The following is a 57,671-nucleotide window of genomic DNA, read 5'->3' as shown; positions in this document are numbered from 1 at the left end:
TTTCCCCTGCGCCAAGCACCCTTAACTCTTCGGCCGTCAGCTCCCGGCAGGCCCCGGGAGCCAGACGCTCATCCAGCTTCAGCGCGCCCATGGAGACTCTTTTTAGGAAGACTACTTTTTTGCCTACCGCCAAAAACATCCGCTTTACCTGATGGAATTTCCCCTCGGTAATGGTCAGTGAAATCTGCGACAGGGTCTTGCTTCCGCGTTCCCTGCCCAAGATGGTGAGCTGTGCAGGCAATGTCACATAACCATCCTCCAGCTCAACGCCGGCGGCAAAAGCAGCGACATTTGCGGCATCCACCTCGCCCTCAACCGTAGCCTCATACGTTTTCGGTACATGCTTGCGGGGCGAGAGCAGCTCATGGGCCAGCTGTCCGTCATTGGTCAGCAGCAGCAACCCCACCGTATCCTTATCCAGCCTCCCGACCGGAAACGGCTCGAACTGCGCGTATTCCGGCTTTAGCAGGTCCAACACCGTACGGTCCCGCTTGTCTTCTGTAGCAGACAGTACGCCCGGCGGCTTATTCATCATCAGGTAGATATATTCACGATAGACTACCGGCTCGCCGCTAACCTCGATTGTATCGGCATAGGGATCCACATGGAAGCCGCTGTCTTTGATTACGGTGCCGTTCACCCTAATCAGCCCCTGCTTGGCCTGTTTGCGGATATCACTGCGTGAGCCTATCCCCATGTGGGACAGCACTTTATCGATCCGTTGTTTTTTGGAAGAATTTCCGGTTGCACTCATTCGCTATGTCCACCTCCAGCCTGCGGGATATTCATTCTTCAGCATGCCGTCCTGCCATTTGCCCCAGCCCGCGCTGTAACCGTCGATACAGACCAGCACATAACCCTTCGGAGAGCTGCCGGAACGTACCGATAAGCGTTCCGCAGGGATCGAGAGTGTCTCGCCCTTCAGATAGGAGACAGCTTCACCGCTGTTGCCCGGCAATGAAAGGCTGCGGATACTTTCTGCAGGATGCAGCGCGGTAGCAAGCGGATGTCCGGGAATGAACCGGCCGCTGCGGACATGCCCGGCATACCAGCCGGGACGAATCGTCTTCAGCCCGTCCAGCGCAGCCTTCGGCAGCGGCGAGAGATACAGATGGTCACCGAACAGCACCGGATACCCGGCAGGCTGCCAGCCCAGCTGTTCTTCGGCGAATACAGAATATGCAGCTAATGCGGCCTCTTCTCCCAGGTCCTGAGACTGGCGTCCCGGAGCAGCGCCCCCGGATTTGCCGGCGGCGCGCCTTCCTTTGCCGCCGCGTCCGCCGTCCGCCCTCGCAGCAGCGGCCTTGGCGGAGGCCTGCGCCTTGCCCTCTTTGTTCCGCGGGGATACCGGCAATGCCTTGTCCCTCTCCTTCAGCTTCAGACCAGCAGCGGCCTCTTCCTGAGAGGCACTGCTTCCGTCATGGCGCAATACGGCCATAAAGTGCCCCTCGCCCTTAACTTTATGCGGCCACAGCCGGGCCGCTCCCGGCAGCCCGCCAAGGCCCGGCGCAAACGATCCGGTTCCGCCAACAGGAATAAGCGAAAACTCCGGATGGCTGGCTAAAAACTCCCCGATGATGCCTTCATTCTCTTCTATGGCAAAGGTGCACGTGGAGTAGACGAGCGTTCCTCCCGGCTTCAGCGCTGCTGCGGCTGAAGCCAGAATTTCACGCTGCATGGCCGCATATTTCAGCGGCGTTTCCGGCTCCCACTGCTTGACCATATCTTCATCCTTGCGGAACATACCCTCTCCGGAGCAAGGCGCATCGATCAGGATGCGGTCAAAAAATCCGGGAAAAGCCGCAGCAATCCGCCCGGGACTTTCATTTAGCACAATGCCGTTGCGGACACCGTACAGCTCCAGATTCTTCGCCAGGGCCTTGGTGCGGTCCGGGTGCAGGTCGTTGCTGACCAGCAGCCCTTCGCCCTGGAGCTTGGCGGCAATCTGTGTGGATTTGCCGCCCGGAGCCGCACATAAGTCAAGCACCCGGTCGCCGGGCCGCACCCCAAGCAGTTCCACCGGAGCCATTGCGCTGGGCTCCTGAATATAGTACAGTCCGGCATGGTAATACGGATGTTTGCCGGGTCTTGCCCCGGCTTCCGTATAGAACCCGGACGGGCACCAAGGAATAGGTGCAAGTGTAAAAGGGGAGAGCGCAAGCAGCTCCTCCACCGGAATTTTTAATGTGTTGGCACGGATGCCGCCATAAGGAGTCTCTTGGTACGACTCCGCAAATTGCTCATAGTCCGATCCCAGCATGTCCTCCATGCGCTGCATAAAAGTGCCGGGCAGCTCAACTGCCATGATGCCTTCCTCCAATAATCAAGGAACACCCCTGCGGGTGCTCCTGTGGTAGCCTTGCTATTCATTATGCCTTATTTGCGGCGGGATGACTCCGGCCGCTGCGGACCGCGGCGCTGCGGGTGGCTGGGAACGATGTCCCGGCCCGCAGCAGCCACTTCCTCGGCAAGCTCCGGGTCCAGCAGCTCAATCGTCAGATCATAATATCCGAACGGCCGCTCCGCGTAGGTTTCGAGCTTTCGCGCGTAATCGCCAGCCTCGCGGGCCAGCTTGGCAAGATTGATGCCAAGGGCATCCGCAGGATACCGCTGCAGCACCTCATACGCCCGGCTCAGCATAATCAAGCCGCCGCGCACGTTGTTATTGCGGAAATGGTACAGTCCTACCGCCGTCTGCAGCAGCGCCTTATAGAGCGGGTCCTTGTCCCGGGCCAGCCACAGCTCTTCAAGCACCTCATGGCATTCAAAATAATCCCGGTCCCGGTTGAAATAGACCAGGTATGCGAGATACAGCCGTTCATAGGCCATCCGGCAGACTGTCCTTTTTGGCATTCGACAGCAGCCCGCGCACATGTTCCAGCAATTCCTTCATCGCGTCCATATCCTGCGCCTGCCAGATTTGATTGAAGCGCTCCTGGCTCTCAATCGCTTCATTGACCAGGTGGTAGAAGTACAACTGGTGAATCGCCTTCAGCAGTTGCGTTGTTGTATTCGAATTGTCCTCAAAGGTTTTCTGGGCCTCCAGGATTTCATCGCGGATGCTGGACATTTCACTGTCCAGAATGGAGGCGGCTTCCGCAGCCGTCTTCAGGCGCAGCCGCATTTCGTCGGGCAGACTCTCCCGGTATTTGTAGTTCAGGGAATGCTCGATGGTGGCCCAGAAGTTCATGGCGAGCGTGCGGATTTGAATCTCGGCGAGCACGATCTTTTGCCCCAGGGCCGTCTGCACCGGATATTTAATAATCATATGGAAGCTGCGGTAGCCGCTTTCCTTATAGTTGGTAATGTAATCCTTCTCGTATAGGACCTCCAGGTCCTTGCGGGCACGGATATATTCCGCCACTCTGCGGATATCCTCGACGAACTGGCACATGATGCGAATGCCGGCAATATCCTCGATTCCCGTTTCCAGATCCTCCATTTTTACATTTAAGCGCTGGGCCTTCTCCAATATGCTTGACAGCCGCTTGACACGTCCAGTCACGAACTCGATTGGTGTGTATTCTTCTCTTTTTTTAAGCTCCGAGCGCATCGTTTTGAATTTAACCTTCAATTCCTCCACAGTTTGTTCATATGGAAGCAAAAATGTTCCCCAGTCCCTGACGTCCATCGCCTTCGTCCTCCTGTCCATTCATCCTTCAGTGATGATCAGCGCCCACCGCTTCTAGGATATGAGAGAATCCGTCCCGCCGCAGCAGCTTCCGTAATCCGGCATGCACTTTGCGGTTAACCTCTGGTCCTTCATAGATGAGAGCTGTATAGATTTCGACCAGACTCGCGCCTGCCCGGATCTTGTCATATGCGTCCTGGCCGGTAAAAATACCGCCTGAACCGATTATCGGCAGCTTGCCGCCCGTCTGGCGGTAGATTCTGCTGATGATTTCCGTCGAACGGTCGCGCAGCGGTTTGCCGCTGAGGCCGCCGGTCTCTCCTGCCTTGTCACTCTGCAGCCCTTCACGGCTGAGTGTGGTGTTGGTCGCGATCACACCATCCATTCCGGCCTCAGCGATCGTATGTACCATGTATTCCAGTTCACCGTCGCTGACGTCAGGTGCGATTTTGACCAGCAGGCTTTTGGCAGCGCCGCTCTGTTGATGCTGAAGCTCCATTTCCTCCTTGACCTGCGCCAGAAGGTTCGACAGCTCGCTGCCATGCTGAAGACTGCGCAGATCCGGCGTATTCGGCGAGCTGATATTGACCACAAAAAAATCACCGTACGGATAAAGCGTACGGATACACTGGCGGTAATCCTCATGTGCAGATTCATTAGGCGTCGTTTTGTTGCGGCCGATGTTCACAGCCACCGGAATTCTGCGTTTCTTAATGGCCTTCAGCCGCCCCGCCATTGCTTCGGCGCCTTTATTATTGAAGCCCATCCGGTTGATCAGCGCTTCGTCCGGCAGCAGCCGGAACAACCGCGGGCTGTCGTTGCCCGGCTGGCCCTTCGGCGTGACCGTGCCCACTTCCATAAATCCAAAGCCGATGGAAGAGAACCCGCCCACCGCTTCAGCGTTCTTATCGAGTCCTGCCGCAAGTCCCACCGGAGTCGGGAAATGCAGGCCGAACAGATCTACCGCAAGGTCGGCTGTTTCGGGAACGCCGTACATAAGCCGCATCGCCGCACTCCCGCCAGGCACCAGATCTGATTTGTTCAGTCCGCCGATGACGAGATGGTGCGCTTTCTCCGGGTCCATTTTAAAGAAAATAGGTTTGCCTAAATGTCTATACAGCACCGTTCTCGCTCCTTCAAAGGGAATCCTTAAGTGATGTCAGGTGAATCCCCGATTCTGTAGGTTTCTTCTTAATTTTAGCCGTTTCCGGGGGAAAAGAAAAGTTTTTTACCAGGCGGTGCTTCCCGGTGAAACCCGGAGTATAGTATTTTTCTTGTAAACGCATTACAATGTAAGGGTAATCAACGATAAAGAGAGAAAGAAGGATGGCCAATATGTCTACAAAGCGCAAACCCCCGACACTGCAGCAGAAGAAAGAAGAAGTCAACCGCAAAGCAATCCTATGGATCAGTGTCAGTCTGGTGCTTCTGATTCTTCTAATTATTGTGTTGTTTATTGTTGCCGGAAATTAATTGAGCCAATGGTAGACTTTGTTGGGGTTGGTCTGATCCAGCGGCGTGCCGGACGGGTAACGCTCATCGGGCAGCAGCAGTTCGTCAGGCAGAACCCCTTTACTAATTTGGACCTTCGTCCCCATCGGCACCATTGCGAACAGCTCCTCCACATCCTCGCGTTTCATCCGGATACAGCCCAGTGATTCATCCTTGCCGATGCTGTCCGGCTCATTCGTGCCATGTATGGCATAGTTGGTGTCCGAGAGCTGCATGCCGCGGCTGCCGAACTCCCCGTTGTCATGCCCGTTCGGATTGACCACCTTGTCAGAGATCACAAACTCCCCCTCCGGCGTCTTCTCGCCCCCAAGGCCAACCGCATAGTTCCTTAGAATGATATTGCCGCTGGTGACTGCCAGGCGGTGATTTTGTTTATCCACAATAATGGCAAGCGGGCTGCTAAAAAAGGGCGGCTGCCCCTTGCTCCGGTTGGCCGTATCCTCCACAGTTCCATTGCCTGCAGCTGTGCCCTCAGTTGTCACAGCCGGGGAAGGCTGCGGCGAAGCCTGGAGCGGCTGTAGTGCCAAAGCTGCGCGTAAAGCGGCGAACTCCTGCTTCATGAGCGGGGTCGTTTTCCCCATAACATTCTCCGGAAAAGGCCGGGTCAGCTCCTTCAGCGATTCAGGCGGCTTTCCCTTGCTGCTGTTGTAGGAACGTATAGCACTCCATAAAGCTGCCAGCTCTTCCTGCTTCCCCTGCCATATCTGCGCCTGCTTCTTCAGCCCGCCGGCTTCCGGGGGTTCGCAGGCACAGGCAGCCGGATCATAAGACTGGTAGACAACCTTCCCATTAGCGCTTTTCTCGATTACAGCCGCAAGCGGCAGGTTCTTCTTCCAGATCAGCCAGCGCCCTGACTTTTTCATCGCCAGCATAGCGGTTTTGGAAGGCGCCTCCCGGTTCTTCAGGGCTGCGGCCAATGCCTGGCCCGCTGAAGCTGCATCTTCACCAGCCGCCGTAAACGCCAAAACAGCCGGGACCGGAGATGCCTCTTCCTCAGTCGGTTTAGCTGCCACCGGCTCTTCTAGATCCCCGGCTGCAGCTTCCGGGACTGACGCCCCGGATTCGTCCAAATTCACGCCAGGGGCTACTGCCGACGGGATCAGCATCAGCAGCAGGAGGAGCAGCGCCAGCAATCCCCGGCGCAGCCTCAGCCTGGATTCATGACGCTGCCGGTTTTCCCTGATCAGCCCTTCCTCATATTCCCGGAGCATTTCCGCCGGGACCTTGCTGTGCTCAAAAGCTTCATATACTTCGCCTGCCTGGTTGAAGCAGTAATTTGCCTTTCCATGCTGTCCGTTCTTATAATATTCCTTACCAAGCAAGTACCATGCCATCTTGTTATCGGGATGCATTTGAACATAGGCTTTGAGATGCTGCGAGTTTTTCATCGGGGCCTCCGCGGATTGTGGAATACTCAATCTTTATATTTTATATCGGCACGCTCATTAAAAAAAGACATCCCCAGCCGCATTTATCGCAGCAAAAGGAATGTCTTTATGGAAATATAAGGATTAGAAATAAGGTTTACCTCATTCCTAATCCTTATATTTTTGCGCAGATACGAATACCCCGGAGGTTTAGCCTTCTTTGTTAAAAGGTGCGTCTGCAATCTTGATGGAGTCCGTAGGACATCCGTCGGCAGAGTCCTGCAGATCATCGAACAAATCGTCGGGAATCGCGGTCACCCCGTGGTTGCCGTCGTTTTCGTAGATCACTTCCGCCAAACCTTCATCATCATAATCAAAAATATCAGGGGCCGTTGCGCCACAAGCACCGCATGCGATGCAGGTATCTTTTTCGACCCAAGTGTATTTAGCCATTTCTTCTCTGCCTCCCGTTGAACAATACAGACCTGTTGCAGCAGCCTGTTATTTTGTCATATTAATATAAATAGAAAACAATTTCAATGGATTTTCAGTTCGTTTCCAATTTTGACGCATATTGCGGATTGGCAATCAGCCGGCGGGATAGGACTTGAATCACTCCTCCGCCGGGTCCACTTTATGAAGATTATCCTTTTGGAGGGAAGTCCCCCGCTCCTTGTGGTTGCGCAGGCGTGCCGAATGGCTGTCGCTCAGCATCCCGGCCGTAAGGACTGCGTTCTCGCCGAACTTATTGCGCAGCATGTCCATCGCTTTGTTAAGCGACTCTTTCTTTGGCTGGCGTTCATAATTGAAGAGATCCAGTTGGATGGCGGAGTCCTCTTTGGCGGTCAGCCCCTGCAGCGTGACCCCCAGCAGCCGCACCGGTTTGTCCCCCTTCCAGTGCCGGGCGAACTGGTCACAAGCCGTCTTGTAGATATCCTCGGCGCTCTCCGTAGGCGTCTCCAGCTGGCGCGAGCGTGTGATCGTCTTCATATCGGGCGTACGGATGGTGAGCTGTACCCCGGACGCCACCAGCCCCTGCTTCCGCAGCCGCCGGGCCACCTGGTCGCTCAGATTCAGCAGAACCGGCCTTGCTTCCGCCAATCCGACAACATCGCTCGGAAGCGTTGTGGTATGCCCGATAGACTTGCTCTGCTCCCTTTCCGGATTCACAACGCCATGATCTATGCCGTTGCCCGCCCGCTTCAGCCAGGAACCCATTACCCCAAAATGCTCCACCAGCATCCGTTCATCCGCTGCCGCCAGCTGTCCGATGCTGTAGATGCCGAGCTTCCGGAGCTTCTCCGCGGTTTTGCCTCCGATGCCGAACATCTCGTTGCAGGGCTTGTCCCACAGAATATCCGGCACGTCGCGCAGCCGCAGGATCGAGATGCCGTTCGGCTTCTTCAGATCGGAAGCGATCTTCGCCAGCAGCTTATTGGGGGCGATGCCGATGGAGCAGGGCAGCCCAAGCTCCTCCATAATGCGCCGCTGAATACCTTCGGCAATTTCCAGCGGGGTCCCGAATTGGCGTGAACCAGTAATATCCAGATAACATTCATCTATCGAGACAGCTTCCAGCAGCGGAGTATAACTGTAGGCTATCTGCATAAAAGCATTAGAGTACTTGCGGTAGAGATGAAAATCCGGCTTGATCAACAGAAGCGAGGGACAAATGCGCAGTGCTTTCTGCACCTGCATCCCTGTTGAAATCCCGAGTCTGCGCGCTGCATAGGAGCAGGTAACAATAATTCCCCTGCGGAGCTCCACGCTGCCGGCAACGGCCGTTGCTTTTCCTTTATATTGATCCGGGTCTTCCGCCTCATGCACAGAGCAATAGAAAGCATTCATATCCACATGCAGAATCACCCTGCCGCTTGCCGGATAATATTGATCCACATTCCGCACAATATCTACCTTCTTATCTTAGGGTTTCCATTGTTGGTTTCAGCATACCTCTTCTCCCGGCGCAAGGTCAACCAGGTGTGCATCTCCTCCAAAGTTCTTTGTTACATTCCCGCGTAAAAATGCTATAATATAAAAATTCAAAAACTTTTAGGAGGACTCTCATGTCTAAGTCCATTTCCATCTTCGATACGACGTTGCGTGACGGCACCCAAGGTGAAGGCATCAGTCTGTCGGCAGATGACAAGCTGAAGATTGCCAAGAAACTCGATGATCTGGGTGTGCATTATATTGAAGGTGGCATCCCGGGGAGCAATAACAAGGACATTGAGTTTTTCAAAAGAGTCAAGGAATTGCATCTGCATGCCAAAATCACCGCATTCGGCAGCACCCGGCGCAAGAATTCCATCACCGAGCATGACGAGAACCTGCAGCGGATGATTGATGCCGGTGTTCCGGCGGCCACTCTGGTCGGGAAGTCATGGGACTTCCATGTTCACACCGCACTGCAGACTACCCTTGAAGAGAACCTTGCGATGATCGGTGAGTCCATTGCCTATCTGAAGCGCAAAGGCCTTGAGGTCATCTTTGATGCAGAGCACTTTTTCGACGGTTATAAGAACAATCCCGAATATGCTGCTGCCGTCCTGGGAGCGGCCCGTGAAGCCGGCGCGGATTGGCTGGTCATGTGCGACACGAACGGCGGGACTCTTCCGAATGAAATTCAGGAGATTGTATCCGGCTTAGCTCTTCAGCTGCCTGGAGCCCCGCTCGGCATTCATACCCACAACGACTGCGAGCTCGCGGTCGCAAATACACTCAGTGCCATCAGCGCAGGTGCGCGGCAGGTGCAGGGTACGATCAACGGCTACGGTGAACGCTGCGGAAATGCCAACCTGTGCTCCATTATCCCTACCCTGCAGCTCAAAATGGGGTATCACTGTATCCCCGGCGATTCTTTGCCTCAGCTAACCAATACCGCCCACTATATCAGCGAAGTGGCCAACGTGAACCTGCCGGTGAATCAGCCTTATGTAGGCAATGCCGCCTTTGCGCATAAAGGCGGCATCCACGTGTCGGCCATTTTGCGTGATTCCCGCACCTATGAGCATATCGCTCCCGAGCTTGTGGGCAACAAGCAGCGGGTGCTGGTCTCCGAGCTGGCGGGCCAGAGCAATGTCCTGTCCAAAGCACAGGATATGGGCTTGAGCCTCGACCCAAGCAGCGAGCAAGCCCGCAAGGTGATCGACAAGATCAAAAATCTGGAGCATCAGGGCTATCAGTTCGAAGGTGCAGACGCCTCTTTGGAACTGTTGCTGCGCGAAGCCACCGGCGAGATGAACGAGCTGTTCACCTTTGAATCGTTCAAGATGCTGGTGGAAAAGACCGCCGGCAGCCCCGTTGTCTCCGAAGCCTTTGTCAAACTGAAAGTCGGCGGAGATAATCTCTATACCGCTGCCGAAGGCAACGGTCCGGTCAATGCGCTGGATAATGCGCTGCGCAAGGCGCTGCTGACTTACTTCCCGCAACTGAAAGACATGCATCTCTCCGACTACAAGGTGCGGGTGCTTGACGAGAAGGACCAGACCGCCGCGAAGGTCCGGGTATTGATCGAATCCAAGGACTACAGCGACACCTGGAACACTGTCGGGGTATCCAGCAATGTGATTGAAGCAAGCTGGGAGGCACTGGTGGACAGTATGCGCTATGCCCTTCTCGGTCAGATTTCGCTGGAAAATGGCACAGAAATAAGCAGCGGGCCCAGAGGACTCGTAAATCACTAATTCAGAGGAAACAGTCTATATTTCAAAACAAAGCCCCTCGCACCCGGGACGTTCCCGAGGGTGCTGAGGGGCTTTGCTAACCTTTCCGTATCCCTGTTGATCAGGAACCGGTCAGGGTAATGATCTTCTTTTCAAGCTCTTCCGGGGACAGGAGCCCGAGAATCACCTCGGCGATCACGCCGTTTTTGTCCACAAGGACATTGGTGGGGAATACAGCACCTTTATATTTGTCAAAAATCTCACCTTTAAGATCATACATAACAGGAAACGCCAGCATATACTTCTTGACAAACCGTTCCGCGTTAGGCTTGTAATCCTGGCTTGTTACGTTGATCCCATAAACGTCGAGCACATCTTTGTACTTCAAAGCCAGCGCATTCAGCGCAGGCGCCTCCTGCTGGCAAGGCTCACACCAGGAAGCCCAGAAATTCACCAGCACCGCTTTTTCTCTGGCCCCTTCAACGGAGTAGTTCTCTCCATTTACTCCCTGCAAAGTGAACGCGGGTGCCGGCTGGCCCTTACCCGCTCCGCTTGCAGGTTTGGAGCTTCCCTGCTGCTCCATGGCTGGGACCGCTTCCGGCTCTGACTGGGTTGTACGCTCTATAGCCAGAAAAGCCAGGAAAACAATGACCGCTATAACCGTTATATTTCGTTTATTCACAGCTTTCATAGTGGTTTGTCCTTTGCAAGTGGGATGTTTTTCTCCTATTGTACCCCCAATTGCGGCAGTTTCAAACCAATACAAAAAAGAGGATTTCGCCAAAGGACGAAACCCTATGAAGAGAGAGGGGTGAACAAGTGACAGCATTCCAGGGAAACCTCCAGCCGATTAAGCTGAATGCCTCCGTGCAGCAGGCGCTGGGGAAGCACATGCTGACCTGTTATCCGCATGAAGCATGCGGAGTCCTGCTGGGCGCTGCCGCAGCGGGCGGCATGCGCATCGACAGGTATCTGCCGATGCGCAACGTAGCGCCTGACCCGCTGCACGCTTTTGTCCCTGACCCGCAGGAATGGGTTGCCGCTCTTTATCTAAAGCCTGCGCCAGTTGGGATATTCCATTCCCATCCGCATACAGCCCCTTGGCCTTCCAGCGCGGATATCCGGGGCTTGTCTTCGCTCGGCGCCGAATTCCAGGTCTATCTGATCGGATCTCCAGGGCTCAGCAGCAGCGCCCCCCGATTGAACGGTTTCCTGATCGGCCGCCACCTTGACGCCAATGGCAAGCCAAGTTGCACACTACTGCAATCAACCCTTACGCTCTGCTGAGATAAGCGTACAGGTCACCCAGGGTATCCACCTGCTTTTTCTTGGAAATCTCCCGCAGATAATGAACCCATAACTGTGCCGTCATCCTGGCATCCTCCAGCGCATTGTGCCGGCCTTGAATCGGGATTCCATGTACGGCCAGCAGCTCATCGAGTGTGTAATTGCTCCGGTGCGGCTCCAGCCAGCGGGCCAGCATCATGGTATCGAGCACCCGGTGGGTGAGCTGAACCTTGGAGGTCTTCCACAGGGCGGCATTCAGAAAGGATTTATCATGATTGCTTCCATGCGCCACCAGCACCTGTTGCCCCACAAATGACATGAAATTATGCAGGCCGTCGATCAGCGAAGGGGCCGCCGACGTCATTTCTTCTGATATTCCCGTTAGTTTCGTAATGTCCTCCGGAATTGAGGTTTGACAGTTCACCAGGGTATAAAAGCATTCCTCTTCCTTAATTTCCTCACCGACGACCTTGACAGCGCCAAAAGACAGAATCTCATCGCCGTGCTGATGGGAAAAGCCCGTCGTTTCCAAATCAAAGATAACCGTCTCCAGCTCCGAGAGCGGAGTATGCAGTACTTCAGGGCGCCGCTTCTCGCGCATCAGCGACCGGATAAAGGCCATCTGCTGCGCCGTTTGCTGTGCCGTTTCCCCGCCCCTGATGGACGCGATGGCGGACGGCATTCCGCCCTGCCTCAGATTGTTCCAGAACCCCCCGCCTTTGTTCGGCTCCTTCATGACTGCCTCCTTTCTGCTGACCGGAGCTGACGCTGCAGGGCTTTGTGCAAACGCCTGACAAGCAGCAGACTATCCCGCAGCTCCGATAAAAGCTGCTTGTTCTTCAGGTCGCTCTCAGCAATATAGTCACTGCTGGACAATAAGCCGTCCTGAACGGCATAGGGTGTATTCACACGCATACGCTGCGCCGTTAAAAAAGCACGCCTGATATCATCCAGATGCTCATACTTTCCGAGCTTAGCCAGCTGCTCCAGCCTCTTCAGCGTTGAGCTGTCCCGTACACCGTGAAGCAGCGCCAAATGTCTGACGATATTAACCAAAGGAATATAGACACCGTATTTAACGTCAAAGCCTCCCGCATAATCGCCAAAACGCTCCGTAAGCACCTGGCCGAGCAGATTAAGCGTGGCTTTGTGGCGGACCGTATTGCGGAGCACCGCTGTAGACAGTTTCTCATTATTTACGAAGCCCGCATGCAAGGCTTCCCTCCACTCCGTGGACAACGCTGTATTTCCTGCAACATGGCGCATATCGGAGGCAATAATGAGATAGCGGATCGGTTCCCATTCCAGCTGGCTCATCCAGCCTGCGAGCTGCCGCTTCCATTCGGGCAGCGTTTTGCGCCATAAGGGTTCAGAGCACATCACTTTGCCGTCGCATTTCTCATAACCTGCTTCTTCAAGCACATTGGACAGCATCACACCAAAGGCTTCAAAATAAACTTTTTTAATACCATCCGGTTCCCCTTCAACAATTAGACCGTTATCCTGATCACTCCATAGGGTGGCTTCCTGTCTGCCGGCACTGCCGAACACAATAAAGGAATAGGCGCAGGGAGGCGGGCCGTAGCCCGCCTCTTTCATCTGCGCCTCACATATGCTGACCGCCGCCCCGGCAATCCGGTCATGCATGGCATTAACCCGGGACAGCCATTCCTCAACCGGAATAACGTTTAACTGCTCCAGCAGTACTGTTTGACAAGCGATACGCCTTGCCTTAAGCTCCTGCGGCGAACCGGCCGCTGCGATGGACAAATATCTTTTATCTTCATTCCACTCTGCCGTCTCCATCGAAGCCACTCGGTCCGCCTCCCAACAAGTGAAGTTATTAGTGTTTTAGGGTCTTGGATTCCGATTCTGCAATCAGCTTCATTTGTTCCGGATAGCCGTAAGTCCCATGTTCACTGATGTCCAGACCCATCAATTCTTCTTCCTCTGTAACCCGGAGACCGATAACCAGCTTCATGACATAGAGGATGATGAAGGACATTACAGCAACGAATACGAAGGTACCTGCAACCCCGAGAATCTGAACACCCAATTGGTGGAATCCTCCGCCGTAGAACAAGCCCGCTTTCCCAACAAGTGCGCCTTTAGTAATCAGATCAGGTGTTGCGAACAAACCGGTGGAAACCGCACCCCACATCCCTGCAATACCATGTACGGAAAAAGCATAAATCGGATCGTCAAGTCCTGCACGTTCCAGCCACTGCGAAGTCATGAATGTGAAGGCGCCGGCGACAAAGCCAATCAGAATTGCAGCCCAAGGCTCCACAAATGCGCAAGCCCCAGTGATGGCAACCAATGCAGCCAGCACCCCGTTCAGCATAGCCGGAATATCCGACTTGCCGAAGTACAGCCAGGAAGCGATGAGCGCAGCCAGACCGCCTGCTGCTGCAGCAATATTAGTTGTCAATGCCACATGTCCGAAGAATCCGCCCATAGGGGACAATGCGCTGCCGGGGTTGAATCCGAACCAGCCAAACCACAGAATGATTACCCCAAGAACAGTGAACACTTGGTTATGGCCTGGAATGATAACAGGTTTGCCTTCTTTATTGAATTTACCAAGACGGGGCTTAAGCAAAATAGTTGCAACAACCGCCGCCGTAGCACCTGTAAGATGGACAACGGTGGAACCTGCATAGTCCTGCATGCCCAGCTCAGCCAGCCAGCCGCCGCCCCATACCCAGTGAGCAACAACCGGATAAATCACGACGGAGAACAAAATACCGAATACGATATATACGCTTAGTTTAGCACGTTCTGCCATACCACCGGATACGATGGCCAGGGAAACTGCTGCAAATGCCATCTGGAAGAGGAATTTAACATTTAGAGTGACATCGGAGAATGCCAGGGAATCGAACGATGCAGCTTGAGTATCCCCGCCGTACAGGAAGCCTGTAGTTCCGAAGAATCCATTGCCGTTCCCAAACCCGAACCCGAAGCCGATAGCCCAGAAGCATAAGCTCGCGATTGCCAGCGTCAGTACAGTCTTACCTGCAACGTGGCCTGCGTTCTTCATCCGGACCGAGCCGGCTTCAAGCATTGCAAATCCCGCTTGCATAAAGAATACCAGAATGAAGGCCAGGAACGTAAACGCCGTATCCAATCCGATTTGCAAATCCGGTGCTGTCGGGCCGTCAGCGGCAAATGCGCTAACCGGATAGACCATCAATGTGATCATAGCCAGAAACATCATTATCATCTTTTTTCTCATTCTTTACCCCACTCCCCAGTGTTATATTTTCTAACAAAGCGTGAAACTCTTAATGTCATTATAATCAGAAGTCAGGTAAATTGACAAGACTATTTTTTTGGATAGCTTAATTTATTTATGGAAGCTCATGTTTTCTTCGAAAATGGACATCCCCCTCATTTATTACAGCGATAAGAAGTGATTTCCACAATAGAAGTTAACATGATATGTAATATATTTCACCAATGCTTTCAGACCCTCTCAAGTGAATTGCATATGCTGAATATAAGACCAACCACACAGGCATCTTATGCTACTCCCAGCATATACTTAAAGTAAGTATGACGTTTGACTGTACGGTTTGTGATTTGCTATCATTAAGTATGCTCTATTATTATAGAAAGAAAAATATATCCTTCCGATCCAACGAATTCATTCAACGAGGTGAGAGACCATGGGGATATGACCCTTTACCGGATTGGCGAACTGGCCAAAGCCGCCCATACCAGCGAACGGACCATTGATTATTACACGAAGCTGGGATTGATTGCGCCGGAATCAAGAAGTGTTAAAAATTACCGGTTGTACAGCCATGAAACCCTTGTCGCTTTGGAGCGTATTAATCAACTAAAGCAAGAGAAATATACATTGGATGAGATCAAATCCATGATGAGCAAGTGGAATGCAGCCACCTCCGAAAATGACGTTTCGGACAGATTGGCGGAGCTAGAGCTGCAAATGCAGCGGCTGGAGCGTGAGGTGAAGGCGCTTGAACCTGTCATCAGCGGTTTGAAGCCCGTTCAGGCCAGACGTGCACTGGCCGCGCTTCTTCCCCAAGGAGTTGCCTGCATGGAAGCGATCAAGCTCCTGCTCACGCAAGGACCGCCAATGTAATCAGCTTATTAACTATAGTGGAGGAATGACATATGATGCCATTGATGTATCTGTTGGTAATAATCGCTTTTCTATTTTCATTGTGGGCACAATTTCGGGTCAAAGGCAATTTCAATAAATGGGCCAAGGTGGCTAATACCAGTGGAATGACCGGCTATGATGCGGCGCGGCGGATGCTCGACGCCAACGGTCTGGGGGATGTGCCGATTGAGCCCGTCCGCGGCGCTCTTTCCGACCACTACGACCCTATTCACCGGGTTGTGCGTTTGTCAGAGCCCGTATATTACGAACGTTCCATCGCAGCCATCTCTGTAGCGTGCCATGAGGTTGGCCATGCGATTCAGCACAAAGTTCATTACCCGATGCTTACGCTGCGCCACCGGATGTTCCCGGTAGTCAATATCGCTTCGGGTGTCGCACCCTTTATGCTGCTGGCAGGTTTTCTATTCAGCTCTTTTAATCTGATCGGCCTCGGCATCATCTTCTTTTCAGCTGCCGTTGCCTTTCAGCTCGTAACGCTCCCTGTAGAATTCAACGCCAGCAACCGGGCGCGTCAGGTCATGGTTGAGCAAGGGTATATCCGCAACGAAGAAGAACGCGGTGTGGCGAAGGTGCTGAACGCGGCAGCCCTGACTTACGTAGCCGCAGCTCTGGTCTCCTTGCTTGAGCTGCTGCGTCTGATCACCATGTTCCTCGGGAACCGCGACTAAGCTGGATAACGGTACACTCTGCACCACAATAACGTGAACCAGATTAATACTATAACAAATACCCCGGAGGCTAGGAGCCTACCGGGGTATTGTTATTTCTGTCTCTGAAATAGGTCAGCAGAAAGGTCCGGAAGGACCGGGCCACCAAGGGCAGCTTGCCATCAGCCCGGTGGATGAGCCCGACCGTCCTGGTTACAGGGGGCTCTACGACCCGCACCTGCGCAGGCTGCATTGGATTGGTCTGATACAGAGCCATCTCCGGGAGCAGACTCACGCCCATGCCCGCAGCGACCAAACCGCGTATGGTGTCCGTTTCTCCGCCTTCAAAGGCTATCTGGGGTTTGAAGCCCGCCTGCAGGCAGGCCTGCCACACGATCGGCCTCAGTGAATATCCCTGGCTGAACAGAACAAACTTCTCTTCCCGCAGCTGCTCCAGCCGGATGACCTTCTCCCCGGCCAGCGGATGATTCTGCGGAAGGATGGCAAACAGTTCCTCCGTCATCACAATATCCCCGGCCACATGCTCATCGTTCTCCGGAAAAGGGGAGACAAAGGCCAAGTCTACTTCTCCAGAAATTACATCTTTAATGAGGGAAGGGTATGACCCTTGCTTGAAGCGGAATTTCACATGCGGATAGTATTTCCGGAATTCCGCCACGATCGAAGGAATCAAATGCGTTCCCAGACTGTGGGGAAATCCGATACGGATCTCACCGCGTTCAGGGTCCAGAAATTCATGGACCTCCGCCACAGAACGTTCCAGCTCCTTGAGCACGGATTCCACCCTTTTGCAAAAGAGCTGCCCCACTGGTGTCAGCTGCAGGTTACGCCCCTTTTGCATGAACAAGTCGACACCGAGCTCCTGCTCCAGCTGATGAATCTGGCGGCTTACTGCGGATTGCGCGACATGCAATTCCTCCGCAGCTCTTGTTACATGTTCCTTCTGAGCAACCTTTAGAAAATATTGCAGCTGTCTAAGCTCCACTTGAGCACCTCTCCTATCGTCGGCTTCTTTTGAAAATACGAATAATCAGTCCATACAGGAAAAAACCGGCGGCCAGGCCGCTCAGATGCGCCATCCAATTGACGTATGGAGTAGCGAAGGACATAATGATCCCCATCACCAGAAGGCCGTAAAGTGTCTTGCGCGAGTTCTCGTCCATCATCCCTCTCTGCAGGAGGGCAATATAGAGAAATGCGCCGTAGACGGCATAGATTGCACCTGACGCGCCCACAGAGACTGTAGCCACATCCACAACCGAACGGCTGCTGAAGACCACGGACAGATAATTGGCAATGAAGCCCCCGGCCATATAGAGCAGCGCATACCGCCACCAGCCCATCAGCCGCTCAAGCGGCGGAGCAAACACCAGAAGCGCAAAGCAGTTAAAAAATAAATGGGCAAACCCGTTATGCAAAAAGGTCGCCGTCACATAACGCCACATCTCGTCCATTTCCGGACCGGCATTCAGCGTAGCCCCGTATTTCAATAATGTTTCCAGATTGGTCGAGCCGCCGTTGGCGGTAAGCACAATGAACATCAGCACATTCAGCAGAATCAGGATACAAGTCACCGGATAATAGCGGATGTATCCTTTCCATTTCTCATACCTTATAAAGATCATAGCACCATCCCTTATGTATCATAATGTGTCCCCGTTGGACATTAAGCTTCTAAAAAGATTATAATTTATTGTGGCAGTAAGAATCCAATCATACCATTCAAGGAGGAAACAAGGATATGACGCAAGAAAGAACAGGTGCAGCCACTTTCAAGGGCAATCCCATTACTCTCGTAGGGCCAGAGCTGAAAGCCGGCGATACCGCGCCCGGTTTTGTGGTAAGCAAGAATCTTTTGGAAGACGCGTCCCTCAGCGATTATGCCGGTAAAATCAAGCTGATCAGCGTTGTGCCTTCTCTGGATACCGGTGTATGCGATGCGCAGACCCGCCGCTTCAATACTGAAGCCGCAGAACTTGGTGACGATGTGGTCATACTCACCATCAGCATGGACCTCCCTTTCGCCCAAGCCCGCTGGTGCGGCGCTGCCGGCATTGACCGGGTGATTACCCTGTCTGACCATAAAGACGCTTCTTTTGGACTGGCCTATGGAGTCCTGATCAAGGAATTCCGCCTCGATATGCGCTCCATCTTCGTTATCGACAAAAATGATACCGTGGCCTATGTAGAATATCTGGCTGAGATGGCAGAGCACCCGAACTATGAAGCTGCTGTAGCAGCTGTAAAAGAACTGCTGTAACACAGCGTTAGACAAATATTTCAGCGAATACACTCGAATCTGTGTAAAAAAGCGGCAGAAGGTCATCCTTCTCCCGCTTTTTGTTTATTAGGCGATACCAAAGATTGTTCGAAGAACACCCGAAACCGCATACAATCCAAGCACAGATGAATGCTGTGTTCCTCAGTCCACTTTATATTTGCCGAGCTTCTTATCCAGTGACTGATATAAGCGTTGAATAACACGGTAATTGGCCCCCAGGTCTCCGAGCGATCCTCTGGATGCGGAATAGATATCAACCGCACAACGGACCGGTGAAGTGTTCAACACGGACACGGTAATGTCCAGCGTCCGGCCGAAGCCTGTTCTTTTTTCCAATGTGATTTCCCCAACGGACTCCACTTCATGCAGGACTTTGTAACCCGGAATCTTCTTCAGCGTCGAGGATACTTCATCCCACGCTTTGTCTCTGGAAAGATTGTAGTAACGCGTCTTTAATGCAGGGTCTTTTGCACGGTCGCTTGTACCGTCATGACTGCGAAATAAACCGACCAAGGTTCTTTTCAACGACAAAATACTTCCCCCTCTTCAAATCCCAAGTTCAATAGTCTAAGTGTAACATTCTTATCCCCGGAACAAAAGGGCATTGCTCACTTTCAATAATTGATACTATACACAAAAAGGCACCCCGTATCCGCAGCCAAGCGGGAAAACAGGGTACCTTGTCAATAACAGTAGAAAAACCCGCCTATGCCGTCCGGCTACAGTGTCTTCTGAACCTGCTAGAGCAGGTGGGTGACCGCAGAAGTCGTTTTTGAATTCCCCAGGTCGTATAGACAGGGCTGTTCAGCTGCGCTTCATGTAGATCTCCCAAGACATTATCATTGGTTCAAAACAACGAGCAACCGTAACGAACATCGCAGGAATTACACATATTATATTGCGTTTTGACGAAAAAGTAAACCTGTATGCGCTTTAATTAACACCGGAATCAAAATCCAATCTCTGATTACAGCTTCTGTCTCACCATTCTTAGATGCGCTTGAGATCTTTATCGCTCTCATCTTCCGCCTGATCATCGTCATCATCGGCTTCTTTCTCCGCAGCCTCCAAGGCAGCCAGTTCTTCCTCTTGTTTCTTCTTCTCCACCTGCTCTTGAAGCTTGTTGTATGTGGCATAGAAATTAAAGAAGGCCAGCATCGCAATCAGTGTCGGAATACAGATCACATACAGCACCGGATACCGCAGACCTATATAGACGAGAACCGCTGCACCAATAAGTGTCGAGAACACTCGAATCGGCCGTGCGATAGTCAGCAGAATGGAATTCTTCACCACTTCCTTGAAGGTCATTTGATAATGAACCACAATCGAAAAGAAATTAAACATGGAGACGAACAAAATAATCATCAGCACCAGCATTAGAATGCCCACAATTTTAAAATTGGCCATCTGCGTCATATATACGGTTACATCCACGTACATAATGACAGTCAGCAGGGTATAGATACCGCCTCCAAGCATGCTCTTCAAATAATTTTCTTTGTACCCCTGAAAAAAAGTGCGGAATGTGCTGACATCCGTATTGCCCATCACCCATTTGCGCACAACGGTAAACAGCGCTGCCGTTGCCGGAAATACAGTGAAAGGCGCCAAAATGCCAAGTACCCAGTTGAGTGTGATCTGTTCATTGGGCCCCCCCGCTCCCGAACCCAGCATGATCATTTTTGTCACTGCGATGAACAGAAACGGAATCGAACATAGCGCCCACAAAATATTGCTGAAGGCAATACGTGATATCCACTCCGTGATGCGGTATAAACCGCCCATTGCTCCCTTAAACTCCAAGTCCCTTCCTCCTGTCTGTCTCGCGCATACTGCGTATCTTAACTATACCCTATTTGACCCGGACTTTTCCAGCGCCCAAGTTTACGATTCTGGGTCAATGTCTAAGCAGACATGGAGAGGAGTCCATATATTAGAATCGTAACCACAAAATTACCATTTTTGAAGGAGGTTAGCCTCATGTCTACACCTTGTTGTAATCCGTTTACTTCGACTGGCACGATTCTTGTCCTCTTCATTCTGCTTGTCATCATCACTCGCACTTTCGTCTAAATCAAGCAAACAAAAAGAAGACGAGGGCGCCTTGTGGCCGCTCGTCTTCTTGTGTCAGCTGTGCTGCTGATTAGATATCGTAATCATCGCGTTTAGCCGGACGTGTGCTTGTGCTGCTTGGACGTGTGTAGGGTTTGCGGTCCCCGCTGCGTCCGGCACCGCCATCACGGCCTGCACCGGAATCACGGTTGCCTTTGTAGCCGCCGCCATATCCGCCGCTGCCGTACCCGCTGCTGTAACCGCCACGGCTGCCGCCGCTTGCATTGTCACGGTTGCCACGGTATCCGCCGCCGCTTCCGGAACCTGTGCGGTTGCCGCCATATCCGCCGTTCGGCTTGCGTCCGCTGCGGATGTCATTTTTGCCGCCACGGCGTTTGACACGGATCGGATCTTCCGGTGTCAATTCAACCTGGGCATCCTTGGTGTCGCCGGTAAGCAGCTTCATAGCCGCAGTCAGCAGCTGAACGGAATCATATTGCTCCAGAAGCTGAATGGCGATGCCTTTGTATTCGTTCAGCTCGCCGCCGCCTTCAACCATTGCCAGCAAACGTTCAGCAGTAATGCGCTGCTTGCCTTCGATAGCCTCAGCCATTGTCGGAAGCGGTTTGCGGGTAATACGGTGACGTGTGACACGTTCAATCAGGTGCAGGTGATCCATCTCGCGGGGAGTCACGAAAGACCAGGCAGTCCCTTCCTTGCCCGCACGGCCTGTACGGCCGATACGGTGTACATAACTCTCAGGATCCTGCGGCAGGTCAAAGTTGATAACATGAGTTACACCGGAAACGTCGAGTCCGCGGGCTGCAACGTCTGTAGCAACAAGCACATCAATGCTGCCGTCGCGGAATTTGCGCATTACGGCATCCCGCTGGTTCTGGGACAAGTCGCCATGCAGTCCGTCTGCGGAATAACCGCGTTTTTGCAATCCTTCAGCCAGCTCGTCAACCCGGCGTTTGGTGCGGCCGAATACGATCGCCAAATCAGGGGATTCCATGTCAATCAGGCGGCTCAGAGCTTCGAACTTCTGGCGCTCAGGAACCTCAATATAAGCCTGGTCAATCAGAGGTGCGCTGATTTGTTTCGGGATTACGGAAACATGCTGCGGATTCTTCAGGAACTGCTGGGCAAGACGTTGAATGTTAGGAGGCATTGTAGCTGAGAACAGCATGGTCTGGCGTTCTTCCGGTACAAGCTTGAGAATCGTCTGGATGTCTTCCATGAAGCCCATATCCAGCATTTCGTCAGCTTCGTCCAGCACAATGGTCTGGACATCATCGAGGCGGATGGTTTTGCGGTTAATGTGGTCCAGAAGGCGTCCAGGGGTACCGATGATGATCTGCGGTTTCTTCTTCAGGCCGCGGATCTGGCGGCCGATATCCTGCCCGCCGTAAATGGCCAGGGAGCGGAGTCCTTTGAAGCGGGTCAATTTGCCGATTTCCTCAGCTACCTGAATCGCAAGCTCACGTGTCGGTGTCATGACAAGTGCAAGGATCTTCTCTTCTTCCCGGGCGATCTTGGAGATGAGGGGAATCCCGAAAGCAGCGGTTTTACCTGTACCGGTCTGCGCCTGGCCGATAAGATCCGATCCGGTCAATGCAATCGGAATCGCCTGCTCCTGAATGGGTGTTGCTTCCTCAAATCCTAGCTCTGTGATTGCTTGAAGCACTTTTGGCTCCAGGCCGAATTCTGCGAATGTTTTCAAATTATTCATGCTCCTTCTATACAGTGGACATTCCACATGCTTGTCTGTATTCTTAAGTAGCGGTAAACACATTTATAGGCTGTCCAATCATGCCGGATTCTCTGCATGGTTTAGCTCGCATTGGGACCAAAAGATGTCCTAAGATCAGGCCACTTGAATGCGCCTGAACAATTGTATATTGCATCCTAATCAATGCAAAAATACCATTGTAACGTTCTACTCAAGAATATCCTATACATTATATCACAAACCCGATCAGGAATACCAGTGTATTCCTTTCTTTCATTACTTACATTACATGTCAGAGGTGAATTGGCTTGTTAAGACTAAAGCAAATCGGCAATTACCTTGCGGTTATCTTCGGTTCAGCAATGATTGCATGCGGCTTCAATCTGTTTTTGATCCCGCACAGGCTGCTGAGCGGAGGAGTTTCAGGGCTCGCAATGCTTGTGGGTTACTTTACTCCGTTTAACATTAGTTTGCTCTACCTGCTGTTCAATGTGCCTTTGCTGGTCGCTGGCTGGTTTCAGCTGGGCCGGAGATTTATCGTTATGAGCATTCTGTCGGTAGGCGCAACTACCTGGCTGATGGCCCTCATTCCAACAGCAACCGTAGCTTCGGACATGCTGCTGGCCTCGGTTTTTGGCGGAGTGCTTGTAGGTGTGGGCGCCGGTGTCTCTTTCCGGGTTGGCGGCTCTTCCGGAGGATTTGATATTCTGGGGTCCATCATCACACGATACCGCGATTTTCCAATTGGCAACGTCCTTGTGGGAATGAATGCCCTCGTCATCCTTGCCGCAGCCTATTTTGACAACAACTGGAATTTAGCTCTGGCTTCTATGGTTTCCATTTACGTCTCCGGCAGAGTGGTGGATCTCATTCACATCAGCCATATCAAAGTTACGGTATATATTGTAACCACCCGGACGGATGAACTGCTGAAACAGCTGCTGGTGCTTCAGCGCGGCGTTACAAAAATTAAAACCGAAGGCGCTTATTCTCATATCGAACGGGACATGCTAATGACAGTAACGACACGTTATGAGCTTGCTGAGCTCAAGCGGATTATCAAAAACAGTGATCCCCAGGCTTTTGTGAACATTGTAGAAACGGTCGGGGTGATGGGCTCCTTCCGCAAAAGATAGGCCCCCGAAAAAAATGCGCCTGCCTCAAAATTGTGATATATTAGAGTCACGCAGGACCTTACAAATTTCATGAAGATTGTGATTTACCCTCTTTTTTCCTGGCACTTCGTTTTCCGATGAACCTGAATTTCAATTCAGCACTATTCGAAAAAGGAAAGGGTGATTGTTGTGGAAATGGAAACGGTAAAACTGTCAGCAATCGTCATGAGATGGTATCCGGATATGATACCTTTTCTGAAGCAGGATGAATTGAATTCCGTAATTGTTCTGCGTGACGGTCTAAGTATTCTTGAGCCGGAGGATGCTATGGATATTATCCATTACAGCATTTGCGAGCATCAGAATTCTGCGTATCTTCAATAAGCAAGCCGCTTGGAAATCAGTTTTGGATAGCTGCCGCTTTGGATTCGGCCACGTGCCGGACCCGGGCGGCATTTACTTTTTAAATACAGCGTTTAGAATCGGTGCATCCCGTTTATAAACAACAAGAGCGGTTATTCTACGACCAAAATTACGGGGATTGTTACAAGTCTGTTCTTTTTGGCCGCCGCCGTTCCTTTATACTTTAAGGGAATGTACATAAAGGGAGAGAATAAACAAATGAACATCACCTGGGCTCTACTGATGATGGCTCTGGGAGGCGTCGGCGTTCAGCAGCCTGCACATGAAGCCGATGTGGCTGCAGCACTGCAGTCTGCCATGAATCCAACCATCACCGCACAGCACACCGCAAATCCTGGCGCATCACAGAACACTGGGGGCGGCAATGCCGCAACACCTTCTTCAGGCGCATCGCCTGGGACAGAGGCTTCACCGGGCACGGCTGCCGGAGCAGCAGACACTGCCATCCTTACAGATCCCCAGCCGGATGCCCCCAAGATTAAGGGTATTTACGTAACAGCTTACAGTGCCGGCGGTTCCCGGATGACGACTCTGCTGGACCTGCTCGACAAAACCGAGCTGAACTCAATGGTTATTGACATTAAGGACGATGCCGGATACATCACATATAAAACGGATAACCCCGAACTTCAGAAGCTGGGCCATCCGCAGCCGTTCATCGGTGACATCAACCAATTAATGGCCCGCTTGAAAAAACATGACGTATATCCGATTGCGCGGATTGTTGTTTTCAAAGATTCTGTACTCGCCAAGAAAAAACCGGAGCTTTCCTTTGTAAATGCCAATGGCTCTGTCTGGACGAACAAAGGCGGGGACAGCTTCGTTAATCCCTATAACCAGGATGTCTGGAAATACAATGTGGACATTGCCAAAGAGGCTGTGAAGCTGGGCTTCAAAGAAATCCAGTTCGATTATGTGCGGTTCCCCGAGGGCTTCGAAAAACGTGCGGAAACGCTCAAATATACCAAAAGCGACCGGCCGCGTGTCGAGATTATTTCCGATTTTGTCAAATACGCCAAATCAGAGCTCGGGCCGCTCGGTGTCCGCGTGTCGGTAGATATTTTCGGGTATGCCGCCTCGGTGCCTGCTGCTGAAGGGATCGGCCAGGACTTTGTAAAAATATCGAAGAACGTGGATGTCATCAGCCCTATGGTCTATCCAAGCCATTACTCCACCGGATGGTTTGATGTAAAAGATCCCGATAAGAACCCGTATGCCACCATCAAAGGCTCTATGGTTGATACTCATAAGAAGCTCGACCCTCTGGGCAGCTACAAGCCGATCATCCGGCCCTGGATTCAAGACTTCACCGCAAGCTGGCTTGGAAGCGGACATTATGTCAAATACGGCAAGCAGCAGGTCGAAGACCAAATTCGTGCCCTCAAAGAAAAGAACGTCGACGAATTCCTGCTCTGGAATGCCAACAACCGCTACACAGCTGGCGTGGATTACGGTAAATAAGCAATTAAGCTTCCTGCAATCATCAGATTTCTATTTAACATACGCAGCATTGAAGACCCCACTTTGTGGGGTCCTTTTACTGGAGAATTAACCCTGGATCTACAATAAGAATTAAGAATAATGAGGCTTAAATATAATGATACCTACTACTTCAATAAAACAAAAAGCAAGACAATTTCTGTATATTTTATTTCCCATCCTCATTACACAAATTGCCCTGTCAGCTATTACCTTCTTTGATACGAATATGTCCGGCAAATTTGGTACGGACGATCTGGCCGGCGTAGCCATTGGAACCAGCCTGTGGATTCCGATTCAAACAGGACTCAGCGGGATATTGATGGGGATCACCCCTTTAGTGTCACATTTGATGGGAAGTAAAAAGGAAGGCGACGTAGCATACCAGGTCACCCAAGGCATTTGGCTGTCCCTGCTTGTGTCGCTCCTTGTTCTGGCAGCTGGAACCTTCGCGCTTTCACCGGTGCTTCATTTCATGAATCTGGAGCCGCAGGTTCACGATATCGCCTTTCGTTTCCTGTGCGCGATCTCAGTCGGGATCATTCCGCTCTTTGGCTATACGGTTATCCGCAGCTGTATTGACGCTCTGGGCCAGACACGGGTCTCGATGTTCATTACTCTGATTGCCCTGCCAGTCAATGTAGGGCTCAACTATCTGCTGATCTTTGGTAAATTCGGCTTCCCCCGCCTCGGCGGTGTTGGTGCGGGAGTCGCATCAGCGATTACGTATTGGGTGATCTTCGGCATCGCTCTGATGTTTGTCTACCGCACCGAGCCTTTCCGGAGCCTCCGGCTGTTCCGCAGCTTTCACTTTATGTCTCTGCGCAGCTTCAAGGAACTGCTAAAAATCGGCGTACCGATCGGCTTCTCCATCTTTTTTGAAACGGCGGTTTTTTCAGCCGTGACACTTCTCATGAGCCGGTTCGATACAATAACCATTGCAGCCCATCAAGCAGCCATTAATTTTGCTTCCACCCTGTATATGATTCCGCTAAGCATTTGTATGAGCCTGACGATTCTGGTCGGCTTCGAGAACGGAGCCGGCCGGCTGAAGGATGCGCGGCAATATGGAATCATGGGCATTGGAACAGCGGCTGTCCTCTCACTCGCTACAGCTCTTGTACTGCTGTTCGCAGGCAGCCATGTTGCCGGCCTTTACTCCGATGAGCCTGAGGTCATTTCACTCATCCGGCACTTTCTGATCTACGCTATTTTCTTTCAGATTTCCGATGCCATCGCCACCCCTACACAGGGCGTCCTGCGGGGCTACAAGGATGTAAATCCGGCATTCATCATCTGTTTTATCGCCTACTGGGTAATCGGCCTTCCCACCGGATATGTGCTGGCCACTTACACCAGTCTAGCGGCATATGGCTACTGGGTCGGCCTCATCACAGGCCTGGCCATCGGGGCTATTCTGCTGCTGTCCCGCCTGGTCAAAGTGCAGCGGCAATATGCGCACAACAAGCCGGGTACTGCTTAGAATACCGGCAGCTTAAGTCTCCAGAAGCCTCATCAGGCATCCGCATGATCCCTGCGCCAGAGTGAAGGAACTGCGCTCAGGTTGCGCCAAGAAAAACAAAAGGGCGTTCCAAAAGCCATTTCATGGCTTGGGACGCCCTTTTATTACATCATTATTAGGTTAGCATCAGGTTCACTTAAGGTGTGATAGTGTATGGCAACTGAAAGGTCCACAGGCTCGTGCCATTCTCCGCTGAATCGCTGCCGACACCAAAATCGTTGTCATTAATGATGGCGATGGTGTTGCCGTCCACCAAGGTCAGGCCTTCAATCTTTTCATAAGGAAACTGGAAGGCCACGGCATCCAGCACCGTCCGCTTGGAAGGAGGCATAATAGCCGCTGCCTTCAGATTGGAGATGCTCATCTCCTCCAGCGTCTTGCCGCCGGCTGCAGCCTGGTCATACTTGCCCAGAATATTTGTAGCGCCGGATAGATCGATCTGGAAAATCCGTTTCAGCTCGGCCTTATCTCCTGCGTTCTTATCCCGCTCATCAACAAGGAGGGTATGGTCATTGACGGCGTACAAATCGGAGATCACGATATCCGACTGCTTGAGGTCCTTGAACTGGGCGGCATCCTCTGTGATATAGACGTATTCTGCTGTTGGAGCTAGCGTGGCCAGGTCAATCTTGATAATGCGCAGCTGACGGGAGTTATCTGTACTCTTGTCAGGATTGCGCAACGGGCTTTGCATCGCCATGAACATCGTGCTGCCGTCAGGTGTAATGCCTACCGCTTCTGCACCGCGGTTCTGGCGGAGCTTGTTGTAAACCTCCGGCAGCACCTCGCGGGCAGGTACCAGCGGTGTGCTTATTTTGTTATTTCCCCAGCCCTTGGGTACGATGCGCTCAATCAAGGTGCCGTCCCGCTTGACATGAACGATGGACGGGCCGTATTCGTCAGAAATCCAGAACGTATCATCCTTGGGATTATACGCCAATCCTTCAATATCAAGACCATAAGGATCATAGCTCAGTTCCTTTTCGCCCTTAGCATCATACGGTGCCTCGTCCCGGCCCTTGATGTTGCCTACACCCGTTATGTTGGCGGTACCGCTGACCGGATCAATGCCGTTCACCTTCAGCGGAATTTTGTCCAGAATCTTGATTTCTCCAGCAGATGCCTCAATCTTGTAAATGGTAGGCGTATAGTCAGACAGCGGGAAGGTCCGCCGCGTAGCGTCATTTACTTTCAGCTCGCCGTTCGGTCCACGGTCTGCCGTTGAGTAGAAGATATTGGCCGGGTCGCCGGGCAGATGGGTTAAGGATGAACCTACTCCCATCTTAATTCCCGGGGCCAAATCCGCTGCCTTCAGGTTATATTTACCGGTTAACTTGGGTTTGTCTGTAAAAGAAACGCTTGTGCGGAACTGATCCCAATCCACGTACTTGTCCAGCAGATTAGCCATGTCGCGTACCGGCACAAACAGGCTTCCGTCCGCTGATCTCATTTCCGCCGCCGGTGCTTCCAGAGCCTGTCCGTTATTGCTGTACTTGACCTTGCTTTTGCCTGCGGCTTGCTGCGGATCCGCTATGGCATTTCCGCTGCCGACAGCTAATGCAAGCACCGCTGAAGCCATGACGGCATATGATTTTCTCTTCATCTGAACAACACCCCTTAATGTCATTTTATTAGTGATTTTTTCAATATATCATCCCTTTGTTTTCTGTATATTTTCCCAATTCCATGATTAGGTTAAAGGCTTTGTGAAGCTTGTGCCTCCGGGCACGCGCACAACAAAAAAATGACGTAAAACGGTTGCCCGCTTATACGTCATTTTTTATGGTCAGGAGGCGCTGAAGACGCTCTTTCGTCGTCTAGCGGCTCTTCACGAGCAGCTCCACCGCATCTTTTATGACCTGGTTTGGAGAATTCCCTTGAATGAAGCCTGTTATGTTATTGGGAAAGACGGGATGCCAGCTCGTACAGCTCAGTATCGAAGTCTTTTTTGGTATTTACTACAAGATCGATATCGGTAAGTGTCAGTTCGCCTTTGATAATGCCGCAGGCTTTATCCGAATGGCCTTCGATCAGGGAACGGACAGCAAAGTCGCCCAGACGGCTGGCCAGGTTGCGGTCCCCAGGCGTCGGCGTACCACCGCGCTGAATATGTCCCAGCACTGTAACGCGTGCATCCAGGGAGGAATGACGATCTTTTAATGCTTGAGCCACATCCTCGCCCTTGCCTACACCCTCAGCGACAATCACGATACTGTGGCGTTTGCCTCTGGCAAAGTTGTCGCGCATACGGTCGGCTACTTCATTCAGATCGTAAGGCATTTCGGGTACCAGAATCGTTTCGGCGCCGGAAGCAAGACCCGCATGCAGCGCGATATCTCCGCAGTGGCGGCCCATAACTTCAACGATGGATGAACGCTCATGCGAGGACATCGTATCACGAAGCTTGTTGATGGCATCAACTACAACACCTACCGCAGTATCAAAGCCAATGGTATAGTCTGTGAACGAAATGTCATTATCGATGGTACCCGGCAAAGCCATGGTGTTAATGCCCAGCTTGCTGAGCTTGTTGGCTCCTTTGTAGGAACCGTCACCGCCGCAAACTACCAGACCGTCGATACCCATCTCGTTCAGAATATCCGCACCCTTTTGCTGGCCTTCAGGGGTCAGAAATTCCAGACAGCGGGCAGATTGCAGAATTGTGCCTCCGCGCTGGATAATATCACCTACACTGCGCAGATCCATTGGAAAAATGTCGCGGTTGAGCAGCCCCTGATAACCGCGCTGGATTCCGAACACTTCAATGCCGAAGTAGATTGCACTGCGCACCACTGCGCGGACTGCCGCATTCATGCCCTGGGAATCTCCTCCACTGGTTAATACTGCGATTTTTTTTACGTTTGCCATCCTGTTTGTTCCTCCTTAAAATTGTGCGGAGCCCGTTCTTTATCAGATCATGCCCCACAGCCTCTAATACATATGCCTGCGAATCCAACGGCTGTTCACGAAGAAGAACAATCTTGTCAGTGGACTTCTTCTCATTAGACGTCTGGATACAGAGCGAACCTCCCGCTGTTCGCTGACTTTCGGATCGGATAAATATAGTGCCAGCAAGCCCTCGATGACCATGCGATGCATTGAGGTCTCGGGCAGATTCCGGACATCCCTGCGGGCCCACTCCACAATGGAGGCAATCCGATTCAGCATGGTATCGCTAGTGTCATAATAATTGCAGAAATTGAGATCACCGCCGGCCCGGTCTTCATCCTGATCGATCAAGTAGTCCAGCATAATGTGCAATCCGCATAAATGCGGAAAGTATGCCGCCCGGATGGAAGCCGCTGCCGATGTGCTCAGCTTCGGATCGCAAGAGGCCAGAAAAAGCATAAAAACGCCGAGGGTAGAGCCCGTTGCTGCCGCAAACTCATTCCACTGCAGATGCGGGGCAACCTTGCCCTCCACTTCCCACCATTCCTTCAGGGCAGCCTCCCTGAGTTCGGGGCGGATGTGCTTGTAAACCTGCAAATCCGTATAGAGTACGGCCAGACCGCGCACCTCTTCAACCGCCGCGGCATAGCCGGGCAACAGCGCAGTCATCTCCTGGCATTTGCGGACAAGCCTGTGCAAATATCCGCCATCGTTCTGCTCACTGCGGAGCGCATAATAATTAACAGGCTCAGCCTTGGGATTGATAGCGTCCAGCATGGATTGATGCAGCAGTCTGAAATCGGCAGGATCAAGAGAAGTGCTGCGGTCACATAGGTTGTCCAGATAATCACTGATCGTTTGATAAGCAACAATAAGCGGAATCAGTATATGTCGCATCGACAAATTGCCGGCGGCATATATTCCGCCGCCCTGGCAGTGAAACTCTTTGGTCTCAATGCTGGCAAGCGCTTGCTTCCGCAGCTCGGGATCGGGAATCCCTTCCGCATCCTGGCGCCAGAAATGGAGACATTCCCGCACTTCCGGCAGCACGTACTTGTAGACCCTGCTCATCAGCCCAATCGGGCCGCGAGGGCTAAGGTAACGGCCTTGCTCAAATTCATTCAATGACAGTGCCTCCACATTGTTGTCTCCTTATCCAAATCATCATTATTATAATATGCAGAGCGTATTTGTACAAACAACAAAATCACTTTCGCAAAACTGTGAAAGATTCAGAAACAATAAATTCCCGGACATCTGGAGCATGCTTTATGCTATACTAGAACGCGTTCATCACTAAAGTATATGGATACTAAACCGTATTTCATATTCGGAGGAGTGCAGGCATCATGTCACCAGGACGGAGCAGCGGCCAGTACAGCGATCAAAACTGGCTGCGATCCTTTATGTTCACGCTTTTCGGCACCAGTGTGCTTGTCGTCTCTTATTTTCCTTTATTCTACACCCATCTCGGCTTCACCAGCCCGCAGATCGGAATCCTGTATTCCATCGGACCCCTGATCTCCATTTTGTCCAATCTGTTCTGGAGCATGGTCAGCGACCGGCTGGGCACCATCAAAAAAATCATGGCCATTCTTCTGGCCGGCCAGCTGGTTACTGCACTTATACTGGCAAGAGCCACAGATTTTGGGGTGGTTATGCTTATTTTGTCCCTTTTCTATTTCTTCTATTACCCGCTTTTCCCGCTTGCAGATACGATGGCGATCAAAATAGCCCAGCGCCACGGGCGCAACTTCATTACCATCCGGGTTTTTGGCTCACTTGGCTACTCCTTTTTCGCGCTGACGATCGGATATGTGCTGAGAGCGTTGGGACCGTCCTCCAGCATAGCCGTCTGTATTGTAATCGTAATCATTGCGCTTCTAATTACCGTTGGCCTGAAAGATGTCAGGCGGACCGGAGAGAATATGCAGCACGCTGCCGTTCCTGCAGCCGAGCCGGCCAGGGCGGGAGGACTGAAACAGATTTTGCTGCAAAAAGAAGTACTATGGTTTTTCGGCAGTGTTTTCGTGCTTGCCATTGGCTACAGAATGAATGAAGCGTTCCTTACACTCAGCCTGAAAGCCATGAATGCAGGCGATGAGATCATTGGCTGGTCGCTGCTGGCCTCAGCCTTGAGCGAAATCCCGGTCTTTTTCGCCCTGAGCAAATACGGTGACAGATTCAAGGAGCTGCCTCTGCTCGCTTTTGCCAGTCTGATGTTCGCCGCACGTTTCCTGTTCATGGCGCTGGCGAATGAGCCTGTTGTTGTTGTTGCGATCCAGGCCATGCACAGCGTCTCATTCGGCATATACTACGTGACGGCCGTCCGGTACATTACGCGGATTATCCCGGATCATCTCCGTGCCACAGGTATGGCGATCTTTACTGTCGTCTGGTCCAGCGCGGCCGGTCTGCTCAGCGGCACCTTTGGCGGACTTATCTATGAAGATGCCGGACGCACGGTTTTCTATGTGGTAGCCATGAGCTTCTCGCTGCTGGCCTTTGCTGGTTTTTTCGCCAAACATCTGGCGGATACGGGATTCGGTTTCGGACGTTATTGGCGCAGAAAAGATTATTAGGGTCCTGCTTTCTGCAAGCGATAGCTGGAGAATTTCCCCGAAAAATAAAAAAGAACTTGATCAAAATGATCTGTCCTTTATTATGAACTCATCTACTGACCCAACGAATCCTGCGGCAACCCTTTAAGTGGAAAAAGGTTAACTAATTTGCCGGAATACCCATCCTCGGGCAGATCTAAGTGGAAAAAGGGACACTAATTCAGCTCATTTCGCCATTATTCAAGAAAAGTAGTCCAATTAAGTTTACTTTTTCCACTTAAATCTTAGGATTTTTTAATTTCCGGAAAAATAAGTTCCCTTTTTCCAACTAGCACCTGTGAAGAAACCGGTAAGTAATTGCTAGTTGGAATTAGGATATTTAGACCGACTCCCCCCTCAGAACTCGGCCTTCGCAGCCACAGCAACGGCATTTCTGCTGTTGCTCATTACACATTCGTCTAAAGTATTTATTCTACAACTTCAAGCATAATTTTATCCACTTGCGGAGGTTTCCTATACAAATAAAGCTTCGCTTTCCCCAAAACATATAAAATTCTTATCTTTCAAGTGGAAACGTGCGGATAGGAAAGCCGTTATTGAAACAGGCTCCATCGAATGATATAACGGCCCCTGAGTCCGTATCCGCTGAAAAAACAAGATTTTTGGCAAAATAAGGCATCTCAGTCCGCTTCAGCCTGTGGATGGAGCCCCATCCTCCTGCATCGCTTATATCCACTAAGGTTCTCAAGATATCCGCGTTTTTGACAATGTATAATTTCTAGAGTAAAGGGCTGGTGCAACCCAGCCCCTCCTCATCAAACCGTACGTGAGGTTTTCCCTCATACGGCTTTCCGATGTTCGTCATTCATGGGCATGCAGATTACAATAGCGTTTTTAGTCCATATTGGATGGTCAAATATTTAACTTCTGACCTGGACCTCATCCATCTCCCGCGTTGTCTCTTCTTCGCGTACCACCGGGTTAATCTTTGCAAAATATACCAATCCAGTTTCGCTAATCTCTTTTGGCTGTAGTTCGTGTAGTAATAATTTCTCCATCCTTGAATCTTTGGATTGAGCCATTCCACCTGTTCCGCCAACGTTCTTGAGCGCATGCTCGGAGGGGCTAATCTTTCTTTGACCACGCCTCGGATGCGCTCCTCTGCCTTTTTCGTTAGCCATTGCTGTGTGGTGTAATATACCTTCCCTTGGGAAGTTTCTGCTTTCGTTTTTCGATGGTGCATTCCTAAAAAGTCGAATCCTTCGTCTCCTGTCCACAGGCCTACAATGCGGGTTTTGGTCGGATGTAGAGTTAACTCCAGACGTTCCATGATTCTGCTTATGAGCTCATAGGCATGTTCGGCGTCCTTTTTCGTTTTACAGACTACGACGAAATCGTCTGCATACCTGGTCAGTTCCCCCAATCCACTTCCGTGTTTCTCCCATAGCCGGTCAAAGTAGTTCAAGTAGATATTCGCCAACAGCGGTGAGATGACGCCACCTTGTGGTGTCCCTAAATCGGAACGCCTCACGTTTCCTTCTTCCATAACTCCCGCCTGAAGCCATTTCCGTATTAACTTCAAGATTCTCCTGTCATTGATACGCATCTGTACCAGTTTCATGAGCTTCTCTTGATTAATGTTGTCGAAGTAACCTTGGATATCGACGTCGACTACCCAATTTCCTTTGCGGTTGCAGGCTTTCCGGATTCGTTCCAGCGCTCCTTTCGCACTTCGCTTCGGGCGAAATCCGAAGGATACTTCTTCGAAGTCTGCTTCGAAGATGGGCTCAATCACGAGTTTGGTTGCCATCTGTATGACTCGGTCGCGCACGGTGGGTATGCCCAGCGGCCTTGGCTTCCCGTCTTTCTTTGGGATATAGTGCCGCCGCACAGGCTGCGGATGGTAGCTGCCTTCTTTCAATTCTCGCTCACAGGTCTTAAGGAAGTTCGTTTCTCCTCGTTCCTCGATGTCTGCGAGCGTCACGGCATCTACTCCTGCTGCTCCCTTATTCGCTTTCACCCGTTTCCAGGCTTCACACAGCACATCCGGGCGGTAGACCTTGTCATACAGCGCATGAAATTTACGCTTCTTGTTCTCCTTGGCCGCATGACCTAGCTTTTCTTGGAGTTCTTGAACTTTTTCCTTTGGTGTCGTTAGCCCTTTGGCATTCACTCACTCGTACCTCCTCCAAAAGCATAAACAAAGCAGGGCTCCTTCCCTCCCTAAGGTTATGTTGTCCTTAGGTTCTTCGGTATTATGAGCCCCTCGGACTCCCTTCCCACAGACGGTTCATTTCATCTTTTGGACTTATAGAGCGTCTCTTTACGGGTTTCTAAAAAAAAAATTCCTCCCGTGTGGGGGAGGGTCTCCCCAGTTCACTGCGTCTTCTTTCCTTCCATGCCGATCCCCATACGCCGGAGGATTCTTCACTGCCGTTCCAAGTTCTCTGCAGCTTCCGTGGTCTTCACCCGTATAGGCGAGGCTCGACTTCCTCTCTCCCCCCTTGCGGGGCCTTTGTGACGACGCGGCAGGATTCACTTCATGTTACGGCCTAGCAGGTTGCTCGCCCTGTCTCTGACCGGACTTTTGTCGATGCGCTTCTACGCACAGATTTCGCCGTACGCAGGCATCCCAGCTACACGGGGGCTTGGCCCCTCCCGTGACCGGACTTTCACCGGCTAGAAGATACGTGCTTTCTGGGCACGCCCTATTCAACAAAAAAACACAGTTCCCGTAAGAACTGTGTGCTTTGAATTTCTGGTTACCACTCTTGCAAGTGCTGCCATTACAAAACTATATGTTGTGACCGACAGACATGCTGCCCAGCCGTTTCTTATAATTTAACTACGTTAGCTGCTTGGGGACCGCGGTTACCATCAGTAATATCGAATTCTACCGCTTGGCCTTCATCCAAAGTCTTGAATCCGTCACCTTGGATTGCTGAGAAGTGAACGAATACATCTTCGCCGCCTTCTACTTGAAGAAAACCATAGCCTTTTTCTGCGTTAAACCATTTTACTGTACCTTTCAAATGAACAACCTCCTAAAAATACCGCCATATATGACGTATGTTTACATTATACCCCAACTCTGCCTGCAAAGCAATCCACCATTTCCCTTATCCGGTGATAATATTTGCTTTTCACTTCCCCCGTGCGTTATCATTGAGCCAAAAGTCAAAAATCGCCAGGGTGGTAATGAAAATGATCAAAAAACATGAAATATACAAAACAGACAAATGGAATATGATGACGGTAGAGGTTCAGGGGCGCTACATTGTCCTCCGGGAGATTTCCGACCAGTGGGGAGAAGAAACGCATACCTTTATGAGCCGTCCGGCCATGATGCAATGGGTCAACAACCGCTTTAACAAGGAATCGTACAAGGATAATGAAGAAGAGTACAAGAATATCATGGCAGCCTTTAAAGAGGTCTAGCCGCAGATGGATAACGAAAATTTAGTCATCTATATTATTGTTGTTCTGTGCCTGGGAGCCGTTCTGGTCATGGGCAGGGAAAAGGTGCCGCCGCGCCTCAAACGCGGTATGGCCCTGACTGCGGTAATTCTGATTGCCTTGGCTTTTGTCTTCATTATTTATAGCCTGGTGGCATAACTTTTGCGGCTGGTTCTAAAAGGCGTCTATTCAAACCCTGACATTGAAGTATGAATGTACGCCATAGGATAAATAATCAGGATTTGGCAGGGCATACTAAGCCAACCTTAAAGTGCTAAGGAGGCTGCTGTTATGTCCTTTACTGTCAAGTCCCTCCCGTTACTGCTTGCCTTAAGCCTGCTGCCGGGTGATTTATCTTCATTCGCCGCACCGCAGAAGGATATGACTACTACATCCCATCATCCGAGGAGGATTGCAATGAAACAATTATTGAAGAGAAGTGAAGTGCCCGCCGAAAACCGCTGGAAGCTTGAAGATATGTTCGCTTCGCAGGAGCAATGGGATGCGGAATACAAGGAAGCCAAGGAGCTTATCCACAGCGCCTCCGGATTTCAGGGGAAACTGGACTCACCGGATGCACTCAAAAAGTGCTTCGAGCTGGACGACAAGCTGTCCCTGCTGACCGAGCGCCTGTATGTCTACGCGCACATGCGCCAGGATGAAGATACGGCGGCCCCAACCTATCAGGCCCTCTCCCAAAAAGCAAAGAAGCTTGGAGTGGAAGCCGGAGAAGCTACTTCTTTTATCACACCGGAGATTCTGGCCTTGCCTGATGAGAAGCTGGACCAGTTCATAGCAGACGCTTCCCTCTCGGAGTACACCTTCACCTTGAAAGAAATGAAGCGTGAGAAAGCGCATATCCTGACCAAAGCGGAGGAAGCACTGCTTGCACAGGTTGGCACGCTGGCCCAGGCTCCGCAAACCGTGTTCAGCATGCTCAACAATGCCGACCTGAAGTTCCCGAAGATCAAGAACGAGGAAGGCAAAGAAGTAGATCTGACGCACGGAAGCTACATTCAATTCCTGGAAAGCCCTGACCGTGAGGTGCGCAAAAATGCGTTCAAGGCGGTATATGAAACGTATGGCAAGCAAAAGAACACCATAGCAGCAACACTCAGCGCGAACGTTAACAAAAATGTCTTTTACTCACGTGTGCGCAAGTATCCTTCCGTGCTGGAAATGTCCCTCTACGGAGACAATATTCCGAAAGAGGTCTACACCAACCTGATTGATACCATTCACGAGAGCTTGCCGCTGATGCACCGCTACATGAAGCTGCGCCAGAAGCTGCTCGGCGTTGACGAGTTACATATGTATGACCTGTTCGCACCGCTGGTGGACGAATACAAGCTGGACATCACTTTTGAAGAAGCCAAAAAAATTACCAAAGAAGGCCTGAAGCCTCTCGGCGCGGATTACCTGAGTGTGCTGCAGGAAGGCTATGATAAAGGCTGGATTGATGTCTACGAAAATGAGAACAAACGAACCGGCGCATACAGCTGGGGAGCCTACGGCACACACCCTTATGTGCTGCTGAACCATAACGATAACCTGAACAGCATGTTCACGCTGGCGCATGAAATGGGCCATGCCCTGCATTCCTACTATTCGGACAACGCGCTGAAATACAGGGACGCGCAGTATACCATTTTCCTTGCGGAAGTGGCATCAACGACCAACGAGGCGCTGCTGATGGATTATCTGCTCAAGAAGTCCACTGATCCAAAAGAAAAAATGTACCTGCTCACTTATTATGCCGACCAGTTCCGCACTACTGTTTTCCGGCAAACGATGTTTGCTGAATTCGAGAAGATCATTCACCAGCGCGCCGAAGAAGGCGAATCGCTGACGCCTCAGGATCTGTCGGCCATCTACTATGACCTGAATGTCAAGTACTACGGCAAGGATATGGTAGTTGACAAGGATATCGAGATGGAGTGGGCGCGGATTCCGCATTTCTACAACAGCTTCTATGTATACAAATATGCTACCGGCTTCTCGGCGGCAACCAGCTTCGCCAAGCAGATTCTGGAGGACGGCAAACCGGCGGTCGACAAGTACCTCGGCTTCCTGAAGAGCGGCGGCAGTGATTATTCGATCAACATTCTCTCCAAGGCAGGCGTCGACATGTCCTCTCCTGCACCGATCCGCGAAGCGATGAGCGTCTTCGAAAGTGTGATCGAGCAGATGGAACAGTTGACCAAATAAGCCGTAAAGCTTAGTATTACAGTAATCCCTTGCCCTTTGCGGGCAGGGGATTTATCTTGTCACCCATGCTCAAAGGAGGAAGTTTCATGAGATTGCAATGGTCGCTGATCTTAGGTCTGATCTTCGCCCTGCTGACCGCCGTGTTCGCAGTCATCAATGTTGACCCGGTTGAGGTTAATTTCTATTTTGATGTGGTCAGCATTCCGCTGATCCTGGTCATTCTGGGCTGTGCACTGATCGGCGGGGTTATTGTCGGCTCCTATGGCATTTTCCGCCAATATAAGCTGCAGAAACAAATCAAAGGCCTTACAGCAGAGCTGAACAAGCTCCGTGATGCGGGAAATTCTCTGGACGCGGTATCTGCGAATCCGGATAGCTTGTCTGCAAACAGCACAACCCAGCTCTAAGCTGATCAAAAAGAAATATACATCCATAGTTTCATAGAAAAGCTATATAAATGACATAACCTAAAATCACATGTACAACTTATATCGTTTATAAAGAACAGGAGGACTATAATCTTGCTTACCATCCAACCTAACGAGGCTTACATCTTATCGGTTCTAAAAAAACTGCTGGACACCCCCAGCCCCAGCGGCTTCACGGCACAGGTCATGAAGCTTGTAGCTGAGGAAGCGGCCGCACTGGGCATCCCCTTGAGCTGGAACGAAAAAGGCGGAGCGATTCTGACTGTGCCCGGACTTGATCCTGCACGCACCATCGGCATCAGCGCCCATGTGGACACACTTGGAGCCATGGTGCGCTCCATTAAACCAAACGGCACGCTGCGCCTGACCTCTGTCGGCGGCTTCACCATGAACAGCATCGAAAATGAATATTGCGTTATCCATACCCGTACCGGATTAACCTATACCGGGACGATTCTAAGCAGCCATCCCTCGGTTCATGTCTACGCGGATGCGCGTGATTTCAAACGTTCGGAGGAAAATATGGAGATCCGCATCGACGAGGTGGTGTCAACCAAAGACGACGTGCTGAAGCTCGGCATTGCCGTCGGCGACTTCATCTCCTTCGATGCCCGGGCGGTGATCACGCCGAGCGGCTATATCAAATCGCGCCATCTGGACGACAAAGCCAGTGTGGCGGCACTGCTGGGTCTGCTGGAGAGCATGAAGCGCGAAGGCTGGAAACCGCTGCACAATCTGTCCCTGCTCATCTCCAATTATGAAGAGGTCGGTCACGGTGCCGCCTGGATTCCCGGCGGGATCAGCGAGATGATCGCCGTCGACATGGGCGCTATGGGTGATGACCTGAGCTGCAAGGAGACCGATGTCTCCATCTGCGCGAAGGATTCCTCCGGGCCGTATGACTATGCCATGACCAGCAAGCTGATCGAGCTGGCAAACGGGCTGGCAATTCCGTTTGCGGTCGACATTTACCCGCAATACGGCTCCGATGCTTCCGCCGCCCTGCGGGGCGGGAACAATATCCGCGCCGCGCTGATCGGGCCGGGCGTGCATGCCTCCCACTCCATGGAGCGCACCCACAAGCAGGCTGTGCTGAACACGGCCAAGCTGCTCGCGGCTTATGTGGGCGCGAATTGAGAGCGCCCGTGCTGGCCTGCGCAGGGCATGGCAGCGCAAGCCGTGGCTGATCGCCGCCGTGCTGCTGGCGGCGGCTGTTACGGTGGCCGTCGTGCTGTGGACGAGGCCGCAGCCGCAGCCGAGGGAGGCCTTCCACGGCCTCCCTCACGTATACAGCTACCTGCAGGCGGACAGCTCCGCCCAGGTGCAGCTGCATATGATGTCAGCCCAGCCTGCTGACATCATACTGCGCAGCGCAGGTTCAGCGCTGCGCCCGATTGCCGCCTACGGGATTAACGGCGGCTTCTTCTACGGCAGCGACCTGCTGTCGGTCGCGGTCATGAATGACCGCCCGGTGAACGGAGTTCAAGGGGCGTATGGGTCGGGCTGGTTCAACGCGAAATATCCGCGTGGAACACTGGTCTGGGACGGGGCCAGCGGGGCGCTGTCGGTTCAGGTCGTCTCCTCGGGAGATGAGCTGGACGTCACGGACCGCGGGCATTACTGGGCGCAGGGCGGCATCAGCATGAACCTGCAGCATGAAGAGCTGTGGCAGGCGGCCGCAGCCGCAGAGCATCTTCCCTATGCCGACGAGCAGCGGATGCGCTCGGGGCTGGTGTACAATGCGGACGGGAAGCTGTGGCTGATCGTCACGCCAACGCGCTGTACGGCAGAGGAATTCCGTACAGCCATTCTGGAGGCCGTCCCCGGCGGGGGGCGGGAAGGGATTTTTCTCGACGGCGACGGCTCCTCGCAGATGAACGCCGCAGAAGCCCTGCTGACTGGCGACTCGCGCCCTGTCGTGCAGATGATTGCCTTGGCAGGAGCGAAGCAGCCCTAGAATAAGTATTTTATAACCGGGTACGGATTCAGTGAGCTCCGCTGAATCCGTACTCTTTTTAAATCAGGCGGAGCCTGCGACGAAAGTCAATTGACGTTCAGTGGGCATGTTTGATACCGGGGGTCCGTATTTTTTTTGTCCCTGTTCAGAATACGGAGTGCTGTTCCCGACTTGGCAATCAGGTAGCGGACATTCTCCGTTTCCACTTCTTCTATCTCATCCGCAGACAGGACGGCCGTCAGCCGGATGCGCGTAGCCGTTCGCTCCGTGACTCTGATCCGCAGGGGAATAAAGGAAACGAGGCCGGTATCGCCTACAATAACGTACAGCCTGTTGTTCCGCGAAACGGTCTGCAGATTGCAGAACATCCGGTTGCTCATATCCACCCCCCAATACCGCCGGAAATAAGCGATCACCTTGGCTTTTGTACTGAATCTCAGCGGCAGCTGCTTATACTCTACCCCGCCCACAGTAATCACCCTATTAATATCCGCAGAATCATACACATTGAACCAGGCCGTCTCCGCAGTGGCGATGAAGGCTTTTAATTCCCTGTCCGTCTGGGCTATTTTCACCATAATATCTCCTCCTCGCAATATAGTATTACAAGCTGGGGAAAGTGCTTGTGTACTGGTCCACGGGGAAGGGACTATTGTCTTCCTGCAAACAGAGCATTCGAATTGGCACCTGTAAACGGAAACGACTGCACCATCCTGAAGAGGACGGCACAGCCGTTATGGATAAAATAAATTGTTGGTTTATTCCCATACCTGCTCCAGCTTATCCGAATAATACAGGATAGCTTTACGGTAACTGCCGATCCCTTCGTCGGAGGAAGTCTCCGCGACCAGGGTCAGCAGCAGCTTCATTGCCTCACTGTGCTCGCCCAGGTTGTGCAGGGTCATAGCCAGAAAAGCTTGAAATTCCTTCTGCTGCGGAAATTCCCCCACCCCCTGCTCAAGCACTTCCTTGGACCGGGGATATTCGCCCAGCGTTCTGTAAGTGCTGCCAAGTCCCAGGATTGCGCCCATCCGCTGTTCTGGGGGCAGCCCAAGCGACAGGCTCCGCTCGTAGTAGGGGACCGCCTCCCGTTCCAGGCCAAGCACGTCATGGGTCCAGGCCAGCTGATACAGCAGTCCGGCATTCTCTTCATCCCCGCTCAGCAGGGCAAGGAGCAGTTCTCTTGCCTCTTCAGCCTTCCCGGCGTTGCGAAGGGCCACCGCTGTTTCAATCGAATGTGTCATATTCATCTGCCTCCTCGCTGCATCTGGCATGCTGCGGGTACGCCGCTGGATAACCGCAGGTATAAATGCAAACGTGCTACGCTTTTCCGGCGATCTTCTCCGCAAGCTCGTTCAGATATGTCCAGCGTTCCATCAGCCGCTCCAGCTCGGCTTCACCCTGCCGCTGCTTCTCTACCAGCTCCTGAAGCTTCCCGGAGTCTGCAAAGGCTGCCTCCATCTGTGCGCTGATGTCCGCCAGATGCTGCTCTGCCTGCTCGATCGCCTCGTCGATCCCCTCATATTCACGCTGTTCCTTGAAGGTGAACTTTAGCTTTTCTCTCGCAGGCGGCGCGGCTGGTACTGTCTGCCCCTGTTCCGGTGCGGAGCTGTTTTTTCCCGTTCCCGCTTCTTTGGGGGTGTCGCCACCGCGTGCCGGAATATTGTTCGCCATCCATTCCTCATATTCACTATAGTTTCCGACATGCAGCCGGATGCTGCCATTCTCAAAGGCGATCAGCTTATCGACCGTGCGGTCCAGGAAAAACCGGTCATGAGATACCGTGAACACCACACCGGGGAACTCGTCCAGATAATCTTCCAGTACGGCAAGGGTCCCGATGTCAAGATCATTGGTCGGCTCGTCCAGCAGCAGCACATTGGGTGCGCCCATCAAGACACGCAGCAGATAAAGACGTCTCTTTTCTCCGCCGGAGAGCTTGGCGATCGGCGTCCATTGCATGGCCGGCGGGAACAAAAACCGCTCCAGCATCTGTCCGGCTGTAATGACGCTGCCGTCTGCTGTGCGGATGATTTCCGCCTCTTCCTTCACGTACTCTATAACCCGCAAGCTGTCGTCCATATCCTGATGCTCCTGGGTGAAATAACCCAGCTTGACGGTAGCCCCCAGCTCCACCTCTCCGCGGTCCGGCTGAAGCTTCCCGGCTATCAGATTCAGCAGGGTCGATTTGCCGCTGCCGTTCGGCCCCACAATCCCTACCCGGTCCTGCGGCACCGCAATGTAGGTCAAATCCTTAATCAGCGTGCGTCCATCGAGTGATTTGGTCAGGTCCTTCATTTCGATGATTTTGCGGCCGAGACGTGTCGAGGCCACGGAAATATCCAGCGCTCCCGCCGATGCGGGACCCTGGCTTTCCTTCAGCTTCTCGAAACGGTCGATTCTGGCCTTCTGCTTCGTGGAGCGGGCCTTGGCTCCACGGCGGATCCAGGCCAGCTCGGTGCGCAGCAGATTTTTGCGTTTCTGCTCCTCCGACGCTTCACGCTCCTCACGCTCAGCCTTCAGCTCCAGAAACCGCGAATAGTTCGCTTCATAACGGTACAATTGCCCGCCATCCAGCTCCAGCATGACACTGGCTACCCGTTCCAGGAAGTAGCGGTCATGGGTTACCATCAGCAGCGCCCCGCGCCGCTTCTGCAGGTATTGCTCCAGCCAGGCCACCGAGTCCGTATCGATATGGTTCGTCGGCTCGTCCAGGATCAGCAGCTCGGAAGGTGTAATCAGCGCCGCCGCCAGAGCCACACGCTTGCGCTGTCCGCCGGACAGCGACTCCATCCGTGCATCAAACTGCGTAATGCCCAGCTTCGTCAGGACGGTTTTGGCTTCACTTTCCAGCTGCCATGTCCCGGCGGCATCAATAGCTTGTCCAATCTGCACCAGCCGGCGCTCAAGGGCGGAGTCGCCCGGACGGCTCTCCAGAAGAGCAAGTGTCTCCATATACTCCCGCATGGCAGCCAGCTCCGGCTCATCACCGGCGAAAACCTGCTGCAGCACGGTGTTGTCCGGCTCATACGGCGGATTTTGCGCCAGATACTGCACCCGCACCGCATTTCCGATGGCAATTTGTCCGTCATCCGGTGTATCCAGACCGGCAATAATCTTCAAAAAGGTGGATTTCCCCGTACCATTCACACCGATAACGCCAATCTTGTTCCTGTCATCCATACCAAACGACGCATCCCGGAACAGTGTTTTTTCCCCATAGCTCTTGGAAAGATGTTCCACGGTCATAATATTCATGCTCTGTCCTCGCTTGCCTTATATTTGTAACCGGCCTGTGTTCCTTATTGCTCTGCCGGCCAATCTCCAAGTGATCCGTTCATGTTGCTGACGGCCCCTCCGATAAAGAGGCTGGCGGCAAACTTCGCCCGTTTGTGCGCCTCCTCCTCCGTGAAGAAGGGATCAAACAGAATATCCATTTTTAGCCGGTCCAGCATGCCAATGTATGACTGGGCCATCAGCTCCGGCTCGGACGCCCCGCCTTCCAGCAGCACCATCACTACAGCTTTCATATATTCTTCCATGAAAAGCGCCATGTAGGCGACCAGCTCAGGGTTGTTGTTCGGCGCCCGAAAAAAAAGCTTGGTATGCTGCTTACGCTCATAATAATAAAACAGATGATGTTCGGCAATAACCGACAGCTTCCCGGTCAGGCTGCTGCATGCCTGGAGCTTGGCTTCCAGCTGCTGAAGGAATCCTTCACAGTCCCGCCGGGTGACGGCCATGAACAACTCCTCTTTATTTTTGAAATACAAATACACCGTGCCTTTGGCAATGCCTGCACGTTCCGCTACTTCCGAAATCTTCGTTTCGTAGAAGCCGCCTGAACCGAAGAGCTCGTAAGCGGCATCCAGGATGGCTGTATGTTTATGAATGGATGCGCTGCTCACCGGTCCACCTCCTTCAATATTGCGGGTATACGGTTACCCTGCATCACAGCCCGCCGATCAGCAGGGCGGCGAGCCCGCCCAGCATAGAGCTGGCGGCATTCACAGCATCGTTGTTCATCCAGCGCCAGCCCCGGGCAAATACCGTGGGCTGGCCGCAATGCCGCGAGGCTTCCACCTCGCGGCCGCATACGGTGCAGCGGTTCATGCGCTGCACGGTCGCCCCCAGCACCGAGTCGGCAAAGGCGCCGACGAGGCCCCCGACAAGTCCTGCCAGCGTAAGCAGCAGGACGGGATGCTCCGGCATGCCGGAGGCTGCGCGCAGCAGCCAGGAGGCAAAGCCGATCAGGGCGCCGCCGGCAGCGGCGGCCAGGGTGCCCGGCAGCGAGACGCCGCCGGAGGTGCCGGGCGGGAGTATCCGTCCCGTCAGCACAGAGCGGGGCGGCTTCTTGGCCAGGGTGCCAATCTCTGTCGCCCAGGTGTCGGAGGTCACGGTAGCCATGACGCCGATGAACAAATATCCCCAAAGCTCCAAGGGATAGATGGCGTTCAGGAGCACCAGCACCATGCCCAGCCCGCCATTGGCGAACACCTGCCCGGCATCCCGGCGGCCTGTTTTGTCATAAGCGGCTTCCAGCTCCGCCTTATTCTCATGATGAAGCTTCGAGAGCAGGCTGGACGAGATGAAGAACAGCAGCAAAATGCCGAACCAGAAGGCATTTCCTGCTCCAAAATAAATGGTTCCCATCGCAATCGCCGCCAGCATCCCGGAGAAGCTTAGGGACTGCTTGTAATAAGCGGCTCCTGCTACCAGCAAGGCCCCGCCGAAGCCGATCACCCATTGCAGCACATCAAGTCCTGTCGGCATGTGTTAACCGATCAGGCAGGTGCCCAGCAGAGTTTCGCCCCAGAACAGCTCGAACGAATCGCCGGAAGCCACCGGACCTACGCCTGCCGGAGTACCGGTAAAGATAAGATCATCCTTGCCCAGCCCATAACGGGCGGCAATGAAGTCCACGATTTTTTGCAGCGAAAAAATCATGTTCTTGACGTTTCCGCGCTGCACCTCCACACCATTCTTGCGTACAGTGTAATCGGTCGCTTCCAGTTCTTCGGTCTCCGGAAACGCAATGTAGGGAGTCAGCGGGGCAGCGTTCTTGAAGCCTTTGGCGGGCGTCCAGGGCAGCCCTTTCTTTTGCAGATCGTTATGGATGTCGCGCAGGGTGAAATCCAGGCCGAGGGCCATTACATCCACCAGCTCCTGCACACTCATGCCGGGGACATAATCCCGGGCAATCCTTAGCACAATCTCACCTTCGTAGTGAATCAGACCGGCATCCTTGGGAAGCTGAATGATCGCCTTGTCGAGGGGGACCGCCGCATGGGAAGGCTTCAGAAAGACCAGAGGCTCCGAAGGCACCTTATTGCCCAGCTCCTCCGCATGTTGCCTGTAATTTCGTCCAACACAATAGATATTGTTAACATCAGCGCCCATTCATTCTTCAGCTCTCTTTCCCGTCAATTGTATGCTTAAAGCTAGGCCTCCAAAAACGTGTCGCCCCAGATATCGGGGCGGTTCGTGCAGATCATGATCTCCGAATGCATGGCGGACAGACGGCGCATTTCCTTCGCCTTGTTTACCGTCCAGGCCATCACCCGTATGCCCCGCTCAGCAAGCAGCTTCGCCAGACCGGGATTCAACCGGTCAAAGCTGATCGATAAAAAGGAGCAGTCCAGCTCCTTCAGCTTCCGCGCGGGATCACCGGATCTGGAGTCGTAGATCAATCCCGTTCGGAAGCGGGGGTCCAGCTCCTTGATCCGCTGCAGCGCGCCGGCATCGAATGAGGTCAGAACCACCTCGTCGCGCATGCCGTGTGCATTCACGAGATCAATGACCGCCTGCTCCAGCCCCGGATACATATCACCGCTGGTCTTAAGCTCAATGTTCAGCCGCAGCCGGCCGGAGGCCAGCTCCAGCACTTCCTTCAGCGACGGCACGCGTTCCCCGCGAAAAGCACGCCCTTTCCAGCTCCCCGCATCCAAACGCCGGACATGCTCGTAATCCATATTTTTGACCTTGCCATGCCCGTTGGTGGTGCGGTCCAGTGAAAAATCATGAATCACTACCGGCACGCCGTCCTTCGTGAGCTGAACATCAATTTCCATCCAGCGCACAAACGGCAGCGCGATCGCCATCCGTACGGCAGCAAGCGTGTTCTCCGGAGCTTTTCCGGAGAAGCCGCGATGGGCCACACACATATTTTTCATCGTAAGCACCTCCGGCGGAAGTATGGTGTATATCGTAATGGCTATATTGGCACCTTACTTGACAACCTGAACTACGTTTCCGTCACTGCCGATCTTCACCAGACCGGAGGACAGGGACTCTACTTTGTGCAGCAGCAGCTGGCCGTCCACCTCATTCATGGGCACCGGCTGGGCCAGCTCTGCATTCATCGGCTTAAGCTTCATGGAACACTGTCCCTCTACGCTGCATTCCGCTTGAAACACAGCGGTATCCCAGGTGGCCCGGGTTTGGGAACGGGTAAAAATAAAGTTGCCGGTGCTGTAGGCGATCCATTTGCCCTTGTAAGGCTCGATCCCTTGCAGCACATGGGGGTGCCCGCCGATGACCAGATCCGCGCCCGCATCAATAAAGCTGTGCCCAAGGGACTGCTGGACGGAATCGTATTGTTCCATACGCTCTTTGCCCCAGTGCACGACCACAACGACCAGGTCTGCCTTCTTTTTGGCGGCGGCGACAGCCTTCAGCGCTTCCGCACTGTCATACACCGAAGCCACCCCCGGCTTGCCCGCCTCCGCCTTCCACTCCATCACAGGCATCACTCGTGTAAATCCGAGCAGCGCGATGCGGATGCCGTTGCGCTCAAAGTACTTGGCGCTGTACGCCTCTGCTGCATCGACTCCGCCTCCCACATAGGGAATGCCGCGCTTGTTCAAGTGCTCCAGCGTGTCCAGCAGGCCTTCCTCTCCCTGATCCAGGGTATGGTTGTTGGCCAGATTGACGGCATCCACACCGGCAGCCTTCATGGAGTCGAGTGCCTTGGGTTCTCCTTTGAATACAAACTGCTTGTTTGCGGCACCTACCCCTCCGGTAGTAATGGGGGTCTCCAAGTTGAGAACAGTCAAATCATCCTTCTTGAATATGCCGTCCAGCGCGGCGTAGGAGTAGTCATAACCTTTTTGCTTCAGGAGCTGTCCCGCCTTGCCTGAAAAAATGACATCTCCGGCAAAGTTCAGCTTTACTGTGGTCCCGGCATTCTCCGGCAGGCCGGAGATTAAGCCGCTGTCAGCACCCTGTGGGGTTCCTGTGACCCCAGGATCGTCCGTCTTTTCCGGGACGGCGCTTTCTTCCGGCGCAACGGTGGGAGCAGGTTCGGTAGGAACCGGTGTTATCTCCGCAGCCGGCGAAGGCGAATTGGAAGGCTCTGGTTCAGGCGTCGCTTCCGGTGCCAGCGATGGCGTTAAGGTTGGCGGAACGGATGCAGCAGCCTCCCCCGGATCAGGTGAAGGCGAGCTGGCCACTTCTGCGGCAGGCGGAGGCTGGCCGTCTTTCCCATCGCCTCCCATAAAAGAATAGGTAAGCAGTGCAGTAATCATTAAAAGCAGGCTTACGTTAATCCATGCCCAGGCCGTTCTGCGCCGGCGTTTTCTGCTTTGCCTGTTATTTTTTCTGGTACGTGAACGCGGCGGATACATAGCTGCAAGCAATCTCCTTTGCCCTAAAATTGTTTCTATTATAGCATAAGTCACTCGCTCTCCTCCAAAAAGAGAGACAGGTAAAAGATACGCTAATTAGAACAAAACGGCTGCGCTGTCCTTCAGCTTCACTGGACCGTGCTGCCGTCTTTGATTTCGTCTTGCGTTGCCTGGAGAACTCTGTATGAATCGCGGCAATTCCAAGTGGAAAAAGGAGAGCTCATCTGCCCCAGTCGCCTTCTAGCTAAATCAAAGGTACTTTTACCTCTCATTTCACTCAGCTGCCCACTTCTGACCAAATCAAAGGTACTTTTACCTCTCATTTCACTCAGCCGCCCATTTCTGACCAAATCAAAGGTACTTTTACCTCTCATTTCACTCAGCCGCCCATTTCTGACCAAATCAAAGGTACTTTTACCTCTCGTTTCCCCCAGTTGCCCATTTCTGACCAAATCAAAGGTACTTTTACCTCTCATTTCACTCAACTGCCCACTTCTGACCAAATCAAAGGTACTTTTACCTCTCGTTTCCCCCAGTTGCCCATTTCTGACCAAATCAAAGGTACTTTTACCTCTCATTTCACCCAGTTGCCCATTTCTGACCAAATCAAAGGTACTTTTACCTCCCATTTCACTCTGCCACCCTTGGCCGCTTGAACAACGGTACTTCTGCCGTTGTTCAGCGGCCAATCGGACTGTGTCATACCCACATAGCATGGTTAGAACATCCGTTGTTGACTGTGCGATTTCGTGTGAGTTCCTTGCGGACTCGATGAACTCCCTTCACGGCTTTCCCTCTGCTTGATGCGGACTAGAAAACCGTTATTGGGGGAGGATTCGTCCATTCTGCTATTCCACAGGACAAACGGATCGAGTTTCCTCTAAAATATTCTATAATAACATATTTTATTTAATTACATAATTCACCAAGTGGGAACATACTGGCTCTTGGCTCTTCAACAACGGCATTTCTGCCCTTGTTTCCGGGGAAACAGGTCCTCAACTCTTCAACAACCGCGTTTCTGTCGTTGTTTCTGTTCCACATTGGTCCTTTAGAGGAATCAAGCAAAAAGACCCTTAACCCTTTCACACCTTATCCGCAGCAGAAAAAACTCATAATTCCAAAACTATAAAAAACGGTGAAGCGGCTTTGTCCGCGCTTCACCGTTCCGGTTATTTCAGCACCGCTGCCGGTTCAGGCTGCTGCACGAGCCTCCCTGCGGCGCTTTCAGCCGTCAGCTTGGCCTGCTTGATGCAGTCCGGCATGCCAATCCCGTCATAGCCGGCGCCAAAGGCATAGACTCCCGGCAGCTTCTGGGTGAGCTCGCTGCGCAGTGCAGCTATCCTCGCCGGATGCCCCACCGGATATTGCGGCATGGAGTGCTTCAGCCGGGTAATTTCCGTGAACATCGGCTGGGCCGTGATTCCCATAATCTCCTTGAGATCCTTAAGCACCAATTCTGTCAGTGCCGCATCCGGCAGCTCTACGTTCTGTTCGTCGCCCGAACGGCCGACATAGCAGCGCAGCAGCACACGGTCATCGGGACTGGTATGCAGCCATTTGGTCGAGGTCCAGGTGCAGGCGGTAATATTGCGTCCCTCCTTGCGCGGGACCAGGAATCCGGACCCGTCATACTCGGTGTGGATGTCCTTTTTGGCAAAAGCCATGACTACATTCGCCACCGATACATAGTTGACGCTGTCCAGTGCCGACACATCCACATGGGGCCGGAGCAGGTCTGCCGCAGCAAAGTTCTGCACCGTGACATATACATCATCCGCCGGCACTAATTCTCCATTGTCCAGCTCAATTTCATAACGGGGGGAAGGCCCTGTTCCTGCAACCTGCGAAGACGAGCCGCCAGCAGCCTCCCCACCCCGTACATGAATGGCAGCCACTCCCGTTCCCGTCCGCTGCTCAACATCATGCAATTCATGAATTAAGGCATGGACCAGGCTCTGCAGGCCTTTGCGGAAGGTCAGAAAGGCGCTTTTTTTGGTGCCGGTATGCGTTTCAGCCGGCTTCCTCCCCATCATCATCCCGCGAATGAGACTTCCATGCTTCCTTTCTACATCTCCAAACTGCGGAAAGGTCGCCTGAAGGCTGATCTTGCGCATATCCCCGGCATAAATCCCGGCTAAAAGCGGCTCCGTCATATTCTCCAGCACTTCTGTGCCCAGACGCCGTTCGATCAGCGCACCCAGCGATTCATCCTCTGTACTGCGCCGGGGCGGAATGATGAAATCCATCATCGCCCGCATTTTGCCGCCAAAGGTAACAAGGCCGCTCTTCAGAAACGGCTTCAGCTCTGTGGGAATGCCCAGCACAAGACCTGCCGGCATGGGATGCAGCTTGCCGCGCTGCAGTATGTACGTTTTTTTGGCATTCGGATTGGTGGTTACCAGCTCATGATCGATTTCCAGCTCCTTCGCCAGCTCGCTCATCACGGTTTTGCGGGCCAGAAAGGAGTCCGGTCCCTTCTCAATGACAAAACCCTCGCGGTGCAGCGTTTCTATCTTGCCGCCGAGGCTCTTGTCCTTCTCCACGAGAATGATATCCGGCTGAATTCCGGCTTCCCGGTAATATTTGCGGACATAAAAAGCGGCGCTGAGGCCGCTGAGGCCCCCGCCGATAATAACTACTTTTCGTGCCCTGCCGGTCATGACTGGCTCACCTTGAACTGCCCGGCCGCTGTCCGCACCACATCGCTGAGCACAGACATATAAGCCGGATCACTGTTGAGCGAATCAATCCGCATCAGCCGCATATCCAGTTCAGAGGCCAGCGCCTGTGCTTCAATATCCAGGTCATACAGCACCTCCAGATGGTCGGACACGAAGCCGACCGGGGCTACCAGCACATATTTCACCTGCGCCTCGCTAAGCTCGTGCAGGGTCTCCAGAATATCCGGTCCCAGCCATGGCTCGGCTGTGCGGCCCGCGCTCTGCCAGGTGAACTGCCAGTTGCGGACTCCCGCCTGCTTGGCGACAGCTTCAGAGGTGGCCAGCAGCTGATCGCGGTACGGGTCCCCCATGGACAAAATACGCTCAGGCAGACTATGCGCGCTGAATAACACCCGGACATCCTCACGCACCGCACCGGCTTCCTCGAACAGATCCAGCTTGGCCGATACTCTGCGGCTCAGGACTTCAATCAGCTCCGGATGGAGGTGATAGCTCTCCACAAATGCCATTTCGATTCCGCTGGCTTCCGCCTTTTCCTTGGCGCGTTTGATATAGGTGCCGACACTCATTACGGAATAATGGGGGGCGAGCACAATGCCCACACCATGCGTAATGCCGTCCTTCGCCATCGCTTCCACGCCATCCTCGATAAAAGGACGGGCGTGCTTAAGCCCCTGATAGCAGACAAATTCCACTTTTTCTCCGGCGTGACCGTTGTTCAGCGCGGCCTGCAGCGCCTCAACCTGGCGGTTAGTATTCTCCCGCAGCGGAAACACTCCGCCAACGATGGCTTCATAACGGTCCTTCAATTCCTTCAGCTGTTCTGGAGAAGGCGCATGTCCCCGGCGGATATGCGTGTAATAAGCCTCCACCCCTTCCAGGCTTTCAGGCGTGCCGTACGACATAACGAGTACACCAATTTTAGTGGTCACGGATTCCATCCCTTTCTGCGGTTAATGAACATCTTACAGATCTGTTTATAATGATAGGCGCGGTTTCGCGGTTTGCTTCAGAGCCTCACGGGAATAGTCATGGACATATTCCGTCAGCTCCTTTAGCGTGTCCAGAGAAGCCTCGGGAAATAAACCGTGCCCCAAATTAAAAATGTAGCCCGGCTCGCGGATGCCTTCATCGATCAGAGCTTTGGCCCGTTCCTTGAGCAGATCCAGCGGTGCTGTCAGCAGATAAGGGTCCAAATTGCCCTGGACCGCAAAACGGCCGCCGATGCGGCGTCTGCCTTCAGTAAGGCTAACACGCCAGTCCAGACCGATGACATCCGCCTGGAGATGGGCCAGGCTTGGCAGCAACTCACCTGAGCTGACGCCCGGAAAATAGATCTTCGGCACATTAAGATCCGCAAGTCCGGCAAAAATACGGGAGATGGTCGGCAGCACATACAGCTCAAAATCATGTGGAGCAAGCGCACCCACCCAGCTGTCGAACAGCTGGAATGCCTTGCCTCCGCTGGCGACATGGGCGCGCAAATAGGCGATGACCATATCGCCAAGCTTATCCATAAGCATGAACCAGACCTGCGGCTGACTGTACATCATTTCCTTGGTGCGGTGGTAGCTCTTGGAGGGCCTGCCTTCGATCAGATAGCTGGCAATGGTAAAGGGCGCTCCGGCAAAGGTAATCAGGGGCACATCAAGCTCTTTGTCCAGAATGGCTATAGTCTTCAGGATATGGCTGAGATCGCCTTCCACATCGATGGGCTTCAGCCTCTCCACATCCGCTGCACTGCGGATCGGGTTCTCGATAACGGGACCGATGTTCTTCACAATGTCGAATTTCACCCCGAGGGAAGCAACCGGATTCATGATATCGGAATACAGAATGGCCGCATCCACACCCAGCTTGCGGACAGGCATCATTGTAACCTCTGCCGCAAGCTCGGGCTGTTCACAGATCTCCAGGAGCGAGTAGTTTTCCTTGATTTTACGGTATTCGGGATCATACCGGCCGGCCTGCCGCATGTACCATACGGGAATGTGGTCCGTGTCTTGCTTCCTGCAGGCGCGGATAAAAGTGTCATTGTAGGTCATGATAAGATCTCCATTAGTTTTGATAGAATGTGTGTATACGCTTATCCTTTATTATGCTCTTTTTAAAAGTTCGGAACAACCGCCGGAACACTGAGGGAATGACAATCCCATGACATTACTATGACAAGTGTTGCATCGGACCGCTCAAAATCTATGATATTCTGATAGAATGTCTATTTTCGTGAACTCTTGACCTTGGAATCCCTTGAAAGGAAGTGAAAGCACTTTGAAGAATTGGGAGACGTGGAAAGTCAACCTCATTGTGCTTTGGTTCGGCCAATTTCTGGTTAACGCCGGAATGACCATGATCACCCCGTTCCTGACCTTGTATCTGGCCAAAGACCTGGGGGTGCAAGGCGATGCGATCGGGTTATGGGCCGGACTTATTTTTGCCGCAAACTTTATGACTTCATTCCTGTTTCAGCCGCTGTGGGGCAAGCTCGCCGACAAATATGGACGCAAAATCATGCTGCTGCGCTCCAGCTTCGGCATGGCACTGGTCATTGTGCTGATGGGCTTCGCACAGACGCCTTGGCAGCTCCTGCTGCTCCGCCTGCTCAACGGAACCATTTCCGGTTTCAATCCGGCCTCCATCGCACTGGTCTCGGGCAACACACCGAAAGCCCGCATGGGCTTTGCCATGGGGCTGATGCAGTCCGGGTCGGTCGCCGGGACCATCCTTGGCCCGCTGATCGGCGGGGCTTTGGCCGACTGGATCGGGTACCGCCCGATCTTTTATATCGTCGGGGCCTTGCTCTTCGCCGCCTCACTGCTCGCCTTATTTCTCGTCAAGGAGAAATTTGACCGGGCCGAAGCTGCACAGGTGCCGCAGATTTCCGTGCTTGAGGGCTTCAAGGAGCTGGCCAAGGTGCCGCAGCTGCCTGCGCTGTTCGGCGTAACGTTCCTCCTGCAGTTTGCCATGATCGCCCCGATGACACTGCTTCCGCTCTACGTGGAGAAGCTGCACGGCTCAGCCGTGGACATCGCGTTCTGGGCAGGAGTCGTCAGCGCCGTAACCGGCGTGTCCAACATGCTGGCCTCGCCTGTGCTCGGCAAGCTGAGCGACAAGGTTGGCGCCCACCGGATTCTCACCTACGCCCTGATCGGCGCTGCGCTGTTTATCATTCCGCAGGCCTTTGTGACAAGTGTCTGGCAGCTGATCATTGTCCGCTTTCTGATGGGGGTCTTCATGGGCGGCCTGCTGCCAAGCGTCAATGCCCTCATCCGCTCATATACGCCTGACGGCAAGGAGAGCCGGGCGTTCGGCTTCAACAGCAGCATGCTGGCTCTCGGCAACATGCTGGGAGCAGTTATCGGGGGCTTTTTATCCGGATTTATCGGCATTGAAGGCCTGTTCCTCATCTCCGGCGGCTTCCTGCTGATCAATACGGTGTGGGTGCGGCTGAAGCTGTACAAAGGGGCCGCTCCACGGCTGTTCAGATAACGGAATCAGCAGCACGCTGCTTACTTTACAACCGCCAGCGCCAGGCCGTCGTATGCGGGGAGCAGTGTGCTGGTCAGCCGCTCATCATTGGCAATCATCTCATTGAAGCGGCGCATCGCCTGTACGGCCGGTCCATTCTTCTCGGCATTCAAGGTGCGTCCGCGCAGAAAAATATTATCCCCGGCGATCACCGCACCCGGTGCTGCCAGCTTAATGGCATATTCCAGATAATTCGGATAGTTTTCCTTATCGGCATCAATAAAGAAAAAGTCGAAGGTCCGGCCCTCCGCCTCCAGCAGCTTCAGGCTGTCCAGCGCCGGGCCGAGCTTGTATTCCACAGCTTCACCGAATCCGGCTTCTTCCAGATGCCGTCCGGCAAGCTCCGCGTATTCGGCTTTCAGTTCAAGCGAGGTCAGCCGCCCTGCCTTGCTGAGTCCGCGGCAGAGGCAGATGCCGCTGTACCCGCCAAGCGCGCCAATCTCCAAAATCCGCGTGGAACGGGATGCCGCCACCAGCATTGTCAGCAGCCGCCCGTATCCGGGTGCAATGGACACCTCGGGCATGCCGCTGTCTTTAATGGCCTGCTTCACCTTGAGCAGCAGCGCGTCCTCTGTATATAATTGTTCACTGTATTCTTCCTGATTGGGCATATGTATTCTCCTTTGTGGTTAGTACTGATGCTACAAGATCATGTGCGCCGAATATGGCGGGACGGCATTGTGCTGCGTCCCTCATTCCCCTATACTTGATAGGCAAGCCGGATGGGGACTTTTTTTCGGAAGTACCGCTTCATTTATTGTAACGGCTATATGTATTCATCTACAAGCTAAACGGAGTTGAGCGAATTTGGGCAAATTAACATTGATCGCCACCGCCCCCATGGGGCTGGAGGCCGTCGTAGCACGTGAATTGAACGAACTGGGTTATGAGACTGCGATCGAAAACGGCCGGGTATTGTTCAGTGGGGATTACATTGACATCTGCCGCTGCAATCTATGGCTGCGGACCTCTGACCGGGTATTGGTCAAAATGGGCCAGTTCCCGGCCCGGACCTTCGATGAGCTGTTCGAAGGCGTCAAAGCCATTGAGTGGCAGGACTGGATTCCCGAAAACGGAGAGTTTCCCGTCGAAGGAAGGTCGCATAAATCCCAGCTTACCAGCGTACCTGCCTGCCAGGGCATTGTCAAGAAAGCCATTGTCGAAAAGCTGAAGCTTTCGTACCGTACCGAATGGTTCCCGGAGAACGGCCCGCGGTATGTGGTGGAAGTAATTCTTCTGAATGATACCGCTTTGATAACGCTGGACACCACCGGTCCTGCGCTGCACAAACGCGGCTACCGCCGCCAGGCGACGGAAGCGCCGCTGAAGGAAACGATGGCGGCCGCACTGATCCAGCTCAGCCGCTGGAACGGCCACCGTCCGCTGTACGATCCGTGCTGCGGCTCCGGCACGCTGCTGATCGAGGCGGCCATGATCGCCTGGAACATTGCGCCGGGCCTGCGGCGCTCGTTCCCGTCCGAGCATTGGCCGGAAATCCCGCAGCGTCTCTGGGAAGAAGCCCGCGAGGAAGCCTTCGACGCTGTGCGCGACGACTACCCGCTGCAGCTCACCGGTACGGACATCGATCCGGCCGCGATTGAAATCGCTGAAGCGAACGCCAAAAGTGCCGGACTCGCCGGGGAGATTACCTTTCAGGCCATCGCTGCGGCCAAAGCCAGACCTCAAGGCGAGTATGGCTGCATCATTACAAATCCCCCTTACGGGGAGCGTATCAGCAACGACAAGGAAGTGGAGAAGCTTACCCGCCAGTTCGGAGAAATGATGCTGTATTTGCCGACATGGTCTTTTTTCGCCATCAGCCCGTATAAGGAATTCGAGCAGTACTACGGACGCAAAGCGGACAAGCGGCGCAAGCTCTACAATGGACGGATTGAATGCCAATATTATCAATACCTCGGCCCCCTGCCGCCGCGCAAGCCTCAATAGACCGGTATTCGGGCAGGATAAGCAGCTCTGCACAAAAAAACGGACAGTTCCTGATCAGGAGCATGTCCGTTTTTTCATGGCTATTTCTCCAAAGTGATATTACCTGAAGCTGAATGCACACTCAGTGTTGAATTTTCCGCACTCTCTGCACCCACCTTCCCCTTCAGACTCTGGCCGCCACCGCCCGTCTGAATCTCTGCCGACGCCTGGACCTCCGAGTGAATGGTGCCCGATTGTGTGGCTGCATCGATCTCCCCCGCAAAGCCGGTGACGGTGATGTTGCCTGAGTCGGCGTCCAGCAGGATTGTCTTCGCCTGGCCGTCCTCAAAGGTAATATTGCCGGAGGCTGTAGCCAGACGGATGGACTCGTAGCTTTGTTCCGGCAGCTCCAGATACAGGGTCTCATTCTTCAGATGGATGAAGCCGGACGCCGGTTCAGCGCTGACAGTAAGCACACCCGCCTTCAGCACCGCCGGCAGCTCGCCTTCTGTCTTCATACGGAGCTTCACATCCGAATCTTTGGAACGGCTCACCTGAATGGATTGTCCGTCCGTTTTCACCTCAATCTGCTGCACCTTTGATCCCTCAAACGAAGCTGTTTTCTCTACGGCCTTGTCCCCGCAGCCCGCAAGTATGAGCATAACGAACGCTGCCGGGATGAGGATAAGCCATGTACGGCGGATATATTTTGTCATATAGTTCTCCTTCTTATTGATAAATTTCCGGTCTGCCAGAGCCGGACGGCTGAACCTGCTGCGAATAAAACTACAGTGAACATGAGATAAAGCACAGGGTTCCTATCAGACACCCCCAAAAAGTCGAGTGAGGGAACATGATTGAGCGGTCCCATATACCACCAGAGCAGATAAATGACTTCGAACAGCTTTTTTGACCCGCCCAGTGTGCCGAGTGCAAGCGCCAAGGTCGGAATGAACAGGAGGCCTGTTCCCCATGCCAACAGGGCCGGCATCTGGTCCTCCGCGATGAAGCGGATGATTGCCCCCGCAGAAAACAGCAAGGTGATGAATACGCCGGAGAGCCATTCCGTCCACCACTTCGCCAGCGGCGAGCTGCAAGACAAGGTCAACCCGGTGGTGAAATAATGCTGATCCCGCGTGCCCATCTGCGACCATAAAGCGAGAGGCCAGATCATGATAAAGGGCAGCAGGCTGTTCACAGAGTTTGCTGTAACCAGCAGAGGCGCGGCAATAAGGATTATGGCGGGCAGTGTCCACCAGAGGGACATGCCCTTCAGCATCAGCTTCAGCTCGGCTTTGACCCGCCCGGGCAACCTTGCCCCCTTGACCCTCACTGCCGGAGACAGCTGTAGTGAACCGCTGTGCTCCATGGCTGCAAGCGGCAGAGCAGGTGCTTTTTCCCTGCCCGGAGCAAGCGGATGCGCCTTGGCGGAGCCTTCCAGGTGTTCAAAACGGCGGAAGAGCAGAGCCGACAGAATAATCCCTCCTATACCTACAGCTATCCAGACGAGCCGGACGGG

The 57,671-nt window shown here is 53.0% G+C and carries 57 protein-coding genes and 1 other RNA gene (2 of these 58 only partly in view); 20 read left to right on the top strand and 38 right to left on the bottom strand.

Annotation, left to right across the window (positions count from 1 at the left end; all coding sequences use genetic code 11):
* From PRIO_RS12715 to PRIO_RS12695, 5 genes are all read right to left on the bottom strand, one after another.
* Nucleotides 1–754, bottom strand: partial view of a pseudouridine synthase gene (locus tag PRIO_RS12715; protein ID WP_020428901.1) — the 5' portion only. The gene continues 5 nt to the left of window position 1, outside the view; the window shows 754 of its 759 coding nt (coding positions 1–754); the start codon lies at nt 752–754; the stop codon falls past the left edge of the window.
* Nucleotides 755–757: 3 nt separating this feature from the next.
* Nucleotides 758–2,305: an RsmB/NOP family class I SAM-dependent RNA methyltransferase gene (locus PRIO_RS12710; protein WP_020428903.1), complete on the bottom strand. Its 1,548-nt coding sequence runs from the start codon at nt 2,303–2,305 to the stop codon at nt 758–760.
* A 71-nt stretch (nt 2,306–2,376) separates the two neighbouring features.
* Nucleotides 2,377–2,853, bottom strand: a complete 477-nt coding sequence (locus PRIO_RS12705; protein ID WP_331709836.1) for a DUF309 domain-containing protein — start codon at nt 2,851–2,853, stop codon at nt 2,377–2,379.
* Nucleotides 2,819–3,631, bottom strand: coding sequence for a GTP diphosphokinase (locus PRIO_RS12700; protein WP_020428909.1), 813 nt, complete (start codon nt 3,629–3,631; stop codon nt 2,819–2,821). The genes PRIO_RS12705 and PRIO_RS12700 overlap by 35 nt, the downstream gene beginning before the upstream one ends.
* A gap of 28 nt (nt 3,632–3,659) precedes the next feature.
* Nucleotides 3,660–4,754 (bottom strand): quinone-dependent dihydroorotate dehydrogenase, encoded by a 1,095-nt coding sequence (locus tag PRIO_RS12695; RefSeq protein ID WP_020428911.1) that lies wholly within the window; start codon nt 4,752–4,754, stop codon nt 3,660–3,662.
* Between the two features lie 212 nt (nt 4,755–4,966).
* Between PRIO_RS12695 and PRIO_RS36035 the strand changes: the two genes are divergently transcribed.
* Nucleotides 4,967–5,104, top strand: coding sequence for a hypothetical protein (locus PRIO_RS36035; protein ID WP_167330823.1), 138 nt, complete (start codon nt 4,967–4,969; stop codon nt 5,102–5,104).
* Here PRIO_RS36035 and PRIO_RS12690 read toward each other — a convergent pair.
* The 3 genes from PRIO_RS12690 to PRIO_RS12680 form a co-directional block, all read right to left on the bottom strand.
* A complete protein-coding gene (locus PRIO_RS12690; RefSeq protein WP_046502671.1) occupies nt 5,101–6,531 on the bottom strand; it encodes a L,D-transpeptidase family protein in 1,431 nt (476 codons plus the stop codon). The genes PRIO_RS36035 and PRIO_RS12690 overlap by 4 nt on opposite strands.
* Nucleotides 6,532–6,720: 189 nt before the next feature.
* Complete coding sequence (locus tag PRIO_RS12685) at nt 6,721–6,963, bottom strand: ferredoxin (protein WP_025705212.1); 243 nt, start codon at nt 6,961–6,963, stop codon at nt 6,721–6,723.
* A 159-nt stretch (nt 6,964–7,122) separates the two neighbouring features.
* Nucleotides 7,123–8,415 (bottom strand): DNA polymerase IV, encoded by a 1,293-nt coding sequence (locus tag PRIO_RS12680; protein ID WP_020428921.1) that lies wholly within the window; start codon nt 8,413–8,415, stop codon nt 7,123–7,125.
* A gap of 161 nt (nt 8,416–8,576) precedes the next feature.
* On the opposite strand from PRIO_RS12680, the gene cimA reads away from it, so the two are divergent.
* Nucleotides 8,577–10,196 carry a citramalate synthase gene (gene cimA, locus PRIO_RS12675; protein ID WP_020428923.1) on the top strand — a complete coding sequence of 540 codons (1,620 nt, stop codon included), beginning with the start codon at nt 8,577–8,579 and terminating at the stop codon, nt 10,194–10,196.
* A gap of 100 nt (nt 10,197–10,296) precedes the next feature.
* Here cimA and PRIO_RS12670 read toward each other — a convergent pair whose 3' ends face one another.
* Nucleotides 10,297–10,857: a TlpA family protein disulfide reductase gene (locus PRIO_RS12670; RefSeq protein WP_231869875.1), complete on the bottom strand. Its 561-nt coding sequence runs from the start codon at nt 10,855–10,857 to the stop codon at nt 10,297–10,299.
* A 137-nt stretch (nt 10,858–10,994) separates the two neighbouring features.
* On the opposite strand from PRIO_RS12670, the gene PRIO_RS12665 reads away from it, so the two are divergent.
* Nucleotides 10,995–11,462, top strand: coding sequence for a M67 family metallopeptidase (locus PRIO_RS12665; protein ID WP_020428926.1), 468 nt, complete (start codon nt 10,995–10,997; stop codon nt 11,460–11,462).
* Here the strand turns inward: PRIO_RS12665 and PRIO_RS12660 are convergent.
* The 3 genes from PRIO_RS12660 to PRIO_RS12650 are packed head-to-tail and all read right to left on the bottom strand — an operon-like array spanning nt 11,449 to nt 14,700.
* Nucleotides 11,449–12,198, bottom strand: a complete 750-nt coding sequence (locus PRIO_RS12660; protein ID WP_020428928.1) for an exonuclease domain-containing protein — start codon at nt 12,196–12,198, stop codon at nt 11,449–11,451. The two genes, PRIO_RS12665 and PRIO_RS12660, sit on opposite strands and share 14 nt — an antisense overlap.
* Nucleotides 12,195–13,268: a DUF294 nucleotidyltransferase-like domain-containing protein gene (locus PRIO_RS12655; RefSeq protein WP_039788648.1), complete on the bottom strand. Its 1,074-nt coding sequence runs from the start codon at nt 13,266–13,268 to the stop codon at nt 12,195–12,197. Before PRIO_RS12655 ends, PRIO_RS12660 begins: the two co-directional genes overlap by 4 nt.
* A 37-nt stretch (nt 13,269–13,305) precedes the next feature.
* Nucleotides 13,306–14,700, bottom strand: a complete 1,395-nt coding sequence (locus tag PRIO_RS12650; RefSeq protein ID WP_020428932.1) for an ammonium transporter — start codon at nt 14,698–14,700, stop codon at nt 13,306–13,308.
* 441 nt (nt 14,701–15,141) lie between these two features.
* On the opposite strand from PRIO_RS12650, the gene PRIO_RS12645 reads away from it, so the two are divergent.
* A complete protein-coding gene (locus PRIO_RS12645; RefSeq protein WP_039836494.1) occupies nt 15,142–15,573 on the top strand; it encodes a MerR family transcriptional regulator in 432 nt (143 codons plus the stop codon).
* Nucleotides 15,574–15,605: 32 nt separating this feature from the next.
* Nucleotides 15,606–16,283: a zinc metallopeptidase gene (locus PRIO_RS12640; RefSeq protein WP_020428939.1), complete on the top strand. Its 678-nt coding sequence runs from the start codon at nt 15,606–15,608 to the stop codon at nt 16,281–16,283.
* Nucleotides 16,284–16,353: 70 nt separating this feature from the next.
* Here the strand turns inward: PRIO_RS12640 and PRIO_RS12635 are convergent, their stop codons facing one another.
* Both PRIO_RS12635 and PRIO_RS12630 read right to left on the bottom strand, forming a co-directional pair.
* On the bottom strand, nt 16,354–17,268 hold the full coding sequence (locus PRIO_RS12635; RefSeq protein WP_020428941.1) for a glutamate biosynthesis transcriptional regulator GltC: 915 nt from the start codon (nt 17,266–17,268) through the stop codon (nt 16,354–16,356).
* A gap of 13 nt (nt 17,269–17,281) precedes the next feature.
* Complete coding sequence (locus PRIO_RS12630) at nt 17,282–17,908, bottom strand: rhomboid family intramembrane serine protease (protein WP_020428943.1); 627 nt, start codon at nt 17,906–17,908, stop codon at nt 17,282–17,284.
* A 116-nt stretch (nt 17,909–18,024) separates the two neighbouring features.
* Here PRIO_RS12630 and tpx point away from each other — a divergent pair, with 116 nt between their 5' ends.
* The gene (gene tpx / locus PRIO_RS12625; protein WP_020428945.1) at nt 18,025–18,543 is read left to right on the top strand and encodes a thiol peroxidase; all 519 of its coding nucleotides are present in this window, start codon (nt 18,025–18,027) and stop codon (nt 18,541–18,543) included.
* Between the two features lie 162 nt (nt 18,544–18,705).
* Here tpx and PRIO_RS12620 read toward each other — a convergent pair whose 3' ends face one another.
* The 3 genes from PRIO_RS12620 to PRIO_RS12615 all read right to left on the bottom strand — a co-directional run bounded on the left by PRIO_RS12620 (nt 18,706) and on the right by PRIO_RS12615 (nt 20,370).
* Nucleotides 18,706–19,095 carry a DUF1499 domain-containing protein gene (locus PRIO_RS12620; RefSeq protein WP_020428947.1) on the bottom strand — a complete coding sequence of 130 codons (390 nt, stop codon included), beginning with the start codon at nt 19,093–19,095 and terminating at the stop codon, nt 18,706–18,708.
* A 164-nt stretch (nt 19,096–19,259) separates the two neighbouring features.
* A non-coding RNA gene (gene ssrS / locus PRIO_RS34375) (6S RNA) lies at nt 19,260–19,451 on the bottom strand.
* Nucleotides 19,452–19,554: 103 nt separating this feature from the next.
* Nucleotides 19,555–20,370: a YesL family protein gene (locus PRIO_RS12615; RefSeq protein ID WP_020428949.1), complete on the bottom strand. Its 816-nt coding sequence runs from the start codon at nt 20,368–20,370 to the stop codon at nt 19,555–19,557.
* A 177-nt stretch (nt 20,371–20,547) separates the two neighbouring features.
* On the opposite strand from PRIO_RS12615, the gene PRIO_RS36725 reads away from it, so the two are divergent.
* Nucleotides 20,548–20,640: a YjcZ family sporulation protein gene (locus PRIO_RS36725; protein WP_231869874.1), complete on the top strand. Its 93-nt coding sequence runs from the start codon at nt 20,548–20,550 to the stop codon at nt 20,638–20,640.
* Nucleotides 20,641–20,710: 70 nt separating this feature from the next.
* Here PRIO_RS36725 and PRIO_RS12610 read toward each other — a convergent pair whose 3' ends face one another.
* Complete coding sequence (locus tag PRIO_RS12610; RefSeq protein WP_046502654.1) at nt 20,711–22,342, bottom strand: degradosome RNA helicase CshA; 1,632 nt, start codon at nt 22,340–22,342, stop codon at nt 20,711–20,713.
* 317 nt (nt 22,343–22,659) lie between these two features.
* Between PRIO_RS12610 and PRIO_RS12605 the strand changes: the two genes are divergently transcribed.
* The 4 genes from PRIO_RS12605 (at nt 22,660) to PRIO_RS12590 (ending at nt 26,851) form a co-directional block, all read left to right on the top strand.
* Complete coding sequence (locus tag PRIO_RS12605) at nt 22,660–23,487, top strand: YitT family protein (RefSeq protein WP_144412103.1); 828 nt, start codon at nt 22,660–22,662, stop codon at nt 23,485–23,487.
* A gap of 174 nt (nt 23,488–23,661) precedes the next feature.
* Nucleotides 23,662–23,850 carry a hypothetical protein gene (locus PRIO_RS12600; protein ID WP_174469026.1) on the top strand — a complete coding sequence of 63 codons (189 nt, stop codon included), beginning with the start codon at nt 23,662–23,664 and terminating at the stop codon, nt 23,848–23,850.
* Nucleotides 23,851–24,087: 237 nt separating this feature from the next.
* Complete coding sequence (locus tag PRIO_RS12595; RefSeq protein WP_046502651.1) at nt 24,088–25,350, top strand: putative glycoside hydrolase; 1,263 nt, start codon at nt 24,088–24,090, stop codon at nt 25,348–25,350.
* Nucleotides 25,351–25,486: 136 nt separating this feature from the next.
* Nucleotides 25,487–26,851 carry an MATE family efflux transporter gene (locus PRIO_RS12590; protein WP_020428962.1) on the top strand — a complete coding sequence of 455 codons (1,365 nt, stop codon included), beginning with the start codon at nt 25,487–25,489 and terminating at the stop codon, nt 26,849–26,851.
* Nucleotides 26,852–27,026: 175 nt separating this feature from the next.
* Here the strand turns inward: PRIO_RS12590 and PRIO_RS12585 are convergent, their stop codons facing one another.
* The 3 genes from PRIO_RS12585 to PRIO_RS12575 form a co-directional block, all read right to left on the bottom strand.
* Complete coding sequence (locus tag PRIO_RS12585; RefSeq protein ID WP_020428965.1) at nt 27,027–28,493, bottom strand: esterase-like activity of phytase family protein; 1,467 nt, start codon at nt 28,491–28,493, stop codon at nt 27,027–27,029.
* 293 nt (nt 28,494–28,786) lie between these two features.
* Nucleotides 28,787–29,758: a 6-phosphofructokinase gene (gene pfkA, locus PRIO_RS12580; protein WP_020428967.1), complete on the bottom strand. Its 972-nt coding sequence runs from the start codon at nt 29,756–29,758 to the stop codon at nt 28,787–28,789.
* 63 nt (nt 29,759–29,821) lie between these two features.
* Nucleotides 29,822–30,904 (bottom strand): tetraprenyl-beta-curcumene synthase family protein, encoded by a 1,083-nt coding sequence (locus tag PRIO_RS12575; protein ID WP_046506801.1) that lies wholly within the window; start codon nt 30,902–30,904, stop codon nt 29,822–29,824.
* A gap of 224 nt (nt 30,905–31,128) precedes the next feature.
* Between PRIO_RS12575 and PRIO_RS12570 the strand changes: the two genes are divergently transcribed.
* Nucleotides 31,129–32,361: an MFS transporter gene (locus PRIO_RS12570; protein WP_046502641.1), complete on the top strand. Its 1,233-nt coding sequence runs from the start codon at nt 31,129–31,131 to the stop codon at nt 32,359–32,361.
* An 859-nt stretch (nt 32,362–33,220) separates the two neighbouring features.
* Here PRIO_RS12570 and ltrA read toward each other — a convergent pair.
* Nucleotides 33,221–34,513 carry a group II intron reverse transcriptase/maturase gene (ltrA, locus tag PRIO_RS12565; RefSeq protein WP_020425999.1) on the bottom strand — a complete coding sequence of 431 codons (1,293 nt, stop codon included), beginning with the start codon at nt 34,511–34,513 and terminating at the stop codon, nt 33,221–33,223.
* Between the two features lie 661 nt (nt 34,514–35,174).
* Complete coding sequence (locus tag PRIO_RS12560; RefSeq protein ID WP_019911834.1) at nt 35,175–35,372, bottom strand: cold shock domain-containing protein; 198 nt, start codon at nt 35,370–35,372, stop codon at nt 35,175–35,177.
* Between the two features lie 172 nt (nt 35,373–35,544).
* Here PRIO_RS12560 and PRIO_RS12555 point away from each other — a divergent pair, with 172 nt between their 5' ends.
* From PRIO_RS12555 to PRIO_RS12530, 6 genes are all read left to right on the top strand, one after another.
* Nucleotides 35,545–35,778, top strand: coding sequence for a hypothetical protein (locus PRIO_RS12555; RefSeq protein WP_020430876.1), 234 nt, complete (start codon nt 35,545–35,547; stop codon nt 35,776–35,778).
* 6 nt (nt 35,779–35,784) lie between these two features.
* Nucleotides 35,785–35,955: a hypothetical protein gene (locus tag PRIO_RS36030; protein WP_020430875.1), complete on the top strand. Its 171-nt coding sequence runs from the start codon at nt 35,785–35,787 to the stop codon at nt 35,953–35,955.
* Between the two features lie 258 nt (nt 35,956–36,213).
* Complete coding sequence (gene pepF / locus PRIO_RS12545; protein ID WP_039790267.1) at nt 36,214–38,004, top strand: oligoendopeptidase F; 1,791 nt, start codon at nt 36,214–36,216, stop codon at nt 38,002–38,004.
* Between the two features lie 86 nt (nt 38,005–38,090).
* Nucleotides 38,091–38,411, top strand: coding sequence for a LapA family protein (locus tag PRIO_RS12540; RefSeq protein WP_020430873.1), 321 nt, complete (start codon nt 38,091–38,093; stop codon nt 38,409–38,411).
* 114 nt (nt 38,412–38,525) lie between these two features.
* Nucleotides 38,526–39,569 carry a M42 family metallopeptidase gene (locus PRIO_RS12535; RefSeq protein ID WP_020430872.1) on the top strand — a complete coding sequence of 348 codons (1,044 nt, stop codon included), beginning with the start codon at nt 38,526–38,528 and terminating at the stop codon, nt 39,567–39,569.
* On the top strand, nt 39,553–40,389 hold the full coding sequence (locus PRIO_RS12530) for a phosphodiester glycosidase family protein (protein ID WP_020430871.1): 837 nt from the start codon (nt 39,553–39,555) through the stop codon (nt 40,387–40,389). Before PRIO_RS12535 ends, PRIO_RS12530 begins: the two co-directional genes overlap by 17 nt.
* Before the next feature lie 86 nt (nt 40,390–40,475).
* On the opposite strand, the gene PRIO_RS12525 is transcribed toward PRIO_RS12530, so the two are convergent.
* The 12 genes from PRIO_RS12525 to hemE form a co-directional block, all read right to left on the bottom strand.
* A complete protein-coding gene (locus tag PRIO_RS12525) occupies nt 40,476–40,967 on the bottom strand; it encodes a DL-endopeptidase inhibitor IseA family protein (protein ID WP_020430870.1) in 492 nt (163 codons plus the stop codon).
* A 180-nt stretch (nt 40,968–41,147) separates the two neighbouring features.
* Nucleotides 41,148–41,633 (bottom strand): tetratricopeptide repeat protein, encoded by a 486-nt coding sequence (locus PRIO_RS12520; RefSeq protein WP_020430869.1) that lies wholly within the window; start codon nt 41,631–41,633, stop codon nt 41,148–41,150.
* A 76-nt stretch (nt 41,634–41,709) separates the two neighbouring features.
* Nucleotides 41,710–43,647: an ABC-F family ATP-binding cassette domain-containing protein gene (locus PRIO_RS12515; RefSeq protein WP_020430868.1), complete on the bottom strand. Its 1,938-nt coding sequence runs from the start codon at nt 43,645–43,647 to the stop codon at nt 41,710–41,712.
* Nucleotides 43,648–43,691: 44 nt separating this feature from the next.
* Complete coding sequence (locus PRIO_RS12510) at nt 43,692–44,297, bottom strand: TetR/AcrR family transcriptional regulator (RefSeq protein WP_020430867.1); 606 nt, start codon at nt 44,295–44,297, stop codon at nt 43,692–43,694.
* A 43-nt stretch (nt 44,298–44,340) separates the two neighbouring features.
* Entirely contained in the window at nt 44,341–45,141 is an 801-nt protein-coding gene (locus PRIO_RS12505) for a DUF92 domain-containing protein (RefSeq protein ID WP_039790265.1), read from the bottom strand.
* 24 nt (nt 45,142–45,165) lie between these two features.
* Nucleotides 45,166–45,789, bottom strand: coding sequence for a fumarylacetoacetate hydrolase family protein (locus tag PRIO_RS12500; RefSeq protein WP_020430865.1), 624 nt, complete (start codon nt 45,787–45,789; stop codon nt 45,166–45,168).
* Nucleotides 45,790–45,830: 41 nt separating this feature from the next.
* A complete protein-coding gene (locus tag PRIO_RS12495; RefSeq protein ID WP_020430864.1) occupies nt 45,831–46,562 on the bottom strand; it encodes a glycerophosphodiester phosphodiesterase in 732 nt (243 codons plus the stop codon).
* A gap of 54 nt (nt 46,563–46,616) precedes the next feature.
* The gene (locus PRIO_RS12490; RefSeq protein ID WP_231869873.1) at nt 46,617–47,915 is read right to left on the bottom strand and encodes a CapA family protein; all 1,299 of its coding nucleotides are present in this window, start codon (nt 47,913–47,915) and stop codon (nt 46,617–46,619) included.
* 227 nt (nt 47,916–48,142) lie between these two features.
* Nucleotides 48,143–48,643 (bottom strand): hypothetical protein, encoded by a 501-nt coding sequence (locus tag PRIO_RS12485; RefSeq protein ID WP_046502625.1) that lies wholly within the window; start codon nt 48,641–48,643, stop codon nt 48,143–48,145.
* A gap of 543 nt (nt 48,644–49,186) precedes the next feature.
* Complete coding sequence (gene hemG / locus PRIO_RS12480) at nt 49,187–50,677, bottom strand: protoporphyrinogen oxidase (protein WP_046502622.1); 1,491 nt, start codon at nt 50,675–50,677, stop codon at nt 49,187–49,189.
* Nucleotides 50,674–51,630 carry a ferrochelatase gene (hemH, locus tag PRIO_RS12475; RefSeq protein WP_046502617.1) on the bottom strand — a complete coding sequence of 319 codons (957 nt, stop codon included), beginning with the start codon at nt 51,628–51,630 and terminating at the stop codon, nt 50,674–50,676. The genes hemG and hemH overlap by 4 nt, the downstream gene beginning before the upstream one ends.
* A 45-nt stretch (nt 51,631–51,675) precedes the next feature.
* Nucleotides 51,676–52,743, bottom strand: coding sequence for a uroporphyrinogen decarboxylase (gene hemE / locus PRIO_RS12470; RefSeq protein ID WP_020427488.1), 1,068 nt, complete (start codon nt 52,741–52,743; stop codon nt 51,676–51,678).
* 226 nt (nt 52,744–52,969) lie between these two features.
* Here hemE and PRIO_RS12465 point away from each other — a divergent pair, with 226 nt between their 5' ends.
* Nucleotides 52,970–54,187: an MFS transporter gene (locus tag PRIO_RS12465; RefSeq protein WP_020427489.1), complete on the top strand. Its 1,218-nt coding sequence runs from the start codon at nt 52,970–52,972 to the stop codon at nt 54,185–54,187.
* Nucleotides 54,188–54,207: 20 nt separating this feature from the next.
* Here PRIO_RS12465 and PRIO_RS12460 read toward each other — a convergent pair whose 3' ends face one another.
* Nucleotides 54,208–54,837, bottom strand: a complete 630-nt coding sequence (locus tag PRIO_RS12460) for an O-methyltransferase (RefSeq protein ID WP_020427490.1) — start codon at nt 54,835–54,837, stop codon at nt 54,208–54,210.
* A 196-nt stretch (nt 54,838–55,033) separates the two neighbouring features.
* Here PRIO_RS12460 and PRIO_RS12455 point away from each other — a divergent pair, with 196 nt between their 5' ends.
* Nucleotides 55,034–56,173, top strand: a complete 1,140-nt coding sequence (locus tag PRIO_RS12455) for a THUMP domain-containing class I SAM-dependent RNA methyltransferase (RefSeq protein WP_020427491.1) — start codon at nt 55,034–55,036, stop codon at nt 56,171–56,173.
* 80 nt (nt 56,174–56,253) lie between these two features.
* On the opposite strand, the gene PRIO_RS12450 is transcribed toward PRIO_RS12455, so the two are convergent.
* Nucleotides 56,254–56,868 (bottom strand): DUF4097 family beta strand repeat-containing protein, encoded by a 615-nt coding sequence (locus tag PRIO_RS12450; RefSeq protein WP_020427492.1) that lies wholly within the window; start codon nt 56,866–56,868, stop codon nt 56,254–56,256.
* On the bottom strand, nt 56,865–57,671 hold the 3' portion of the coding sequence (locus PRIO_RS12445) for a hypothetical protein (RefSeq protein WP_052741444.1). The gene runs 789 nt beyond the window's last position; 807 of the gene's 1,596 nt are visible here — the last part of the coding sequence; its start codon lies off the right edge, out of view — the gene reads right to left on this strand; it ends in the stop codon at nt 56,865–56,867. Before PRIO_RS12445 ends, PRIO_RS12450 begins: the two co-directional genes overlap by 4 nt.

Origin of the sequence: Paenibacillus riograndensis SBR5 (genome assembly GCF_000981585.1) — a bacterium.
Classification (GTDB): Bacteria; Bacillota; Bacilli; order Paenibacillales; family Paenibacillaceae; genus Paenibacillus_AQ; species Paenibacillus_AQ riograndensis.
Note: the sequence above shows the minus strand (reverse complement) of the source record. Positions and strands in the feature narration are given on the sequence as shown.

Bases quoted from the DNA above. Each gene is read 5' to 3' on its own strand.
- PRIO_RS12710 (WP_020428903.1), bottom strand. From the start codon at position 2,305: ATGGCAGTTGAGCTGCCCGGCACTTTTATGCAGCGCATGGAGGACATG.
- PRIO_RS12705 (WP_331709836.1), bottom strand. From the start codon at position 2,853: ATGCCAAAAAGGACAGTCTGCCGGATGGCCTATGAACGGCTGTATCTC.
- PRIO_RS12700 (WP_020428909.1), bottom strand. From the start codon at position 3,631: ATGGACGTCAGGGACTGGGGAACATTTTTGCTTCCATATGAACAAACT.
- PRIO_RS36035 (WP_167330823.1), top strand. From the start codon at position 4,967: ATGTCTACAAAGCGCAAACCCCCGACACTGCAGCAGAAGAAAGAAGAA.
- PRIO_RS12690 (WP_046502671.1), bottom strand. From the start codon at position 6,531: ATGAAAAACTCGCAGCATCTCAAAGCCTATGTTCAAATGCATCCCGAT.
- PRIO_RS12685 (WP_025705212.1), bottom strand. From the start codon at position 6,963: ATGGCTAAATACACTTGGGTCGAAAAAGATACCTGCATCGCATGCGGT.
- cimA (WP_020428923.1), top strand. From the start codon at position 8,577: ATGTCTAAGTCCATTTCCATCTTCGATACGACGTTGCGTGACGGCACC.
- PRIO_RS12660 (WP_020428928.1), bottom strand. From the start codon at position 12,198: ATGAAGGAGCCGAACAAAGGCGGGGGGTTCTGGAACAATCTGAGGCAG.
- PRIO_RS12655 (WP_039788648.1), bottom strand. From the start codon at position 13,268: ATGGAGACGGCAGAGTGGAATGAAGATAAAAGATATTTGTCCATCGCA.
- PRIO_RS12650 (WP_020428932.1), bottom strand. From the start codon at position 14,700: ATGAGAAAAAAGATGATAATGATGTTTCTGGCTATGATCACATTGATG.
- PRIO_RS12645 (WP_039836494.1), top strand. From the start codon at position 15,142: ATGACCCTTTACCGGATTGGCGAACTGGCCAAAGCCGCCCATACCAGC.
- PRIO_RS12640 (WP_020428939.1), top strand. From the start codon at position 15,606: ATGATGCCATTGATGTATCTGTTGGTAATAATCGCTTTTCTATTTTCA.
- PRIO_RS12630 (WP_020428943.1), bottom strand. From the start codon at position 17,908: ATGATCTTTATAAGGTATGAGAAATGGAAAGGATACATCCGCTATTAT.
- tpx (WP_020428945.1), top strand. From the start codon at position 18,025: ATGACGCAAGAAAGAACAGGTGCAGCCACTTTCAAGGGCAATCCCATT.
- PRIO_RS36725 (WP_231869874.1), top strand. From the start codon at position 20,548: ATGTCTACACCTTGTTGTAATCCGTTTACTTCGACTGGCACGATTCTT.
- PRIO_RS12600 (WP_174469026.1), top strand. From the start codon at position 23,662: ATGGAAACGGTAAAACTGTCAGCAATCGTCATGAGATGGTATCCGGAT.
- PRIO_RS12595 (WP_046502651.1), top strand. From the start codon at position 24,088: ATGAACATCACCTGGGCTCTACTGATGATGGCTCTGGGAGGCGTCGGC.
- PRIO_RS12590 (WP_020428962.1), top strand. From the start codon at position 25,487: ATGATACCTACTACTTCAATAAAACAAAAAGCAAGACAATTTCTGTAT.
- PRIO_RS12585 (WP_020428965.1), bottom strand. From the start codon at position 28,493: ATGAAGAGAAAATCATATGCCGTCATGGCTTCAGCGGTGCTTGCATTA.
- pfkA (WP_020428967.1), bottom strand. From the start codon at position 29,758: ATGGCAAACGTAAAAAAAATCGCAGTATTAACCAGTGGAGGAGATTCC.
- PRIO_RS12570 (WP_046502641.1), top strand. From the start codon at position 31,129: ATGTCACCAGGACGGAGCAGCGGCCAGTACAGCGATCAAAACTGGCTG.
- PRIO_RS12555 (WP_020430876.1), top strand. From the start codon at position 35,545: ATGATCAAAAAACATGAAATATACAAAACAGACAAATGGAATATGATG.
- PRIO_RS36030 (WP_020430875.1), top strand. From the start codon at position 35,785: ATGGATAACGAAAATTTAGTCATCTATATTATTGTTGTTCTGTGCCTG.
- pepF (WP_039790267.1), top strand. From the start codon at position 36,214: ATGAAACAATTATTGAAGAGAAGTGAAGTGCCCGCCGAAAACCGCTGG.
- PRIO_RS12540 (WP_020430873.1), top strand. From the start codon at position 38,091: ATGAGATTGCAATGGTCGCTGATCTTAGGTCTGATCTTCGCCCTGCTG.
- PRIO_RS12530 (WP_020430871.1), top strand. From the start codon at position 39,553: ATGTGGGCGCGAATTGAGAGCGCCCGTGCTGGCCTGCGCAGGGCATGG.
- PRIO_RS12525 (WP_020430870.1), bottom strand. From the start codon at position 40,967: ATGGTGAAAATAGCCCAGACGGACAGGGAATTAAAAGCCTTCATCGCC.
- PRIO_RS12520 (WP_020430869.1), bottom strand. From the start codon at position 41,633: ATGACACATTCGATTGAAACAGCGGTGGCCCTTCGCAACGCCGGGAAG.
- PRIO_RS12515 (WP_020430868.1), bottom strand. From the start codon at position 43,647: ATGAATATTATGACCGTGGAACATCTTTCCAAGAGCTATGGGGAAAAA.
- PRIO_RS12500 (WP_020430865.1), bottom strand. From the start codon at position 45,789: ATGGGCGCTGATGTTAACAATATCTATTGTGTTGGACGAAATTACAGG.
- PRIO_RS12495 (WP_020430864.1), bottom strand. From the start codon at position 46,562: ATGAAAAATATGTGTGTGGCCCATCGCGGCTTCTCCGGAAAAGCTCCG.
- PRIO_RS12490 (WP_231869873.1), bottom strand. From the start codon at position 47,915: ATGATTACTGCACTGCTTACCTATTCTTTTATGGGAGGCGATGGGAAA.
- PRIO_RS12485 (WP_046502625.1), bottom strand. From the start codon at position 48,643: ATGGGAGGTAAAAGTACCTTTGATTTGGTCAGAAATGGGCAACTGGGT.
- hemG (WP_046502622.1), bottom strand. From the start codon at position 50,677: ATGACCGGCAGGGCACGAAAAGTAGTTATTATCGGCGGGGGCCTCAGC.
- hemE (WP_020427488.1), bottom strand. From the start codon at position 52,743: ATGACCTACAATGACACTTTTATCCGCGCCTGCAGGAAGCAAGACACG.
- PRIO_RS12460 (WP_020427490.1), bottom strand. From the start codon at position 54,837: ATGCCCAATCAGGAAGAATACAGTGAACAATTATATACAGAGGACGCG.
- PRIO_RS12450 (WP_020427492.1), bottom strand. From the start codon at position 56,868: ATGACAAAATATATCCGCCGTACATGGCTTATCCTCATCCCGGCAGCG.